The 55,421-nt window shown below is 58.6% G+C and carries 60 protein-coding genes, 2 tRNA genes and 1 pseudogene (2 of these 63 only partly in view); 47 read left to right on the top strand and 16 right to left on the bottom strand.

Going from position 1 to position 55,421, the window contains the following annotated elements; translation table 11 throughout:
• The 4 genes from ACN2TU_RS04675 to ACN2TU_RS04660 form a co-directional block, all read left to right on the top strand.
• On the top strand, nt 1–669 hold the 3' portion of the coding sequence (locus ACN2TU_RS04675) for a metal-dependent hydrolase (protein ID WP_435153369.1). The gene continues 69 nt to the left of window position 1, outside the view; only the last 669 of its 738 coding nucleotides appear in the window; its start codon lies beyond the left edge, outside the window; its stop codon occupies nt 667–669.
• Between the two features lie 363 nt (nt 670–1,032).
• The gene (locus ACN2TU_RS04670; protein WP_435153367.1) at nt 1,033–1,425 is read left to right on the top strand and encodes an OsmC family protein; all 393 of its coding nucleotides are present in this window, start codon (nt 1,033–1,035) and stop codon (nt 1,423–1,425) included.
• A gap of 69 nt (nt 1,426–1,494) precedes the next feature.
• Entirely contained in the window at nt 1,495–1,671 is a 177-nt protein-coding gene (locus ACN2TU_RS04665) for an HVO_2753 family zinc finger protein (RefSeq protein WP_007978781.1), read from the top strand.
• A 3-nt stretch (nt 1,672–1,674) separates the two neighbouring features.
• Entirely contained in the window at nt 1,675–1,941 is a 267-nt protein-coding gene (locus ACN2TU_RS04660) for an elongation factor 1-beta (RefSeq protein ID WP_266076663.1), read from the top strand.
• A 109-nt stretch (nt 1,942–2,050) separates the two neighbouring features.
• Here ACN2TU_RS04660 and ACN2TU_RS04655 read toward each other — a convergent pair whose 3' ends face one another.
• A complete protein-coding gene (locus tag ACN2TU_RS04655) occupies nt 2,051–3,217 on the bottom strand; it encodes a cystathionine gamma-synthase (protein WP_435153364.1) in 1,167 nt (388 codons plus the stop codon).
• A 174-nt stretch (nt 3,218–3,391) separates the two neighbouring features.
• On the bottom strand, nt 3,392–3,688 hold the full coding sequence (locus ACN2TU_RS04650) for a hypothetical protein (RefSeq protein ID WP_435153363.1): 297 nt from the start codon (nt 3,686–3,688) through the stop codon (nt 3,392–3,394).
• Nucleotides 3,689–3,895: 207 nt separating this feature from the next.
• On the opposite strand from ACN2TU_RS04650, the gene ACN2TU_RS04645 reads away from it, so the two are divergent.
• From ACN2TU_RS04645 to ACN2TU_RS04610, 8 genes are all read left to right on the top strand, one after another.
• Nucleotides 3,896–4,186 (top strand): 50S ribosomal protein L21e, encoded by a 291-nt coding sequence (locus ACN2TU_RS04645; protein WP_435153361.1) that lies wholly within the window; start codon nt 3,896–3,898, stop codon nt 4,184–4,186.
• 3 nt (nt 4,187–4,189) lie between these two features.
• Complete coding sequence (locus ACN2TU_RS04640) at nt 4,190–4,546, top strand: RNA polymerase Rpb4 family protein (protein WP_435153359.1); 357 nt, start codon at nt 4,190–4,192, stop codon at nt 4,544–4,546.
• A gap of 43 nt (nt 4,547–4,589) precedes the next feature.
• On the top strand, nt 4,590–5,162 hold the full coding sequence (locus ACN2TU_RS04635; RefSeq protein ID WP_435153357.1) for a DUF655 domain-containing protein: 573 nt from the start codon (nt 4,590–4,592) through the stop codon (nt 5,160–5,162).
• A 153-nt stretch (nt 5,163–5,315) separates the two neighbouring features.
• Nucleotides 5,316–6,200, top strand: a complete 885-nt coding sequence (locus ACN2TU_RS04630; protein WP_435153355.1) for a 16S ribosomal RNA methyltransferase A — start codon at nt 5,316–5,318, stop codon at nt 6,198–6,200.
• The gene (locus ACN2TU_RS04625; protein ID WP_435153353.1) at nt 6,200–7,393 is read left to right on the top strand and encodes a mechanosensitive ion channel family protein; all 1,194 of its coding nucleotides are present in this window, start codon (nt 6,200–6,202) and stop codon (nt 7,391–7,393) included. Before ACN2TU_RS04630 ends, ACN2TU_RS04625 begins: the two co-directional genes overlap by 1 nt.
• Nucleotides 7,390–7,965 carry a HemK2/MTQ2 family protein methyltransferase gene (locus tag ACN2TU_RS04620; RefSeq protein WP_435153351.1) on the top strand — a complete coding sequence of 192 codons (576 nt, stop codon included), beginning with the start codon at nt 7,390–7,392 and terminating at the stop codon, nt 7,963–7,965. The genes ACN2TU_RS04625 and ACN2TU_RS04620 overlap by 4 nt, the downstream gene beginning before the upstream one ends.
• 71 nt (nt 7,966–8,036) lie before the next feature.
• Nucleotides 8,037–9,032, top strand: a complete 996-nt coding sequence (locus ACN2TU_RS04615) for a 5-methyltetrahydropteroyltriglutamate--homocysteine methyltransferase (protein WP_435153349.1) — start codon at nt 8,037–8,039, stop codon at nt 9,030–9,032.
• Entirely contained in the window at nt 9,029–10,099 is a 1,071-nt protein-coding gene (locus ACN2TU_RS04610) for a methionine synthase (protein WP_435153347.1), read from the top strand. Before ACN2TU_RS04615 ends, ACN2TU_RS04610 begins: the two co-directional genes overlap by 4 nt.
• Nucleotides 10,100–10,668: 569 nt before the next feature.
• Here the strand turns inward: ACN2TU_RS04610 and ACN2TU_RS04605 are convergent.
• On the bottom strand, nt 10,669–10,815 hold the full coding sequence (locus tag ACN2TU_RS04605) for a hypothetical protein (protein WP_435153345.1): 147 nt from the start codon (nt 10,813–10,815) through the stop codon (nt 10,669–10,671).
• A gap of 36 nt (nt 10,816–10,851) precedes the next feature.
• On the opposite strand from ACN2TU_RS04605, the gene ACN2TU_RS04600 reads away from it, so the two are divergent.
• Together ACN2TU_RS04600 and idsA3 are read left to right on the top strand one after the other, a co-directional pair.
• Nucleotides 10,852–12,198 carry an RNase J family beta-CASP ribonuclease gene (locus ACN2TU_RS04600; RefSeq protein WP_435153343.1) on the top strand — a complete coding sequence of 449 codons (1,347 nt, stop codon included), beginning with the start codon at nt 10,852–10,854 and terminating at the stop codon, nt 12,196–12,198.
• 1 nt (nt 12,199) lies between these two features.
• Complete coding sequence (gene idsA3 / locus ACN2TU_RS04595) at nt 12,200–13,255, top strand: geranylfarnesyl diphosphate synthase (RefSeq protein WP_435153341.1); 1,056 nt, start codon at nt 12,200–12,202, stop codon at nt 13,253–13,255.
• Nucleotides 13,256–13,296: 41 nt separating this feature from the next.
• Here idsA3 and ACN2TU_RS04590 read toward each other — a convergent pair whose 3' ends face one another.
• Nucleotides 13,297–13,659, bottom strand: a complete 363-nt coding sequence (locus ACN2TU_RS04590) for a hypothetical protein (RefSeq protein WP_435153339.1) — start codon at nt 13,657–13,659, stop codon at nt 13,297–13,299.
• Nucleotides 13,660–14,082: 423 nt separating this feature from the next.
• Between ACN2TU_RS04590 and ACN2TU_RS04585 the strand changes: the two genes are divergently transcribed.
• Together ACN2TU_RS04585 and ACN2TU_RS04580 are read left to right on the top strand one after the other, a co-directional pair.
• A complete protein-coding gene (locus ACN2TU_RS04585; protein ID WP_435153337.1) occupies nt 14,083–14,442 on the top strand; it encodes a hypothetical protein in 360 nt (119 codons plus the stop codon).
• A 125-nt stretch (nt 14,443–14,567) separates the two neighbouring features.
• The gene (locus ACN2TU_RS04580; protein ID WP_435153335.1) at nt 14,568–16,286 is read left to right on the top strand and encodes a glutamate--tRNA ligase; all 1,719 of its coding nucleotides are present in this window, start codon (nt 14,568–14,570) and stop codon (nt 16,284–16,286) included.
• Between the two features lie 138 nt (nt 16,287–16,424).
• Here ACN2TU_RS04580 and ACN2TU_RS04575 read toward each other — a convergent pair whose 3' ends face one another.
• Entirely contained in the window at nt 16,425–16,580 is a 156-nt protein-coding gene (locus ACN2TU_RS04575; RefSeq protein ID WP_435153333.1) for a DUF8014 family protein, read from the bottom strand.
• Nucleotides 16,581–16,688: 108 nt separating this feature from the next.
• Between ACN2TU_RS04575 and ACN2TU_RS04570 the strand changes: the two genes are divergently transcribed.
• Entirely contained in the window at nt 16,689–16,976 is a 288-nt protein-coding gene (locus tag ACN2TU_RS04570) for a HalOD1 output domain-containing protein (protein WP_435153331.1), read from the top strand.
• 43 nt (nt 16,977–17,019) lie between these two features.
• Nucleotides 17,020–17,700 carry a helix-turn-helix domain-containing protein gene (locus ACN2TU_RS04565; protein WP_435153330.1) on the top strand — a complete coding sequence of 227 codons (681 nt, stop codon included), beginning with the start codon at nt 17,020–17,022 and terminating at the stop codon, nt 17,698–17,700.
• On the opposite strand, the gene tmcA is transcribed toward ACN2TU_RS04565, so the two are convergent.
• Nucleotides 17,697–19,982 carry a tRNA(Met) cytidine acetyltransferase TmcA gene (gene tmcA, locus ACN2TU_RS04560; RefSeq protein ID WP_435153329.1) on the bottom strand — a complete coding sequence of 762 codons (2,286 nt, stop codon included), beginning with the start codon at nt 19,980–19,982 and terminating at the stop codon, nt 17,697–17,699. The two genes, ACN2TU_RS04565 and tmcA, sit on opposite strands and share 4 nt — an antisense overlap.
• Before the next feature lie 186 nt (nt 19,983–20,168).
• Complete coding sequence (locus ACN2TU_RS04555; RefSeq protein ID WP_435153327.1) at nt 20,169–21,026, bottom strand: cytochrome c oxidase subunit 3; 858 nt, start codon at nt 21,024–21,026, stop codon at nt 20,169–20,171.
• Between the two features lie 129 nt (nt 21,027–21,155).
• Between ACN2TU_RS04555 and ACN2TU_RS04550 the strand changes: the two genes are divergently transcribed.
• The 10 genes from ACN2TU_RS04550 to ACN2TU_RS04505 all read left to right on the top strand — a co-directional run bounded on the left by ACN2TU_RS04550 (nt 21,156) and on the right by ACN2TU_RS04505 (nt 28,733).
• Nucleotides 21,156–21,503 (top strand): GNAT family N-acetyltransferase, encoded by a 348-nt coding sequence (locus ACN2TU_RS04550; RefSeq protein ID WP_435153325.1) that lies wholly within the window; start codon nt 21,156–21,158, stop codon nt 21,501–21,503.
• A gap of 184 nt (nt 21,504–21,687) precedes the next feature.
• On the top strand, nt 21,688–22,050 hold the full coding sequence (rpl7ae, locus tag ACN2TU_RS04545; protein ID WP_435153323.1) for a 50S ribosomal protein L7Ae: 363 nt from the start codon (nt 21,688–21,690) through the stop codon (nt 22,048–22,050).
• A gap of 11 nt (nt 22,051–22,061) precedes the next feature.
• Entirely contained in the window at nt 22,062–22,289 is a 228-nt protein-coding gene (locus tag ACN2TU_RS04540) for a 30S ribosomal protein S28e (RefSeq protein WP_049970866.1), read from the top strand.
• On the top strand, nt 22,289–22,480 hold the full coding sequence (locus ACN2TU_RS04535) for a 50S ribosomal protein L24e (protein WP_435153321.1): 192 nt from the start codon (nt 22,289–22,291) through the stop codon (nt 22,478–22,480). Before ACN2TU_RS04540 ends, ACN2TU_RS04535 begins: the two co-directional genes overlap by 1 nt.
• Entirely contained in the window at nt 22,477–22,935 is a 459-nt protein-coding gene (gene ndk, locus ACN2TU_RS04530; RefSeq protein WP_435153320.1) for a nucleoside-diphosphate kinase, read from the top strand. Before ACN2TU_RS04535 ends, ndk begins: the two co-directional genes overlap by 4 nt.
• Nucleotides 22,936–23,301: 366 nt before the next feature.
• Nucleotides 23,302–24,702, top strand: a complete 1,401-nt coding sequence (locus ACN2TU_RS04525; protein WP_435153318.1) for a selenium-binding protein SBP56-related protein — start codon at nt 23,302–23,304, stop codon at nt 24,700–24,702.
• Nucleotides 24,699–25,028, top strand: coding sequence for a 2Fe-2S iron-sulfur cluster-binding protein (locus ACN2TU_RS04520; RefSeq protein WP_435153316.1), 330 nt, complete (start codon nt 24,699–24,701; stop codon nt 25,026–25,028). Before ACN2TU_RS04525 ends, ACN2TU_RS04520 begins: the two co-directional genes overlap by 4 nt.
• Before the next feature lie 67 nt (nt 25,029–25,095).
• Nucleotides 25,096–27,471, top strand: a complete 2,376-nt coding sequence (locus ACN2TU_RS04515) for a penicillin acylase family protein (RefSeq protein ID WP_435153314.1) — start codon at nt 25,096–25,098, stop codon at nt 27,469–27,471.
• Nucleotides 27,468–27,797, top strand: a complete 330-nt coding sequence (locus ACN2TU_RS04510; protein ID WP_435153313.1) for a hypothetical protein — start codon at nt 27,468–27,470, stop codon at nt 27,795–27,797. The genes ACN2TU_RS04515 and ACN2TU_RS04510 overlap by 4 nt, the downstream gene beginning before the upstream one ends.
• Before the next feature lie 90 nt (nt 27,798–27,887).
• Nucleotides 27,888–28,733 (top strand): class I SAM-dependent methyltransferase, encoded by an 846-nt coding sequence (locus tag ACN2TU_RS04505; RefSeq protein ID WP_435153311.1) that lies wholly within the window; start codon nt 27,888–27,890, stop codon nt 28,731–28,733.
• 132 nt (nt 28,734–28,865) lie between these two features.
• Here the strand turns inward: ACN2TU_RS04505 and ACN2TU_RS04500 are convergent, their stop codons facing one another.
• The 5 genes and pseudogenes from ACN2TU_RS04500 to ACN2TU_RS04480 form a co-directional block, all read right to left on the bottom strand.
• Nucleotides 28,866–29,348, bottom strand: a complete 483-nt coding sequence (locus ACN2TU_RS04500) for a hypothetical protein (protein WP_435153310.1) — start codon at nt 29,346–29,348, stop codon at nt 28,866–28,868.
• An 87-nt stretch (nt 29,349–29,435) separates the two neighbouring features.
• Nucleotides 29,436–29,506 (bottom strand) — tRNA-Gly (locus ACN2TU_RS04495).
• 34 nt (nt 29,507–29,540) lie between these two features.
• Nucleotides 29,541–30,182 carry a class I SAM-dependent methyltransferase gene (locus tag ACN2TU_RS04490; RefSeq protein ID WP_435153308.1) on the bottom strand — a complete coding sequence of 214 codons (642 nt, stop codon included), beginning with the start codon at nt 30,180–30,182 and terminating at the stop codon, nt 29,541–29,543.
• 45 nt (nt 30,183–30,227) lie between these two features.
• Complete coding sequence (locus ACN2TU_RS04485; protein ID WP_435153307.1) at nt 30,228–32,171, bottom strand: type II secretion system F family protein; 1,944 nt, start codon at nt 32,169–32,171, stop codon at nt 30,228–30,230.
• Between the two features lie 157 nt (nt 32,172–32,328).
• Nucleotides 32,329–33,954: pseudogene (locus ACN2TU_RS04480) on the bottom strand (type II/IV secretion system ATPase subunit).
• A 260-nt stretch (nt 33,955–34,214) separates the two neighbouring features.
• Here ACN2TU_RS04480 and ACN2TU_RS04475 point away from each other — a divergent pair.
• Nucleotides 34,215–34,688: a DUF5793 family protein gene (locus tag ACN2TU_RS04475; protein WP_435153305.1), complete on the top strand. Its 474-nt coding sequence runs from the start codon at nt 34,215–34,217 to the stop codon at nt 34,686–34,688.
• A 45-nt stretch (nt 34,689–34,733) separates the two neighbouring features.
• Here ACN2TU_RS04475 and ACN2TU_RS04470 read toward each other — a convergent pair whose 3' ends face one another.
• Nucleotides 34,734–34,865 carry a hypothetical protein gene (locus tag ACN2TU_RS04470; RefSeq protein WP_435153303.1) on the bottom strand — a complete coding sequence of 44 codons (132 nt, stop codon included), beginning with the start codon at nt 34,863–34,865 and terminating at the stop codon, nt 34,734–34,736.
• A gap of 91 nt (nt 34,866–34,956) precedes the next feature.
• On the opposite strand from ACN2TU_RS04470, the gene ACN2TU_RS04465 reads away from it, so the two are divergent.
• The 7 genes from ACN2TU_RS04465 (at nt 34,957) to ACN2TU_RS04435 (ending at nt 43,243) form a co-directional block, all read left to right on the top strand.
• Nucleotides 34,957–36,318: a phosphohexomutase domain-containing protein gene (locus ACN2TU_RS04465; protein WP_435153302.1), complete on the top strand. Its 1,362-nt coding sequence runs from the start codon at nt 34,957–34,959 to the stop codon at nt 36,316–36,318.
• An 88-nt stretch (nt 36,319–36,406) separates the two neighbouring features.
• A complete protein-coding gene (locus ACN2TU_RS04460; protein WP_435153301.1) occupies nt 36,407–37,570 on the top strand; it encodes a BMP family lipoprotein in 1,164 nt (387 codons plus the stop codon).
• A 46-nt stretch (nt 37,571–37,616) separates the two neighbouring features.
• Nucleotides 37,617–39,164 carry an ABC transporter ATP-binding protein gene (locus ACN2TU_RS04455; protein ID WP_435153299.1) on the top strand — a complete coding sequence of 516 codons (1,548 nt, stop codon included), beginning with the start codon at nt 37,617–37,619 and terminating at the stop codon, nt 39,162–39,164.
• Entirely contained in the window at nt 39,161–40,480 is a 1,320-nt protein-coding gene (locus ACN2TU_RS04450) for an ABC transporter permease (protein ID WP_435153298.1), read from the top strand. The genes ACN2TU_RS04455 and ACN2TU_RS04450 overlap by 4 nt, the downstream gene beginning before the upstream one ends.
• Nucleotides 40,473–41,525, top strand: a complete 1,053-nt coding sequence (locus ACN2TU_RS04445) for an ABC transporter permease (RefSeq protein WP_435153297.1) — start codon at nt 40,473–40,475, stop codon at nt 41,523–41,525. The genes ACN2TU_RS04450 and ACN2TU_RS04445 overlap by 8 nt, the downstream gene beginning before the upstream one ends.
• 194 nt (nt 41,526–41,719) lie before the next feature.
• Nucleotides 41,720–42,352: a cytidine deaminase gene (gene cdd / locus ACN2TU_RS04440; RefSeq protein WP_435153659.1), complete on the top strand. Its 633-nt coding sequence runs from the start codon at nt 41,720–41,722 to the stop codon at nt 42,350–42,352.
• A gap of 72 nt (nt 42,353–42,424) precedes the next feature.
• Complete coding sequence (locus ACN2TU_RS04435; RefSeq protein ID WP_435153295.1) at nt 42,425–43,243, top strand: nucleoside phosphorylase; 819 nt, start codon at nt 42,425–42,427, stop codon at nt 43,241–43,243.
• On the opposite strand, the gene ACN2TU_RS04430 is transcribed toward ACN2TU_RS04435, so the two are convergent.
• Nucleotides 43,240–45,555 carry a DUF2298 domain-containing protein gene (locus tag ACN2TU_RS04430; protein ID WP_435153294.1) on the bottom strand — a complete coding sequence of 772 codons (2,316 nt, stop codon included), beginning with the start codon at nt 45,553–45,555 and terminating at the stop codon, nt 43,240–43,242. The genes ACN2TU_RS04435 and ACN2TU_RS04430 overlap by 4 nt on opposite strands.
• Before the next feature lie 150 nt (nt 45,556–45,705).
• On the opposite strand from ACN2TU_RS04430, the gene ACN2TU_RS04425 reads away from it, so the two are divergent.
• The 11 genes from ACN2TU_RS04425 (at nt 45,706) to ACN2TU_RS04375 (ending at nt 55,066) form a co-directional block, all read left to right on the top strand.
• Nucleotides 45,706–45,780, top strand: a tRNA-Met gene (locus ACN2TU_RS04425).
• Between the two features lie 116 nt (nt 45,781–45,896).
• On the top strand, nt 45,897–46,583 hold the full coding sequence (locus ACN2TU_RS04420) for a type 1 glutamine amidotransferase domain-containing protein (RefSeq protein WP_435153292.1): 687 nt from the start codon (nt 45,897–45,899) through the stop codon (nt 46,581–46,583).
• A gap of 73 nt (nt 46,584–46,656) precedes the next feature.
• Entirely contained in the window at nt 46,657–46,929 is a 273-nt protein-coding gene (locus ACN2TU_RS04415; RefSeq protein WP_435153290.1) for a hypothetical protein, read from the top strand.
• Nucleotides 46,930–47,069: 140 nt separating this feature from the next.
• The gene (locus ACN2TU_RS04410) at nt 47,070–49,112 is read left to right on the top strand and encodes an ABC transporter substrate-binding protein (RefSeq protein ID WP_435153289.1); all 2,043 of its coding nucleotides are present in this window, start codon (nt 47,070–47,072) and stop codon (nt 49,110–49,112) included.
• 185 nt (nt 49,113–49,297) lie between these two features.
• Nucleotides 49,298–50,287 carry an ABC transporter permease gene (locus tag ACN2TU_RS04405; RefSeq protein ID WP_435153287.1) on the top strand — a complete coding sequence of 330 codons (990 nt, stop codon included), beginning with the start codon at nt 49,298–49,300 and terminating at the stop codon, nt 50,285–50,287.
• Nucleotides 50,288–51,244, top strand: a complete 957-nt coding sequence (locus ACN2TU_RS04400; protein WP_435153285.1) for an ABC transporter permease — start codon at nt 50,288–50,290, stop codon at nt 51,242–51,244. It abuts the gene before it with no gap.
• A 3-nt stretch (nt 51,245–51,247) separates the two neighbouring features.
• Nucleotides 51,248–52,399: an ABC transporter ATP-binding protein gene (locus tag ACN2TU_RS04395; protein ID WP_435153284.1), complete on the top strand. Its 1,152-nt coding sequence runs from the start codon at nt 51,248–51,250 to the stop codon at nt 52,397–52,399.
• The gene (locus ACN2TU_RS04390; RefSeq protein WP_435153282.1) at nt 52,369–53,733 is read left to right on the top strand and encodes an ABC transporter ATP-binding protein; all 1,365 of its coding nucleotides are present in this window, start codon (nt 52,369–52,371) and stop codon (nt 53,731–53,733) included. The genes ACN2TU_RS04395 and ACN2TU_RS04390 overlap by 31 nt, the downstream gene beginning before the upstream one ends.
• Nucleotides 53,734–53,826: 93 nt before the next feature.
• A complete protein-coding gene (locus ACN2TU_RS04385) occupies nt 53,827–54,321 on the top strand; it encodes a hypothetical protein (RefSeq protein WP_435153281.1) in 495 nt (164 codons plus the stop codon).
• On the top strand, nt 54,318–54,776 hold the full coding sequence (locus tag ACN2TU_RS04380; protein ID WP_435153280.1) for a hypothetical protein: 459 nt from the start codon (nt 54,318–54,320) through the stop codon (nt 54,774–54,776). Before ACN2TU_RS04385 ends, ACN2TU_RS04380 begins: the two co-directional genes overlap by 4 nt.
• Nucleotides 54,777–54,808: 32 nt before the next feature.
• Complete coding sequence (locus ACN2TU_RS04375) at nt 54,809–55,066, top strand: hypothetical protein (protein WP_435153278.1); 258 nt, start codon at nt 54,809–54,811, stop codon at nt 55,064–55,066.
• Here the strand turns inward: ACN2TU_RS04375 and ACN2TU_RS04370 are convergent.
• On the bottom strand, nt 55,063–55,275 hold the full coding sequence (locus ACN2TU_RS04370; protein WP_435153277.1) for a hypothetical protein: 213 nt from the start codon (nt 55,273–55,275) through the stop codon (nt 55,063–55,065). The genes ACN2TU_RS04375 and ACN2TU_RS04370 overlap by 4 nt on opposite strands.
• A gap of 6 nt (nt 55,276–55,281) precedes the next feature.
• A protein-coding gene (locus ACN2TU_RS04365; protein WP_435153275.1) for a hypothetical protein crosses the window boundary here: on the bottom strand, nt 55,282–55,421 show its 3' end. Its footprint extends 238 nt past the window's final position; only the last 140 of its 378 coding nucleotides appear in the window; the start codon falls outside the window, past its right edge; its stop codon occupies nt 55,282–55,284.

Here is a 55,421-nt window from a genome sequence, read left to right as displayed (position 1 = left end):
CCCTTTTTCGACAACCCGAAAACCGACACCGACCCGGAAGAACTCGACCCGGATTACCTCCTTCTCACGCACGGGCACGCGGATCACATCGGTGATGTTGACCGCTACGAAGGAACGACGTTGGTTGCGACTCCCGAACTCGTCGGCTACTGCAACGACAACTTCGGCGACTACGACGCCGTCGGCGGCATGGGGATGAACATCGGCGGAACCGTCGAGTGCGGCGACGCCTACGTGACGATGGTTCGTGCCGACCACACCAACGGTATCGATACGAGCTACGGTACCAGCGCCGGAATGCCCGCCGGATTTGTCATCTCGGATACGAAGCCGACGCAGGTTTCAGACGAAGAAAGCGAAACGTTCTACCACGCGGGCGACACCTCATTGATGGTCGAGATGCGCGAAGTCACCGGGCCGTACCTCGAACCCGACGCCGTTGCGGTTCCTATCGGCGACCACTTCACGATGGGGCCGGCACAGGCCGCCATCGCCGTGGACTGGTTGGACGTTGACTTCGCGTTCCCGATGCACTACGATACGTTCCCACCGATTGAGCAGGATCCCGAGGACTTCGGACGAGAGGTTGATGCTGCGGGCTGTGACACCGACGTTCGTATCTTGGAAGGCGACGAGACGTTCGACCTCACGGAAGAAATCTCGTACTAAGAGCTGGCGTTCGGACGGGTTTTTTTCAATGCTGTTGTGGATACCTGTTTGAGGGACGTTTCTTGGGCCAGTGCCAGCGCGCGCCACGTAGCTTGACTGGCCAGCCGCACGGATGCGTCAGCGCGAATCGCTTGAGCGACGAACGAAGTGAGGCGCGAGCGCACTCCCGCGCTGGCGGGGAGGTGTGGGGAGACTACGGTGGCGGTTGCGGTCTTTTGGAGTCGGCAACTGCTATCGACTAACCAAACAAATCAACTCCGAAGACGGCAACAAAACAAGATACTCAAAATCAATACCTTCACTCCGACAAGTGAGGCCGGAAGAACAAACCTTAGGAGTGTTGCGACAGACGTGCAACTTGCAATGCCAGAAGTCACTACTACGTCGGAAGCAGGCTACAGTGCTGAGAACGATGTTCGCGACTTTTCGCTCACCATCGACGCGACGGGCGAGGACGCGCCCGACACGCTCGAAACACTGCTCGCGGCATACGGTTCTTGCTACGTTCCCGCCCTGCGTGTTGGCGGCGAACAGCGCGGCGCTGGCGACCTCGGCAAAATCGAAATCACGGTTGATGGCGGTCTGAACGACAACGACAAACTCGACTCCGTCTCGTTCGACATCAAATGGGAAGCCGAGACCGACGACGAAACGGCCCAGAACGTCATCGACCGCGCGTTCGAACTCTGTAAGGTTCACGACGCAGTCAAAGACAGCCTCCACGCCGACACCACCGTCGAGACGGGCGCGTTCTAACGCCTGTTCCGAAGACGACTTCGAATCAAGAAGGGAAGCGTTAAAAGCCGCGCGGCGGAACGTGGGGGTATGAGTCAGACGCAAAAGCAGGCGCGAAAATGCGTCTCGTGCGGGATTAACATCTCCGGCACGAACGCCGCGTCGTTCAAGTGCCCCGACTGTGGGCAGACCATCTACCGCTGTGCGAAGTGCCGAAAACAGAGCAACCTCTACGAGTGCCCCGACTGTGGGTTCCTCGGACCGTAAACAATGGGAAAAGTCGCAGCCAAAGTCAAGGTTATGCCGCAGAGCCCCGAGATCGACCTCGACGATCTCCAGGAAAAACTCGAAGACTCGCTCCCCGAAGGAGCGAAAATAAACGGCTTCGAGCGTGACGACGTCGCGTTCGGACTCGTCGCGCTCCTGCCGACCGTCATCGTCCCCGACGATGCCGGTGGCACGGAAGCTGTCGAGGAGTCGTTCTCGTCCGTCGAAGGCGTCGAGAGCGTTGACGTGCAGAACGTCGGCCGGATTTAATTCCGATTCTTTTTTGTTTTCGCAATTTCGCTCGATGAGTGGCTCGTTTATCGTTTGCTCGGCGAGATTTCTCCGCAAAAAATAGTTTGGGTGAACTTCGCCCGTTCGTTCAGTCCAGCACGGCGTCGAACGCCTGCTGAAGGTCTGCCTTCAAATCATCCACGTGCTCGATGCCGACGCTGGCGCGGATGAGGCCGTCCGACAGCCCTGCGGCCTGTCGTTCTTCTTTCGGAATCGCAGCGTGGGTCATCGTCGCGGGTTGCTCGATGAGCGATTCGACGCCGCCGAGGCTTTCGGCGAGGGTGAAGATTTCAGTCTCGGCCACGACTTCCGCGGCCTCTTCGAGCGAGGCATCGAGTTCGAAGCTGACCATCCCGCCGAAGTCGTCCATCTGCTCAGCCGCGAGTTCGTGGTTCGGGTGGGATTCGAGACCGGGGAAGTACACCGTCTCAACTGCCTCGTGGTCATCCAGCCAGCTGGAGATGTCGCGCGCGTTGTCACAGTGCCTGTCCATTCGAACGCCGAGCGTTTTGGTTCCGCGCAGGACGAGGAAACAGTCGTGTGGGCCGGGGGTCGCGCCGACGCTGTTCTGGTAAAATCCGAACTGCTCGTCCAGTTCCTCGTCGTCCGTGATGAGCGCGCCGCCGACTACGTCGGAGTGGCCACCGAGATACTTGGTCAGGGAGTGCGAGACGATGTCCGCGCCGAGTTCGAGCGGGCGCTGGAGGTACGGCGTCGCGAAGGTGTTGTCCACTGCACAGAGGGCGTCGGCATCTTCGGCAATATCAGACATCGCGGCGATGTCCACGACGTTAAGCAGTGGGTTCGTCGGGGTTTCGACCCACAGCAGTTTCGTGTTGTCCCGGACTGCGTCGGATACTTCGTCCGTACTGGTCATGTCCACGAAGGAGAATTCGAGGCCGTAATCCTCGTACACCTGCGTGAAGATACGGTGGGTACCGCCGTACACGTCCTCGCTGGCGATGACGTGGTCGCCGGAAGAAAGCAGATTCAGGACTGTGTTGATTGCTCCCATCCCGCTGGAGAAAGCGCGACCGAACTCGCCACCTTCGAGGCTGGCGAGGTTGTCTTCGAGGTCGGTGCGCGTCGGGTTGCCCGTGCGCGAGTATTCGTAGCCGCGGTGGTCGCCCGGCCCGTCCTGCACGTATGTCGAGTTAGCGTAGATGGGCGTCATCAGTGCGCCCGTCTCCTCGTCGGGTTCCTGTCCCGCGTGGATGGAACGCGTTTCGAACTGGAAATCGTCGCTGTCGGTCATGCGCGAGGGGACGCAGTGCGGACAGGTTATTCTTCCCCTTCTTCGCCGGAATTGCCGCTATGTTGGAGTTTTCTGTATCACTCGTTTCGATTGTTCTGCTTCCAAGCTGGTAGCAACTGCCGACTCCTATGAGATCGCACCGCCTCCGCCCACATTCCTCCCCAACCGACTCCCTCACTCGCTGGCGCTCGCTTCGGTCATCCCTCGCGTGATAATCAACAGGTCTGCGGGCGATTCGCCCGCAGACCTGCCGACGCACGCGCCAAATTGATTGCGACAATTCGGGCTCCCGTCCAACCACGGAGGTGCGCGCTGGCACGAAACTGAGGACTTTACGTCCGAAGACTCGTATCGAAGCCGCGCGAGGGATGACTGAGCGACGTAGGAGCGAAGGAATCGGTTGGGAAGGGCGTGGCCTATGGATGCGGTGGCGGTTTCATTGGAGTCGTGATTTCCCAACACCGCCTTCATAGGAACTCAGCTACCGGATACCAGCCTCACAAAAACACGAACTGCTCACTTCCAAGTGGTGCATACTGCTCCGAAAGCAATTACAAGCCCGACCAACAGTGTGAGACATCCACAAATAAACGTCCTGTATGAGGAAAATACACCCTCTCGCCATCGTCGTGGAACGGACGTTTTATAACGGTCACCGAACAAGAGCGTCATACGACTATGCCGAGTTCGCACGGACCTAACCACAGTACTCGCGAAAAGCTCTCGAACAACCCTCGTGAACGTGGCACCTCGCCACCACAGCGCGCCGTCCAGCAGTACGAGGAGGGACAGAAAGTCCACCTCAAAATCGACCCAAGCGTTCGTGAAGGACGCTTCCACCCACGATTCAACGGTCGGACGGGCGAAGTCGCTGGCAAGCAGGGCCAAGCGTACAAAGTCCTCATCGTCGATGGCAAAAAAGAGAAGACGCTCATCACCAAGCCAGCACACCTCCGCGCACAGGAGTAACGCATGACGATTTTCAAGGAAAAGCTCAGCGAGGATTACCTCACTACGGCGGAAGCCAAGGAACTGCTCGCCGAAGTCGAGCGAGACCGCGCGCTGGACGAAACCCGAGAGATGCCGTATAACCTCTCGCGAGCCATCGAGCACGTCAACCGCTTCGCGGCCCTCGACGCCGAGGAGTCCCGCGAACTGGTGAGCGAACTGCTCGAACTCGAGAAGGTGGACGAACCAACCGCGTTCAAAATCACCGACCTCCTGCCAAAAGACCGCGACGAACTGCGGGCAATCTACGCTCAGCAACGCTTCGCCCTTTCAGGCGACGAGTTGGACGAAATTCTGAACGTCGTCGCGAAGTACGAGTGACTTCACCGATTCTTTAAGTTACTCGTCGCCGTACTGTCGGGCAATGAGTGAATCCGAGAGTGGCCGCGAAGCAGTGGCTGTGGTGCTCGACTTTCTCCCTCACGGACGTGCGGAGGATGACCGTCCGCAGTACCAGAAGGAACCCGTCGCGTACGCGCTGACTGAATCGGACTTCCGCCTCCTCGAACTCACACTCGAAAAGGAGACGAGTGTCGGTATCGGCGACAGCATCCCCGTCGACCCGCCGGAAGCCCGCGAAAACATCCAAAAACTCCACGAAATCGGGTACAGCGACCTCACGTCCGCTTCCCAATCGGAACTCGAACATGCCGTCGTGGACATCGTCGAACGTGACGAGGAGCGGTTCGTGAACTTCTACAACGATGCTCAACCGATTACCCTTCGACTACATCAGTTGAACCTGCTGCCGGGAATTGGGAAGAAACTGCGAAACAACGTGCTTGAAGCGCGCAAGCGCCAACCCTTCGAAAGCTTCGATGACCTCGAAGACCGTGTATCGGGCCTTCACAAGCCACAAGACGTGTTGGTCGAACGGATTTTGGAAGAGATCCGTGAAGACGACCTGAAGTATCGGACGTTTGCCCGGCGGGACTGATTCTTTTCCACGGTCTTCGGCCGGTTTGTGTGAACAGTTATTTTCATGAGCGCTGCCTTTATTCCGCTTCTCGGTCGCGTTCAGGTGAGCGTTGACGCTTCTCACCATAACTCGGTGGGTTTACGCCACTCGCTCCGGTAAGCCACTATAACGATGGGACGTTCGCCACGCGAGGAACACGGTACGAGAGACCCTGACGCCCTGATTCGCAGAGCGGGCGTTCGGGCCGACCCGAACCGTGACCAACATTTCCTCATCGATGACCGAGTCGTTGACCGAGTACCGGAGTACGCCGAGGAGTTGGATCTCTCACGCGTCCTCGAAATCGGGGGCGGCCCGGGCGTGCTAACCGACCGCCTGCTGGCGGTTGCTGACCGCGTGACGGTGGTCGAACGTGACCCGAAGTTTGCCGATTTCTTGCGCCGGGAGTTTGCGGACGACTGTGAGGCAGGACGGCTGACCGTCGTAGAAGGGGACGCACTGAGTGTCGAACTCCCAGATTTCACCGCCTGTATCGCCAATCTGCCGTACGGAATATCCAGCGAAATCACGTTTCGACTGCTTCCGCTGGGAAAGCCCATGATACTGATGTTCCAACAGGAGTTCGCCGAGCGAATGGCTGGCGAGGCCGGAACGGACGACTACGGGCGACTGTCCGTGACGGCACAGCATTACGCCGACGTGGAGATCGTCGAGGTCGTCCCGCGCGAGGCGTTTTCGCCCGCGCCGGAGGTGTCGAGCGCAATCGTCCGCACGTCGCCGCGAGACCCGGACTACGAAGTGGACGACGAGGAGTTCTTCCTCGATTTCGTGAAGGCGGTGTTCACCCAGCGCCGGAAGACAATCCGGAACGCGATTCGCAACACGGCACATATTTCAGGGCTGGACGATGCCGACGCGGTCGTGGACGCGCTCGAAGAGCCCGACCCGGACGTGCTGGGTGAGGACATCCTCAGAAAGCGCGCCGGAAACGTCACCCCCGCGCAGTTCGCGGCGATGGCGCGGGTCGCGAATGAGTACGGCCGGGGTGGTGGTTGATGCAGAACCTGTATCGACAAATCGGTGATATCGGCATCCTCGACGTTCGGATATTTATCACCGTCTTCGTCGCGCTTTCGATAGTTGCAGTTCTCGTTCTTGCGTGGCGAGGACGCCCACGCTTGCAGGAGAGGATGCCGGATGCACTAGCGAACGTCATCGTAGTCGGCGGAGTGAGCGTGTATCTCATACTTGCGGGTGTGACGGTGCTGTTTCTTTGGGAAGTGGTCAACACGTCGATCATCTTCACTTTCAATTGGGGAAAATTGGTGGATGAGTTGATAAATGAATGGACGGGTTTCAAAGTCACGTTAACCGTCGTAACACTCGCCGTTGCCTATGTCGCCGCCGGCATCTTCAAACAAGCCATCGAGGGAATGACAAGCCAACGCGATGTCTTTTCCCAGCACCAGACTCAGGTGATGGTTCGCGTCGCGCAGGTGTCGGTGTACGTCGTCGCATTTGCGGCCGTCCTCGGCTTCTGGGACGTTGACCTCACCGGCCTGTTGGTCGGTGCCGGATTCCTCGGTATCGTGGTCGGGATGGCGGCCCGCCAAACGCTCGGGTCGCTGTTGGCAGGATTCATGTTGATGTTTTCCCGTCCGTTCGAAATCGGCGATTGGGTGGAAATCGAAGAAAAAGAAGGAATCGTGACCGATATCTCCATCGTCAACACGCGAATCCAGACGTTCGACGGCGAGTTCGTGATGATTCCAAACGAAGTGGTCGGCGGAAGCACGATTACCAATCGGAGTCAAAAAGGTCGTCTCCGACTGGAAGTCGATGTCGGCGTCGATTACGACGCGGACGTAGAGCAGGCGGCGGAACTCGCCAAATCGGCGATGAGCGAGGTAGACGATGCGTTGACGGTTCCCTCCCCGGAAGTCGTGACGAAGGAGTTCGGCGACTCGGCCATCGTCCTCGGCCTGCGATTTTGGATAGACAAGCCCAGTGCCCGGCGAAAATGGCGTGCTCGGACGGAAGTCATGGGTGCGGTCAAAGAGGCGTTCGAGCGTGACGGAATCAAGATTCCGTTCCCCCAGCGCGAACTCTCGGGGCGACAGGAAACGGGTGGCTTTCAGGTCGCACGAAAGCGACAGCGCGAACTAGGACCGACCGCGGATGGTGGGGAGGATACCGTCCAGCCACCCGCCGAGGAGCGTGGTGACAACGACGACGGTGGTGAACAATGACGAACCTCGCCGAACGACGCGGCATCGAGACGGAGGTGTACCAACCGGCGGAAGACTCTCGCCTGCTTGCCGAAGTGGTGGCGGACGACGTGACTGATAGCGACGTTGTGCTTGAAGTCGGTACGGGGTCGGGATACGTGGCCGAGTTCGTCGCCACCGAGACGGGTGCTCGCGTCCTCGGTTCGGACGTGAATCCACACGCGTGTAAGCGGGCGCGCGAACGCGGCGTCGAAGCAGTTCGAGGGAACCTCGTCGCACCGTTTCGGGATAGCGTCTTCGATGCCGTACTGTTCAATCCGCCGTACCTCCCGACCGACTCGGACGAGGAACGCGACGATTGGATGGAGTACGCGCTTTCGGGCGGTGAATCGGGGCGGGAAATCATCGACCCGTTTCTCGACTCGGCCGGGCGCGTACTCGCGCCCGACGGTCGGGTGTATCTCCTCGTAAGTAGCCTCTCGGGGGTCGATGAAGTCGTCTCCCGAGCGAGTGAAAACGGATTCAGTGCGGTCGCACTTCGCGACGAATCGTTTCCCTTCGAGACGCTGTCGATACTGAAACTCGTCCGCTGATTTTCTAATTACTCTTGAGCATTATTTAGAACGGAAAATATTAAACACCGGCATATCATAGGGTCGGGTACATGACTGAGCGCATCGCAACGACACCGGGTGTGTTTCCGCTCCCGGACTGGGCGAAAGACGACCTCTCCGATTTGAAAGGCCATCAGAAAGACGACCTCATTACCGGCGACGAGGGGCCGGAACTGACCGCCGTTTACGACGAGGCTCGCGAAGAAGTCGTCTCGGTGCAACGGAAGGCTGGACTCGACCGCATCGTCGAGGGCCAACTACGCTGGGACGACATGCTCGCCCACCCGCTCACGGTTCACGACTCCGTCGAAACGGGCGGTATCGTTCGCTACTACGACAACAACAACTTCTACCGCGACCCCGTGGTCGTGAACGAACTCTCGTTCGACGGCGACGTGGCCGCCGAACTGGAAGCCACCACGGAACTCGCAGACGATGTGCAAGCCATCCTTCCCGGTCCGAACTCGCTCGCGGATTTGGCGACCGACGAGTTTTACAATGACGACGAGGAGTTCCTCGCAGCAGTCGCCGATTTCCTCGCGGGCGAAGTCGATGCGTTCCCCGAAATCGAGACGTTGTTCCTCCTCGAACCGTCGCTCGTGGAGAACCCACCGGAAGACGGCGAGGACGCGCGAGCAAGCGACGCCATCGACGTGGTTGCGAATGCGACCGATGCCGAAGTCGTCGCCCAACCCTACTTCGGGTCGTTAGACGAGAAAGTTCACGCACACCTGCTCGACGCCGATGTGGACGCAGTGGGCTACGACCTCGTCAGCGACCATGATGGCTGTCTGTCCAACGTAAACGAGTACGGCACGAAAGACTCCGTCTCGCTCGGACTCGTGGACGGGCAGAACACGCTGGTCGAATCGCCCGAAACCATCGCCGAGCGCGTCGATTGGTTCGAGGAGAACACGCCCGTCAACGAGTTCGACACCGTGTATCTGACGACGAACACCGAGACGTTCTATCTGCCGTACAGCAAGTTCGAGGACAAACTTTCGGCGTTGGCTGAAGCCGCGCAGTTGGAGGAGGTGACACTATGACACAAGACGCACGAAACCAGTTCCGCCCCAACGACCACGACACCGACCACTTCATCCTGACGACGGTCGTCGGAAGCTACCCGAAACCGAAATGGGTGGACAGGGTGCGTGACCTGTACAACGACCCCGAGGCGGACTTCGATGAGAACGCGTGGAACGAGGCGAAAGACGACGCCTGCCGACTCATCACGGACGAACACGAGCGCGCAGGGTTGGACGTCGTGGTTGACGGCGAAATGCGGCGTAACGAGATGGTCGAGTTCTTCGCACACCGCATCGACGGCTACGAATTCAACGGCCCGGTGAAGGTGTGGGGACACAACTGTTTCGACAAACCGAGCGTCGTAAACGAAGTCGAGTACGACGAATCGTGGCTCGTGGACGAGTACGAGTTCACCAGCGACGTTGCAGAGCGCCCCGTCAAGGTACCGATTACTGGCCCGTACACGTTGGCGAGTTGGAGCTTCAACGAAGCCTACGAGGACGAAGCGTCACTGGCGTACGACCTCGCGGATCTCGTGAACGAGGAAATCGAGAAGTTGGTCGATGCGGGTGCGCGCTACATCCAGATCGACGAACCAGCGCTGGCGACGACGCCGGATGACCACGCCATCGTTGGCGAGTGTCTGGAGCGAATCGCGGACGGGATTCCGGAAGATGTCTATCTCGGTCTGCACGTCTGTTACGGCGACTATTCGCGCATCTATCCCGAGATTTTGGAGTTCCCGGTGGACGAGTTCGACCTCGAACTAGCCAACGGTGACTACGACCAACTGGACGTGTTCCGCGATCCGGAATTCTCCGCGAATCTCGCGCTCGGCGTGACCGACGCCCACACCGCGGAAGTGGAGAGCGTCGAGGAAATCAAGGCGAACATCAAAAAAGGGCTAGAAATCGTCCCGCCCGAACAGTTGACCGTGAGCCCGGATTGTGGCTTGAAACTACTTCCGCGTGAGGTGGCGTACGGGAAGATGGCAAACATGGTGCAGGCCGCGCGCGAGGTGGAAGCCGAATTGGATTCGGGCGAAATCGAAGTGCAGAACGCGCCGGTCAGCGCCGACGACTAGCGACGGCGTGCCTTCTCGTTCGGCACCGTGACAATTGGTTTTATCTTAGCAAAAACGTCGATAGTGTGACGAAATGGAGGTGACCAGAAGGCCGATACACCGAAGTTCGTTCAGGCAAAGTATGCACACCATAGAAGCGCTCCTTGTCGGTTCTTTTATCCTGCTGGCTGGATTGCCTGGTGTAATTTGGCCATACAAGTCTGCGAAACTCGGAGAGTGACTCGATTCGAAGCAAACGGTCGTGGTATAGGGTCGAACCTGCGGAGTGGAAAGTGACACTAACCCGCGTTGACAGCTCCGTTGTCTCTCTGATGGGCGTTCTGGTACTCCTTTTTGAATAGCTCAATTCGGAAGTTGGATGAGGACAACGGGGTGAACCGAGGAGCGATGGAGTCAGTCTGGTGGATGTGCGATTCTATCGAAGTCGGTTGCAATAGGCTACACACGACTTCACCAACAAACACACCAGTCGTCCTCGAAGCCCACATTTCACGACGCGAAACACTCGGAAATCAAATTCAATCTCGATTGATACTAGCGCTCGACGAACACAATCCCGGCAGTTTTTATTACCCGGGGGCGTAAGTGGAGTCAGACTGGGCAACTCGCGGGCGAGCGGCTACGCCGCGCGCGAGTGCCAGACCGACGTGCTGTAAGACGCCGGGGTCTGACGCTCGCGGCCCCGCGAGGATTTCAGTGAGCAACGCAACCGCCACGCTGCGTGGCGTTTCAATGCTTGAGGAAAAGCAACTATGGAAATCGAAATTGCAACCATTGGCGGATACGAAGAAGTTGGACGGCAGATGACTGCCGTGCGCGCGGGAGACGACGTCGTCATCTTCGACATGGGACTGAACCTGTCGAAGGTGCTCCTTCACGACAACGTTGAAACCGAAAAACTACACAGCCTCGACCTCATCGACATGGGCGCGATCCCGGACGACCGGGTCATGTCCGACCTCGAAGGCGACGTGAAGGCTATCGTCCCGACGCACGGTCACCTTGACCACATCGGTGCCATCAGCAAGTTGGCTCACCGATACAACGCACCCATCGTCGCCTCGCCGTTCACCATCGAACTGGTGAAACAGCAGATTCAGGGCGAGGAGAAATTCGGGGTCGAAAACGACCTCATGAAGATGGAAGCGGGCGAGACGATGCAATTGAGCGACGAAGTCGAACTCGAATTCGTCAACGTCACACACTCCATCATCGACGCAATCAACCCTGTGGTTCACACCCCAGAGGGTGCCATCGTCTACGGACTCGACAAACGGATGGATCACTCGCCGGTTCTCGGCGACCCCATCGACATGAAGCGCTTCCGTGAAATCGGACGCGAGGGCAACGGCGTCCTCGCATACATCGAGGACTGTACCAACGCGGGTCGAAAAGGTCGCACGCCGAGCGAAGCAGTCGCTCGCCGTCACCTGAAAGACGTGCTGTACAGCATCCAGGACTACGATGGCGGCATCGTGGCGACGACGTTCTCCAGCCACATCGCCCGCGTGAAGAGCCTCGTCGAGTTCGCCGACGACATCGGTCGGACGCCGGTTCTGCTCGGTCGTTCGATGGAGAAATACTCCGGTACCGCAGAGCGCCTGAACTTCGTGGACTTCCCCGAGGACATGGGCATGTTCGGCCACCGGAAATCGGTCGACCGAACGTTCAAACGCATCATGAAGGAGGGCAAGGAGAACTACCTCCCAATCGTCACCGGCCACCAGGGTGAGCCACGCGCGATGTTGACCCGAATGGGTCGCGGCGAGACGCCGTACCAACTGGAAGACGGCGACAAAGTCGTCTTCTCCGCGCGCGTCATTCCGGAGCCGACGAACGAGGGACAGCGCTATCAATCCGAGCGACTCCTGAAGATGCAGGGCGCGCGGATCTTCGACGACGTGCACGTTTCCGGCCACCTCCGTGAGGAAGGCCACTATGAGATGCTCGATGCACTCCAGCCACAACACGTCATTCCGGCCCACCAGAACATGAAGGGCTACGCGCCGTACGTGGATCTCTGTGAGAGTCAAGGCTACCGCCTCGGCCGAGACCTCCACGCTACGCGAAACGGCAACCTCATCCAGCTTGTCGATTGATATGACAGACGCGAGCACGGAATCACGCGAAGAACTCGTCATGCAGACGGTCGAACAGCGACGCGAGTTGGTCAACGAGGCCATCGAAGAAGACCTTCCAATCGTCGAGCCACAACGGCTCTACGAAGCGTCGCGGTACCTGCTCGACGCAGGTGGTAAGCGTCTTCGACCGACGGTGTCGATGTTGGTCGCGGACGCGCTGGCCGACGTCGAACCCATGTCGGAAGCCTACCGAAAGTTCCCGGCACTCGACGGCACTGAAGTAGACATCATGGCCGCCGCGGTGAGCATCGAAGTCATCCAGTCGTTCACGCTCATCCACGACGACATTATGGATGACGACGACTTGCGCCGGGGCGTCCCGGCTGTTCATCGAGCTTACGACACCGAAACGGCGATTCTGGCCGGTGACACGCTCTATTCGAAGGCGTTCGAAATCATGCTGGATACCGACGCCACGCCGGAACGCTGTGTCCGTGCACTCGACGTGCTCGCATCCACTTGTACGAAAATCTGCGAAGGACAGGCCCTCGACGTAGCGTTCGAAGAGCGACCTGACGTGCTTCCCGAGGAGTATCTGGAAATGATTGAGAACAAAACCGCGGTTCTCTACGGAGCGGCGGCGAAAGTTCCCGCCGTCCTGCTCGGGGCCGACGACGACGTGGTAGACGCGCTTTACCAGTACGGTATCGACGTTGGCCGAGCGTTCCAGATTCAGGACGACGTTCTTGACCTGACGGTGCCGAGCGAGAAACTCGGCAAACAGCGAGGAAGCGACCTCGTGGAAAACAAACAGACCATCATCACACTCCACGCCCGCAATCAGGGCGTCGATGTGGACGGATTGGTCGAAACCGACGATGTCGGCGAAGTGACCGAGGCGGAAATCGAGGAGGCGGTACAGCAACTCGAAGACGCCGGTAGTATCGACTACGCGCGGGAGAAAGCACAGGAACTCGTACAGGGCGGGAAAGACCGCCTCAGCGTCCTTCCGGACAACGAGTCACGGTACCTGCTCGAAGAGATCGCGGATTATCTCATCGAACGGGGACACTGAACTGCCGACGGAAAACAGCTACCGACTCTTTTTTGAAAAGACTACTCGTCCCCGCTCGATTCGTGCGCCGATAGGGACGTGAGAATCGATAGCTCTCGGTCTAGCGATTCGTCACCGACGACTGCCATTCCCGATTCGAAGTGATGCCGGAACCGTTCGATTCGCTCCGCGTAGGTCGGCGACACCTGCAAATCGGTTGAACGACGTTCCCACTCCCCGAGGTCTGCGGCCGATTCGGACAATGAAGATGACATCGAGGATGCGGGTTCGATACCGTCGCTGGGTGTCGCAACCTCTTCGCCCGCCAACCGAGTGCGTTCGTAGCGAATCCAGCTTTGCATCAGGTCGCCGTACTGAGCCAACAGCACGGCCTTGCGGATCGCTTTGTTGTCGGCGTGTGGCACCGCCGGTGCAACCGGCTAGGACGAGCATTACCGCTACCAGTACCGTGGGAATCGACCTGTACATGGTACCAATTATCTATTGATTTTTTATCTGTTGTCAAGAGTACAACAACTGTTTGAGTCATGGGTGGACTCACGGGAGTTTTCGGGATTAAACACGCGGCGATTCGAAACAGTTGAAGAAAGTGTACGGTTCCGTGACTGTACTCTGGTGACATAATATCATGGCTAAGAGGCGTCTATCGAAACCCCGTACCGGGTTTTGTCCCATTTCCAGCGGACAAATTATGTCGTTCGCTATTCTAACACCATATTGGACTGTTTGGAGAGGACAAAACTCGTTTGACTATGGAGTGGGTTGAAGTACAACTCGGTTGCGATCGTTTTTGGATGGTTTGGAAGTGAACCATCCGAGGAGAAAGCATGAAACGGACACTACAACTCATACTGATAGTGGCTACTGTTGCGGCGCTCGTCACGAGCGTCGGCGTTGCATCGGTCGCCGCAACGCCAAGTGACCACCCCGGTTGCAAAGATCATAACAAGGACAAGAACAAGCACTGCGATTCCGACGGAAAGGACGTTCCTAATAAGAAAAGTGGGGACAAAAATGTCGCTCGCGGCGGTGACGGCGGCGACGGCGGCACCGTAGAGGACAACGCCGGCAACGGGCCTGATGACCAAAACAAGATCATCTGCCCTCACGGCGATTGTAATAACAACAACCAAGACACGAACGACGCCAGCGGTGGGGACGGCGGCGACGCGACGGCTAGCAGCTAAGTGAATTCGTAGCGGGAAATGACCCGATTCGCAGCTATTTTTCCACGTTCGCACCGACGCTTCACGACAAGCGAACCGCTTCGGAAGAGCGGGGTTTTTCATTCCGACCGACAAAGCACTCGGCAATGGACGACGACTTGCGCGCCCGAATCGAAACCGAGGCGGAAAAACACGCGCTGTTCAACGCGCTGAAACACGACAGCGACGCGGATGTCGGTGCCATCATGGGGCCGCTCATGGGCGAAAATCCCGCGTTCCGCGAGCACGGAAGCGAGATTCCGGGCGTCGCCGGAAAGGTCATCGGACAGGTGAATCAGTTGGACACCGAAGGGAAGCGGGAGCGACTCGCCGAACTCGACCCCGAACTGGTCGAGGAACTCGACGCCGAGGACGAGGAGGACGACCAGGTGCTCCCCGACCTGCCGAACGCCGAAGAGTACGACCAAGTCCGGATGCGCTGTGCGCCGAATCCAAACGGCCCGTGGCACATGGGCCATGGCCGGATGCCTGCCGTCATTGGGACGTACAAAGACCTGTACGACGGGTGGTTCCTCGTTCGGTTCGACGACACCGACCCTGAGACGAAACGTCCCAACATGGACGCCTACGACGATATTCTGGAGGATGTCGAGTATCTCGGCTTCGAACCGGACGAGGTGATGAAGGCCTCCGACCGCCTCGAAATTTACTACGACCACGCTCGCGACCTCATCGAAAAGGGTGGCGCGTACACCTGTTCCTGTTCGGGCGAAGAGTTCTCGAACCTGAAAAACGACGCCAAACCGTGTCCACACCGCGACAAAGATATCGAGACGACGATGTCCGAATTCGAGGACATGATTGCCGGGGAGTACAGTTCCGGTGAGATGGTGCTTCGTGTGAAGACGGACATCGAGCACAAAAATCCCGCTCTGCGCGACTGGGTGGCCTTCCGAATCATCGACACGCCACATCCTCGAGAGGAAGCCGCGGAGTACCGATGCTGGCCGATGCTCGACTTCCAATCCGGCATCGACGACCATCTGAAAGGCATCACGCACATCATCCGCGGCATCGACTTGCAGGACTCCGCGAAGCGCCAGCGGTTCGTCTACGACTACTTCGACTGGGAGTATCCCGAGGTCATCCACTGGGGGCACGTACAGATTGACGACTATGACATCAAGATGTCTACCTCGACCATCGGCGAACTCATCGAAAAGGGCGAATTAGACGGCTGGGACGACCCGCGCGCCCCAACGCTCCAGAGCGTCCGCAGGCGGGGAATTCGCGGCGAGGCCATCACGGAGGCGATGGTAGGACTCGGCACCTCCACGAGCAACGTTGATTTGGCCATGAGCACCATCTACGCCAACAACCGCGAGTTGGTGGACGACGACGCGCCGCGCTTCTTTTTCGTCCGCGATGGGGTGGAATACCCCCTCATCGGCGAGCATCCCGAAACCGCGGAACCCCCGGTTCATCCCGACCACGAGGACAGGGGCACACGCACAATCCCAGCAGGCGAGGCGGTTCTCATCGAATCGGGGGACATCCCCGAGCACGGCGACCGAATTTGGCTGAAAGGGCTCGGATGTTTCCAGCACACCCGCGACGCCCTCCAGTACACGGGCGACGACATCAGCGCGGTTCGTGACGACGGTGTGGACGTGATTCATTGGGTGCCCGCCGAGGAAAATGTCCCTGTCCGAATGCGAACCATGGACGGCGACGTGGAAGGCTCCGCAGAACCCGACTTCGCGGACACCGATGTGGACGAGATCGTGCAGTTCGAGCGCGTTGGATTCGTGCGAGTGGATAGCGAAGATGGGGACGAGACGGTGACGTACTTCACGCACGAGTAGACGAGCAACCAGACAGCGTTTTCTCTCGAATTTCGAATAGCCAGTGGCCACGAGGATGGGACGAGCCATCCCGGCGAGTTTCACGCTCGTGGCCGCGTGGGAAATTGGGCAGCGAAGCGGGCCGGAAATTCGTGTTCGCTACAGCCAATCCATGTCGTCGAGTGGTTCGGCGACGACGCCGTCCTGCCGGGCCTGCACTCTCGCGTGTCCGGTGCAAACGTCTCGATTTTCGCCCCACGGGATGTGGAGGCGAACTGCCGCCTCGTTCTCGCAGTCGTCTTCGGCACAGTCCATTGGTTGGTTGTACCGTTTCCAGCTTATTCGACATCACGGTTCGACGTGGTTTAAACTAGTTTCGAGAATAACCCCCCTCTTCAGGACAGTTGGGCAACTTCGTTGCTCATGGACACGAGTGAGATTCTGGAACGCGCCGAATACGTCTACGAAATAGAGAGCGACGAAAACGTCACCGATGGGGTCATTATTGCGGTCGAAAACGCAACAGGGATACCGATTTCTGAGATGCCGCCGCTCCACGATACTGTGAGCGTCGATGCATTGGACGCACTGTTCTCCGACAGCTACAACGGCGCGTCACGGAATCGAGGGCGGATTAACTTTACATACTGCGGGTGTGAAATAGTGGTCTTCAGTAGTGGTCGAGTTCTCGTAGAACCCGACAGAAACTGAATGTCCCCAGCGGTGCCGACCCGGGTTAGAGGTTTGTGATACAATGACGATAATCGCCGAGCTAACGATTCCGACGGACGAATTCGGGCTTTCGGAAACTTTCGAATCGATTCCCGGATTAGTCGTCGAACTGGAGCAGGTGGTAGTGAACCCAGAAAAACGAATTATGCCCTACATCTGGGTCGTCGGCGGTGAAAGCACCACTGTTCAACAAGCGCTGCAGGACGACCCGACCACGACGGAGGTGACAAAAATCAGTGACCTGGATGGTGGGTCGCTCTACAGCGTTCGGTGGTCCGAGGAGACGAAAGAAACCGTGGAACAGGTATTGAAAGCCGACCCGATAATACTCACCGGAACCGCTGTTCGACAGGGCTGGGACTTTCAAATCCGATTCAATTCCCCGGAAAACCTCTCTACCCTACAAACCAACTTGAACAGTCGTAACGTCTCGGTCGAACTCAAGCGGTTGTACGCACCCGAGGCTCCGACGGTCGATGGGGAGTTCATGCTCACGCCGAAACAACGAATCGCGGTGATGGTTGCACTCGAAGCGGGCTACTTCGACGTTCCGAGAAAAGCGAATCTGAGCGAACTGGCCAAACAACTCGATATCACGCCCCAAGCCCTCTCGAAACGGCTCCGGCGGGCACATAAAACGATGAGCCGATACGTGATTACGAGGAGTTCGAAAGTGACGACCCGCGACAAACGGCTCGACTAGTCGATGTATCGACGTTTCTCTTCCTGCGCAGATTCGGTTCCGTACAGGTTCACGAGCGGCTGAAACGTTGTTCCCAGCGTACGCATGGCTTCGCCCGTCGAGTGAAACCCGAGTTCGTTCGCGACATCGACCCATTCGTGAGCTTGTAGGACTTTCCGTACCAACAGGCGCTCCTGTCGCGGGGTCAACACCGCCGAATTGGTGTCCGCCGGGTCGATGAGGTGTTTGAGGACGACACGCCGAAACGGCGCGGGGCCGTGGTCGAACTGTCCCGGGCCGAAGGCGCTGGCGGCAACCAATCGCCACTCCCAATCCGAAAGCGAGAGGGGAATATCGACAGCGGTCGCTCGCAGTGCCGCTCGCACCACGTCCGGTTCCATCTCCGAAAGCGCATCCGAAAGCACCGACCCGATTCGTTCCGAAAAATGTCGAGCGTGGCGGTCGTATAGGTCATGTCCGGCGTCGCTGAGTGGGTCGAGCATGAGCGCCGAATACTCCCCGCTGGCGTCGTTTCGAGTGGTCGAAAGCTGCACCGTCCGGTAGCCGTTTTCGCGCCAGAATCGAAGAAGTTCGGGTGTCGCACCGAATCCCGTTCCCAGCCAATCGAGATACGAAAATTCCGATCGAATCTCTCGAAGGAGGCGTGACCCGAAACCGGACGAGCGAACTGCGTGGTGGGTGGCGATTCGCAAGACGCGCAGGCCCGCTGGAATCCCGGCCTCGAAATCCCGAAGTTGTGTCGTGAGCACGTCGGGAAGCATGTTGCCCTTCACACGCCCGCCATCGTACATGTGTTCGCGCACATCCACGGGGAGGTTTCCTTCCCGGGCCAGCAGGGCGACACTGACGACGTGACCGTCCCAGCAGAGCGCCCGGACAGCCACGTTCGGCGCGTCGAGCAGTCGAGCGAGGTCTGCCGGTTCGGTACGGTAATGTGCGAGGACGAGCAAGCCGAACGTCTCCCGAAGCAGGTTCTCGTCCGCGAGCAGATCATCTGCATCGAGTTGCCGATAGGTGGCCTCATCGGGCGTCGCGTTCACTACGAGTGGGTCAACCGCAGGACGAGCGTCGAGCGCGAGCGCGCGAAACGCCCATACTTCGACAGGGTCGCCCGGCGCGTACCGAATCGGTTCGACCATAGTCACGTCGATGACTTCGTAGTCGCTTTCGGCGAGTCGGTCACGAAACCGTACGGAAAACCCGCGTCCAGCACCTTCGTAGCCGTGAACGGTGGTCGTGAACGCGACGCGCTGAAACCCGAGAAACCGCTCCAGCAGACCGACCGAGAGCGACGCGGCCTCATCAACTATCACCACGTCAGCATCTTCCTCGACCGCTTTCGTGGGTTTCTCGAATCGAACGACGCCCCCCGCCGTCGATTCGATTCGCGTCGGTGGGTCGTGGTCGGTGTCGGCAAGTTCACCCAGTTCGTCGAGCGTAGTTTTCGCACGGACGAACACCTCGCGGGCGCTCCGGTAGTTTCGGGCGGTTACGAGCACGTCGTCGCCGTCTCCGGCGAGACATCCGGCGGCGATTCCGCCACCACTCGATTTGCCCCGCCCCCGGTCGGCTTCCACGACGACTGCTCGGTTTCGCTCGTGGAGTGATTCGAGCGCGTTCACCGCCGAAATCTGGTCGTCGGTGAGGCAGGCTTCGTAGGCGCTGGTGGGGAACTTTCGCTCTTGCTGAGCGGGAGTCGAGGGACGGCCGTCCGAAAACTCGCTGTCGGGAACCGAGCGCGCTCGATTCCCGAGTCTCGGCGCTGGGTTGGTTATTCCGTCTTTTTCGACGATGCCCACATCAACATTCACGATGGCGATTCCGCGATGCGCGCGGAGCGTTGCGACGAAGCGTCCCCGGAAATTCCCGGTGACATCCTCGATGGAGAAAGGCTCGACGGTCAGCGTTCCGTCGAACTCGTCCCGTCGATTCGACCACGAATCGAGCGGTGGTGTGAGGAGGATGAACAGACCGCCACCATCTATCGCGCCGACGACTCTACCCAGGGCGTTCGGGTGGAGTTCGTCGTGAGCGTCGAAAACGATTGCCTCGTGAGTCGTCCCGAGCAGGTTTCCGGCACGATGCTGGGAAACCTGCTCGCAGTCGAGTACGCGCCGTGGGCCGACTTGAACCGTCTCTCGTAACGAAACTCCCGCCGTATCGAGCGCGGTTTCGGCGAGGTCGTATCCGTCGTCGCGGTCGCCAGCGAGGACGAGCACTCGTCTCTCGTTCGTTCGTCGAGCCTCGTCACGAAGGACACTCGCTACTGACGATACGTCCATACTCGCGATTGGTTCGACCATCGCAAGGATGTTTCTCTTCGCTAGTACGGTGAACGGTCAGGAGCAAAGGCGAGGTGGGGTTAGGTGATGGCGCCAACCCGCTCGCGCTGTGTTGCGGGGATCTCGATTGTTGCACTGTGAAAAGTATTGAATAAATGCTTTGTGGTGGTGATAATATATCGACGTTCATCCTGTAAGCGATGCACCCGCGTAAATGGAGACGACGAGGAAAATCCAGACGGCGTCCACGAAGTGCCAATACATCGAAACCGTGCTGATGGATGTATCCCGTTCGGCGTTATACTGCCCGATGAGGGCGCGACCGAGCAATATCGTCATGAGGACGATTCCGAGTGACACGTGAAGGCCGTGAAGCCCGGTCAGGCCGAAGAAGGCGCTTCCGAAAACGCCGGAGGTGAGCGTGAACCCTTCGTGGGTGATGAACTCGTAGTATTCGTACACCTGACCGCCGATGAAAACGAAGGACAGAACGACCGTCAGGGCAAGCAAGCCGACGAACTGTCGCCGCTTGCCCCGGTGAAGCGCGACGTGTGAAAAGTGAAGCGTGACACTGCTCGTAACGAGGATGAGTGTGTTGATGAGGACGAGCGAATTTATCAGCGGTGGGATGGTTTGGCCGGTCGGTGGCCACGTTCCTGTGCGGATAAAAAAGTAGTAGACGAATCCCGCGCCGAAGGTTGCCACTTCCGTAATGAGAAACAGCACCATCGCCCACCGGAGTTTCGTCCCGCCAGCCCCCTCGTAACTCCAGTAGCGGTCAACGAAGCCGTGATACAGCCACCCATACAGACCGACAAGGAAGACAACCGTCCCAGCGACGAACACGGCCGCACTCGACAGTGGCGAGACGTAGTCGTTCCCGCCGTGGCTTAGGACGTACAGCCCTGCACCCACGTACAGTCCTGCGACGCCGAATGCCGAGACGAACGGCCACCACGACGCTTCGCCGAATCCCCGCGGCCAGTCCTCCGGTGCCGGATGGTGATGATGCTCATGCTCCTCACCCACGTTTCCCCCACTCATGATCCGTCTTTAGTACGCGCCGAATCCTCAAAACGCTCATTCGGATTCGTCGGAGAGGTTGCCGTTCGTAATTTGTACTTGGATTTGTGAACTGAAACGTTTTTGTCAATGCTTGGTATCGTTCTCGATATGCCCGGCCCTGTCTTCCTCCACGGCGATCGAGTCGAACTGCGAACGACCGAACAAGAGGACGTAGAGTTCCTTCAGCAGGCTCGAATCGACACGGAACTTCGGACGTCGCTCATGTTCGTTCTGCCACAAACTCGGGAACAAGTCGAGGAGTTCTACGAGAATTCCATCGCCGCGAACAACGGCGACGCGAACTTCATCGTCTGTCGCGACGGCAAACCAATCGGCGAAGCAAGCTTGTTTGACATCGAACGCGACCACATCTTCTCACAGGGGGAGTATCGAGATACGCTTTTTTACGGACTGCTTCGTGACGAGTGGTCGAACGATTTCGTCGCCGATCAATAATCCTCCGAAATCGCCGCCACGACCGCATGTGCAAGCGTGTCACTCCGTCATTCATTTGAAAGCGTTTTTATGGGGGCATCATCAACTCAAGGGTACAACCTACGCGGGGTTGATGATGCTCCTAGCCGCACAGGACTCATCCGGCAGGGGAGCCTGAGCCAACGCGTAGGAAAGGTGAACAACCATGCCAGTATACGTAAACTACGACGTCCCAGCCGACCTCCAAGACCGAGCGCTCGACGCGCTCGAGGTCGCACGGGACACCGGAACCGTAAAGAAAGGAACGAACGAGACGACCAAGGCTGTCGAGCGCGGCAACGCCGACCTCATCTACGTCGCCGAAGACGTTCAGCCGGAAGAAATCGTCATGCACCTGCCAGAACTCGCCGACGAGAAGGGAATTCCCTTCATCTTCGTCGAGACGCAGGACGATGTCGGTCACGCGGCTGGCCTCGAAGTCGGCAGTGCCGCCGCCGCCGTCGTGGACGCTGGCGAAGCCAGCGACGATGTGGACGACATCGCCTCGAAGGTCGAGGAACTTCGGTGAGGTGGTAGACGATGAGTGCTGAAGAGACCGGACAGGAGGACTCCACCTCCGCCGAGGTCATCGAAATCGTCGGTAAGACGGGGATGCACGGCGAGGCCATGCAGGTCAAATGCCGCATCCGCGAGGGAGAGAATCAAGGGCGTATCATTACGCGTAACTGTCTCGGCCCCGTCCGCGAGGGCGACGTGCTTCAGTTGCGTGAGACCGCACGCGAGGCAGACTCCATCGGAGGACAATAATGCCACAAACGCGAGAGTGTGACTACTGCGGCGACGACATCGAACCCGGTACGGGAACGATGTTCGTCCGCACGGACGGAACGACCATCCACTACTGCTCCAGCAAATGCGAGAAGAACGCCGACCTCGGTCGCGAACCGCGCGACCTCGAATGGACGGCGGACGGCCAAGCAGAGAGTGGTAGCGAATGAGCGAGCGAACCTTCGTGATGGTCAAGCCGGACGGCGTTCAGCGCGGCCTCATCGGCGAAATCGTTTCCCGATTCGAAGACCGCGGTCTGAAGATGGTCGGCGGCAAGTTCATGCAGATCAGCGAGGAACTCGCCCACGACCACTACGGTGAACACGAGGGCAAGCCGTTCTTCGACGGCCTCGTTGAGTTCATCACCTCCGGCCCAGTCTTCGCGATGGTCTGGGAAGGACAGGACGCGACACAGCAGGTTCGCCGCATGATGGGCGAAACTGACCCCGCCGAATCCGCCCCGGGTACCATCCGCGGCGACTTCGGCCTCGACCTCGGCCGGAACGTCATCCACGGCTCCGACCACGAGGACGAGGGCGCCAACGAGCGCGAAATCGACCTGTTCTTCGACGAGGACGAACTGGTCGATTACGAGAAAATCGACGCCGAGTGGCTGTACGAGTAAGCCACGTCTGACTTCGATTCTGTTTCATTTCTACATACACTGACAATATCGTTCGTAGCGGTGGCTCTCGTATTCGCGATAAACGCAGAGCATAGGTAGAGTATAACACAAATATCATTTATTAAACAGGAGGATTCTATCCTATGTCTCTCCCAGGTGGTTTTCCAGGACTTCTCATGGCGATATTTGTCAGTCTAATCGTACTGTACTTACTCATCAAATACCTCTCCTAGGTTAACGAAAAGCCACAAAAATCGTGCGTGTCGCTTCGTCCGAACGACCGCCATCACTTCTAGGCAATTATTGCCGCAACCCGTCACACCACACCCTTCGCTATCGTAGCACATCCCCGAGGGGGAAGGGAGCATGAGTGATACCGAATCATCCGAAAGCGAAGCGCACGAACATCACGAACACCACGATGTAGAGGGGCCGGGATACGCCACACCACAGGCTGCCATCGAGGAGGCCGAGCGCGAGAAAATCGCGTATGTTCCGTCGCTGTACGTCGGCACGGACGTTGACGCACCGGACTTTTTGTCCGTTGTAGACGTTGACCCGGACTCGGACACCTACTGCGAGGTCATCGACAGGGTGGAGATGCCGAACAAGGGCGACGAACTGCACCACTTCGGCTGGAACGCCTGTTCGTCGTCCTGCCACGTCGAGGGGTTGGAGCGACGCCATCTCGTCGTTCCGGGCCAGCGGTCGTCCCGATTGCACATCGTGGATACGAAAAATCGGGAGAGCCCGGAGATCGTGAACGTCATCGAACCGGAGGAAGTGTACGAGTACGACCTCTCGGCACCGCACACCGTCCACTGCATTCCTGATGGCGAGATATTGGTCTCCATGCTCGGAAACAAGGACGGCGACCTGCCGGGGGGATTCCTCGAACTGAACGACGACTTCGAAATCGAGGGTCGCTGGGACCCGCCGGGCGAAATCGATATGAACTACGATTTCTGGTATCAGCCCCGACACAACGTGATGGTTTCTTCGGAGTGGGCCGCGCCGAAGACGTACTATCCCGGCTTCGACTTGGAAGACGTTGAGGCAGGCAAGTACGGCCATAAACTCCACCTCTGGGACTGGACGAACCGAACCGTCGAACAGACGCTCGATTTGGGCGAGGACGGCATGATTCCGTTGGAGGTTCGATTCCTGCACAGTCCTGAAGCGGTGCACGGTTACGTCGGCGCGGCGCTTTCCTCGAACATGTTCCACTTCTACGAACGCGAAAAGGAGTGGTTCGCGGAGAAGGTCATCGACGTGGAACCCCGCGAGCACGAGGATTGGGACATGCCCGTGCCGGGTCTCATCACCGACCTCCTCGTTTCGATGGACGACCGCTATCTGTTCTTCTCGAACTGGCTCCACGGTGACGTACGAATGTACGACGTGAGCGACCCGGCGAACCCCCGACTCGCCGACCAACTCTGGGCGGGCGGCCTGTTCGGCCCGCGACACCCGACAGGTGAAGACGACAGGCCAGTCATCGCCGGGCCGCAGATGCTTCAGCTATCCATCGACGGCGAGCGACTCTACTGGACTACGTCGCTGTTCTCGACGTGGGACAACCAGTTCTATCCCGAGGAGGCGGAACGCGGTTCCGTGATGCTGAAAGCCGACGTAAATCCGAGAAAAGGAACGATGACCCTGGATGAGGATTTCCTCGTCGATTTCGGCGGGATGCCGAACGGCCCGGCCCGAGCACACGAAATCAGATGGCCGGACGGCGACTGCACGAGCGACGTGTGGCTGTGAGCGGCCGTCACCGAATCGAATTCCAGTGGCGAGGACGAGATGGGCGAACGGAAACCGTCTGCGCGAAGGACGAGGAGTTGATTCTCGACGCGGCGGAGCGGGCCGGAATCGGCCTTCCCTTTGGCTGTCGAACCGGCGCGTGTGCGACCTGTACCGGCCGATTGCTGGAAGGGAAAGTCGAACACATTCGACTGCCGCGCGGACTGAAAAGCGAGTTCGAGCAGGACGGATACGTCCTGCTCTGTATCGCGCGGGCAAGGGCGGATTGCCGAATCGAAGTCGGCAGCGACGTACAAACCGATCTCGTGACGAATCCGTGGAAATGAGAAGTCGAGTCCGCATCGTATCGACCGGGATACGGTTATTTATATCGGCTCGCTCACAGTTCGATACATGGATACGGATATCACGCGGCGGGCACTCGTCGGGGCGATTCTCGGCGGAACCGTCGCCGGGGGCGCGCTATCGCCGGTTCGGAGTTATCTCCGACGGTTCGCTCCCTTGAGTGGGACGGCATGGAACGGGGCGACAGACCGCCCCGATTCCCAGGTCGAGAGTCCCTATGGCTCCGCAACACTTCGGTACGACGCGGACGGCGTTCCGAACATCACCGCGGATAGCGAGGAGGCACTCTATTTTGCGGTCGGCTACGCGCAAGCGAGAGACAGACTGTTTCAACTCGACCTCCAGCGACGGCTGATGCGCGGCGAAGTCGCCGCATTCGTTGGCGAGGCGGCAGTATCGACCGACGAGTTTCACATCCGGATGGATTTCGCGGGCGCGGCGGAAGCGACATGGAATCACGTCTCAGACACCGAAACCGGCGTACTCGTCCGCGCCTTTTCCGACGGCGTCAACAGGCACATCGAGAACGAATCCCTTCCGCTCGAATTCTCCCTACTTGAGTACGAACCCGACCTGTGGACGCCCGCGGACACGATGTTGATGGAAAAACAGATCTCGTGGAACCTGACCGGGAGCTTTCTGACCCTTCGGCGGGCGAAGGTTGCCAAAATGCTCGGACGAGAAGCAGCCGAAGATCTCTATCCCGCGCGGCTCGACCACGATTCGCCCATCATTCGAGACGATGAAAGTGACACCCAAAATTCCACGAATCAGTTCGATTCGTCCGGCGAACCATCCGCCGAGGTTCCGGCGGGAAATTCGGTCGGAACGCCCCTGCTCGACTGGCTGGGCGAGTTCGAACGCGACCACGGAATCGGGTCGAACAGCTGGGTCGTCTCCGGAAAACACACTAAAAACGGCAAACCAATCGTTGCGAATGACCCGCACCTCAACCTGATGGCCCCGCCAGTTTGGTACGAGATGAACCTCGAAGTCGGCGAAACACGGGTTCGCGGCGTCACCTTTCCGGGAGTTCCGTTCGTCGTCATCGGCCAAAACCAGGCCGGGGCGTGGGGATTTACGAACACGGGGGCGGACGTTATCGACTTCTATCGGTACGAGACGGACGGCGACCGCTATCGCTACCGAGGCGAGTGGCGAGAGTTCGACACCGAACAGCGAGAAATCGAAGTCGCAGATGGCGAGAATCAGAGGATGACCGTCAGAAAGACGGTTCACGGGCCGATGCTGGAACGCGACGGTCATCGCGTCGGTGTCGCGTGGACTGGCCACACCGCCACCGAGACGACGCTAGCGATTTACCGGTACAGCAAGAGCAAGGGCATGGACGATATCCTCGCCGCGACTCGACAGTTCGACCTGCCGACGCAGAACCTCGTATATGCGGACGTATCGGGCAACACACTCTACTACGTCACGGGACGGATTCCGCGTCGGATGGTGAACGGCGAGAAGGTTCGCGGAAATCGAATTTTCGATGGTTCCGCAGGAGACGGCGAGTGGAAAGGATTCACCCCATTCGGCGTCTCGTCGTGGGAGGGGTTCGTCCCGTTCGAGGAGAAACCGCACGTCATCAATCCCGATATGCTGGCGACCGCGAACCAACGGGTGACGGACGACCCGTATCTCTCCGAGGGCTACTCCAGTCCCTATCGTGGGAAACGAATCTACGAACTGCTGGACGAGGAGGTCGAATCCGGCACTATCGACGGGAGGACGATGAAACGGATTCAGGACGACACGCTCGATATCCGCGCCCGAAACCTCGTGCCGGAACTGCTTGATGCTGCACGTGGAACGAACGGTCTCCAGTCGGCGGTCGAAATGCTGTCGAACTGGAACCGACGGATGGAGCGCGACTCTCGGGGTGCTCTGTTGTTCGTCCACTGGTTCGATGCGTTTCGAGAGGAAACGTTCGCCGAGGAGTTCAAACGAGCAGGGTTGGACGAAAGCTACTATCCTCGCGACTGGGTGCTGGCAAACCTGGAAGGAGGACGATGGTTCGACGGCGAAGGACGGAAGTCTGTGATGGTTCGTGCCCTCCGAAAAGCCATCGAGACGATTGACCAGGAAGGGTACGAGACGTTCGGCGATTACAATACGACCCGAGCCATCACGCATCCGTTCGACCAATCGTTTTTGAACTACCCCAAACTGCCGACGGACGGGTCGAGTCACACCGTGAACAACTATCGCGTGGATTCTGCGGTCGGCAGTAGTTGGCGCATGATCTGCCCGATGGGCGGCGAGTCGGAGGCCATCCTACCGGGTGGTAACTCGGGCGACTACTTCTCCGACCACTATCGCGACCAACTGGAAGCGTGGGCGGACACCGAGTACAAACCGATGCCGCTCGAAATTCGCGGCGACGTAGCGGTGGCGTTCGACGGGGGCGAACAATGAATCGACTGGTGGAATTTCGAGCGGATTCGAACCGGCGTTGGTTAGCAGTCGGTGCAGGTGTCGTCATCGGCCTCGCTCTCGCGTGGATACACTGGATTGGCCTGCTCATCGGCGGTGCGCTGGTCAGCCTTCCGACGAAGAACTGGAAACGCGGGGTTCTCGCCGGACTGGGTTTCGGCGTTCTCTCGCTCCTCGTGTTCGTCGCTCTGCTGGCGTTTTACGGGTCGCTCGTTCCGGCGCTCGAAATGGGTCAGATTACCGCCCTGGTGGTCGCGATTCCGCTCCTCGCGGGGACGATCGGCGGACTCGCGCGCGTGCTGGTGTAGAAATGTCTACGCGAATCGTGACTTCTGCTCGAACAATAACGCCTTCCCCCGCACCCGAATGACTTTGCGCTCTCACACGAACGTCCCCACATGTCCGACGACGGCACATCCTCAACGGACGATTTTCTGCAAACGAATCGAAAACGCTGGGACGAACTCGCCGAATATCATCCGGATACCGAATTTTACGACGTAGAACGATTCCTCGACGGCGAAACGACCCTTGAACCGCTGGAACTGGACGAACTTGGCGACGTGACCGGAAAAACGCTACTCCACCTCCAGTGCCATTTCGGACTCGATACCCTTTCGTGGGCGCGGAAAGGTGCGACCGTAACCGGCGTTGACTTCTCCGAGACGGCCGTCGAATTGGCGCGCGAACTCGCCGACGAGGCCGAGATGGACGCCGAGTTCGTCGAAGCCAACGTCTACGACCTTCCCGACGAACTCGATGGCGAGTTCGACGTAGTGTTCACCTCCTACGGCGTCCTCGCGTGGTTACCGAACCTCGACGAGTGGGCCGAAGTCATCGCCGAGTTTCTCGCACCGGGTGGCACCTTCTACATGGCGGAGATACATCCGTTCGGGACGACGCTCGCCGACCTCCGATCGGACGGGACTGCCGACTTCGAGCACCCGTACTTCGAAGCAGGCGCAACGCGCTACGAAGTCGAAGGCACCTACGCGGATTGGGAAGCGGATATCGAGAACACTACCGCTATCGAGTGGCAACACGGTCTCGGCGAGGTCGTTTCCGCGCTCGCCGCGGCAGGATTGAAAATCGAGTTCGTCCACGAGTTCCCGTTCTCGTGCTTCCAGCAGTTTTCGGCGATGGAACAGGGAGACGATGGGTGGTGGCGTGTCCCCGACGCGGAAGGCCAGGTGCCGTTTACCTTCTCGGTGAAGGCGACTGGCGAGACGCGAGTTGTCACGTAATCAGGAGCATGCGAGCAACTGCACCCACTCGTCGGCAACCGACTGATACGTTTCGATGGTTTCGGGGTTCGTCATCTCTCGACCGACATTAACGAATCATTTCCCTTAGTTGTCATTGTCATCGGACTCCGCTCACGGTGAACCGCGCGATACAATCCGTCTCGTCCCCGATTCCGTGACCAGCAGATACAGCAACAGCACGAGAAGCGCGAATTCGGAGACGAGCGCGAGGAACACCACCGGCCCGGCAAGGAGGTGGTCGAGTAAAAACGGCAGGAGTGGGCCGCGGTGCTGTGTTCCCGCCCCGAGTAAGAGCAGTGGTCGGTGACCACTCAGATGCCAGCCGAAGTAGCCGAGAATGTAACCCGCCATGAGGACGATTCCACCGGCGTATAGGAGTCTGCGGTAGCGTCCCGCTGCCGCGACGAACAGTCCGATGATCATCGCTGCTCCCGAGACAACGAACAGGGGCCAGCGTAAGTCACGCGGAACGAGAAAACCGGCCATCAGCCATCGAGTCCAATTGAGCACCCCCAACGAGAGGTGAATGACCGCGATGATGACCGTGAGTTGCGCGGCGACGAAGTGAATCCGCGAAATGGAGTCGGAACCCATCAGTATAGCTAGGCGATAACGTCGTAAAGTAGTTCGTGTCCTCGTAACACACGCTGGAGAAACCACTCGGAAAGCAGTAGTTTAGAATGCACCGGACGGGACTTGAACCCGTGCCATGAGCTTGGAAGGCTCAGGTCCTACCACTAGACCACCGGTGCGCATTTCCGAATTGTGCATGCCGGTTTAAGGGTGTTACTGTTTCCGTCCACTAACCACGGCGTAACAGTTCCCACTCGAAATCGACACGTCGTCGGGAACGAGCGCGCTTTCCGCGACATCCGCACGGAATTCCTCGGGTGAGTAGATGTGGTAAAATCGCGGAACGGTTTCGCCGCCGGGGAGCGTCCAATCGACCGTCGTGTCGAAGGCCTCCTCCTGGTCGAACTTGTCGTGGGCCGTGCTCCACGCACTGACCAGTGCGACGCCGTCCGGGGCAAGAACGCGGGCCAGTTCGTTTAGGCTGCTAACGCGTGCTTTGCGGGTTGGCAGATGGTGAAGCGTTGCCACGTACACCGCAAGGTCGATGCGATTCGCCGAAAGCGGAATTCGTGCCGCATCGCACTGGACGAGGTCAACGTCGAAACCGCGTTCCTGCGCACGGGCGATGGCTTCTACCAACAACCCCGAACTCACGTCCGCGCCGATGACGCGCTTTGCGTGTGAAGAAAGCAGTTCCGCGTGCCGTCCGTTGCCACACCCGAGGTCGAGGGCGGTGTCGGCCTTTCGTCCATCGAGAAACGACTCGACTTCGGGCCACGCGTACTCCCGCGTTTGGGCGAAATGCGCCGCGATTCGGTCGTAGGTGGCCTGAACGTCACCCCTGTTCGGCTCCATATCCCAACTCTCGGGCCGGGAGTGAAATGTCCTGCGGGTGAAAGGCTACGGATGAAGGAAAAACTGGAGCGCGAGGAAGACGACGTAGGCGATTGCGAGCATCGCAGTCGCGTGTTTTGCACCATCCCGAATTTTTCCCTCGCCCATCTTGCCCGCCACGAAGCCCGAAAAGAGGGCTTGCATCAGCGCAGTGTGGAAGAAGACGAGTCGGTAAGCGTCGAAATCCACGCCAGCGATGTTCCCGAGACCACCGAGGCTTCCACCCGCGGGGACGTTATCGCCCGCGTTCGCTTCGGGGAGATTTTCGAGCGCGGGCATGAGAATCGCTGACAGCGCCACGACGATGACGAGGAAGACGAAAAACGAGATGTAGATGATGATGAGGTAGGTCATCATTTCCTGTGTCCGCTGTCGTTTGAGTCGCCGGGATGCCTGCGCTTCGTCCGCCGCGATTCGGAGCACGCGACCGACATCACCGCTTGCGTGCATCGCGTTCGTCACGAGGGTCACGACTCGCGTGATGATCGGCGTATCGACCCGGTGCTCGAACCGGCGGAGTGCGGTTGCGGCGTCGGTTCCCCATTCGATGTCGCGCCACACGCGCTGCAGCTCCGCGTTCAACACGCCGAGGTCGCTGTTGGCGACCCGGCGAAAACTCTCGACGACCGTCATCCCTGCCTCGTTGACGCTCGCGAGTCGGTCGAGCAGGTCGGGCACCGCAGCCTCGATTGCCTTGATTCGCTGTCGTTTCATCTCTCGGACGACGGAAAAGGTCGCCAAGACGAACAGCGTCGCTAGCACCACAGTGTCATCTGCGGACGCGAGCGTTGCCGTTCCCGCCGTGAATTCGGTGCCCAGACGGATCAGAACCGAGAGGAGCGCGAGCGGAATCGTCACGTAGAGAATGGCAGTCGGCTGTTCGCGGACGACTCGAAACGGGTCGGAGAGCGCACCTCGAACGTCTTTGAATCGGTCGTAAGCCGCCAGTCGCTCGACGTTGACGGTCGAAACGCCACCGTCGCTCACCGCACGTCCGGCGTCAGGGTCGCTTGATCGGCGTACGTCGAGCGGGTTCGATGTCAGGAGCTCTCGCGTTTCTTTTCTGACGCTCAAGGACTCAGTGATACTGTCGAGATAGACGACGAACCCGGCGTTGCCGAGCGGGATGAACAGATACGCCATCAAGTAGAGAATCGTGAGCGTGTCCGTGACGCCCATCAATCCGATGACGACGAGGATGGTGATGAGGATGAGGAGGGGACCGACGACGAACAGGGAAACGCAGCCTTCCGCCAACGTCGCCAGCAGTTCCAGAAAGGCCTCCTGTTGTACTTTCGCATCCTTCTGATAGCGTTCGTACTGGTCGTGCAGATAGGAAGGAAGGCTTTGCCCGCTTTTAAGGACGCTGGCGAGATTGTCGCCGAACTCCTCGAACTTCTCGCTCGTCGACTGTCTCGCCATCTGGCGGATGGCGGTCAACATGTCGAGGCCGAACAGATCCATCGCCTTCACGCCGACGGCGATTTCCTCCGCGGTTTCGCCGTACACTTCCCGGTTTCGCGCCAGGGTTCGCATTATTTCGGGAAACGCCATCCCGCTCCGCGAGAGGGCGTAGATGAACGCCACGGTTCGCGCGAGACTGGCGTCGATTTGTCGAGCACGGGCATCACCTCGGTGAGACGGCGTCTCCCATCGAAGCCAGTAGGTCATGACGCCGCCGAAGAGACCGACCGTCGCACTGCTGAACAACAGCAGGACGAACAGTTCGCCGAGCGAAAGGTTGGGAACCGAAAGCAGGTTCGTAAGAAACGCGAACTGCGACGGGAGCGATTCGCGAACCGTTTCGGGCGACACCGAAAGCAGTGCCAGCACCAATCCGGCGAGATAAACGCCGATGATGCTCCCCGATACCGCCGCCAATGCCGCATACACCCACGCTTTCGACGCGTACAGCCGATAGGTTTCACCGACGTGGGCCGACCGCAGCACCGCAGACCGTTTCGACCGCTATCCCGAACGTACGTGCCGAACGTTTGCAGCGAGAACCGGGTGATGGTTCGGTACGCCATCTTGCTGACAGGGGACAGCGCAACGGGCGCGAGTAGAAAGAGCGCGAAAGCGAGTGGAACGAAGTTGAGCAGTCCCATTAGTCAAACTCCGAAACATCGCCTTCGACGTTTCGCTCGACTTTCGCTACCACTCGCTCGGGGTCGGCGTAATACTCGTTGACCATAGCGGTGAACCGGCGGTAGTCGGTCACGCCGTTTTCGCGGAGATACTGGAGGACGAGTTTCCTGTCGCGCAGTTCCGACAACAGTCGAGAACGCGACCAGCCGTGATTTTCCCGAATCTCATCGAGTACGTCGCTGTCGCGGTTGCGAACGGTGTCGGTTGCGGCGTCCCACGAGAACGCCGTCGAGTAGTCCAGATCGCTGGTTCGCTGGTCGATACCGTTGATTTCGGCAAGCGTTCGGTTCCGGCGGACGCGCTCCTCGCCGACGTAGGTGAGCGTTTGGATGGAGAGGATGTCGAGCGACTGAATCATCGCCCTCGGCACGTTGATGGGTTCGTTTTCGAGGCGGTTGATGACGGTTTGGATGCTGTTGGCGTGCATCGTGGAGTAGGTCGTGTGGCCGGTGTTCATCGCCTGAAACAGCGTCATTGCCTCCTGTCCGCGAACCTCTCCCACCGCGATATATTCGGGTCGGTGGCGGAGGGCGGAGCGAAGCAGGTCGTACATCGTGATATCTGCACCCTCGTCGAGTCGGTCGCGGGTCACGGACGAAAGCCAGTTGTCGTGATAGAGGGTCAACTCCCGCGTGTCCTCGATGGTGAGAACCTTCGAGCGTGGCGGGATGAACATCGAAGTCGCGTTCATCGAGGTGGTTTTGCCGGAGGCGGTTCCCCCCGCGAAAATGAGCGATTTGTTGTTCTCGATGGCCAACCAAAGGTAGGCCATCTAGTCGAGCGAGAACGTTCCGTAGTTCACCAAATCGACCGGCGTAAACGGTTCGTCCGCGTACTTTCGGATGGTGAACGCCGACCCGCGCGGCTTGACTTCCCTGCCGAGCGCGAGTTCCGCACGACTGCCATCGTGCAGGGTGGCTTCCAAGACGGGTTCGCCGACGCTGACGTGTTGACCGGACTGCTGGGCGAGGCGAACGACGAGGCTGTCGAGTTCCTGCTCGCCGTAGGCGACGTTCGACTCGATATCGTTGTACTCGTCGTGATAGACGAACAACGGCAGGTCGTAGCCGTCACACGAGATGTCCTCGATGTGCGGGTCGTGCATGAGCGGGTCGAGTTTGCCGAAGCCACGAAACGCGCGGAAGAGATAGTAAAAGAGATGGTAGAACGTTGCGGCGTCCACTTCGACCCCGTACACCTCCAGCAGTTTCCGGCGTTCATCGCGGAGGACGCCTTCCGCCGTCTTGTTGCCCATCTATCGTCGATAGATAAGCGACTCGCGCAGATCCGAGAAGAGTCGGTAGAGCAGTTGCGCCTCGAACTCGTCCAGTTCGGGTTCGACCACGTAGTACAGATGCTCGTTCGCGTCCGAATCGTAGTTGATGGAAACGAACGCAAACGGCGCAGTCACCCAATAACGTTCGATTTCGCGATACCCTGGAACGCCGGTAAACATAATGAGTGAGCCGTGTTCCCCCGGACTGTACTCCCCGACCGAAATGGTCGAATCTTGAAGCATCTCGACGGTACGGCGAATCGTTCGCCGAAACTCCCGGACGCGGACGGTCAGTCCAGTTATATTCAATCTGACATAAAATTTTACTGTCCATCACGCGACGGTCTCGGCTTTGTCGGCTGATTTCACCCCATCGAACGCGTGACATATACTGTTTCGTGACTCTCATTAGCGTGTGGGTACTTAAATCATGGCTGGATAGCTTCAGTCTCCACCAACCAAACAGTTCACCGAAAGGATGGCGAACCGTGGTTCGGGAAGTCATAACGTGACGTGTCGTCTCATGGCGTTACGTTCATGAGACGCGAGAACGTAGGCGAGCGTACGGAATGAGGCGCGACTACTTCACACTGGACGTCGAAAATATCGACTGGGTTGATGCGGACGGAACTCCCCGTAAGCCGACGGTAATCATTGATTTCGAAGGGCCGTCTTCGACGCTCCGCGAGCGCCTCACAGGTCTCGACGGTGAACTGCTCGAAGCCGACGAGACGGACGTGACGTTTCGCTTGCAGGCAAGTCTGGACGACCCCGAGACAACGGGCGTGGTGAGCGTAACGAACCGGACGACGGGGGATTTCATCCTCGAACTCAACGAGGACGCCGAGGACGTTCTCAAATTCATCCGCGCTGCTCGCGCGTTCGGCGACGAAACCGACGAATCGAATGGGCGCTACCACGTCGATATCGCCATCAATGGCGACCACGTGGTCGAGTACGACAAGAGCACGTTTCTCGTCTACAACCGCGAAGGGAACCTTCTCCGTCAGCACAGTCTCATCCCGAGCGGCGTCGAACTGTGAGCAACGCTCCGTCGCCCGTTCACTGACGTCCCGAATCCTGCGCTTTCAGAACCACGGAGTGATGACGCCGGCAAGTACAGCGACGACGTACAATCCAGCGAGTGCTGCGAGAACGATGATAAGTCCGATGATGTAATCGAACACGCCTCGTGGCGTCGTCAATTTTGGCAGATTCATGTCAGCCTATACGACGGACTGACGCATATCGTTACTGGGACAGGAGACGAAAATCGAGGGAACCTAAGTAGTCACGAGCAAATCCACTCGTATGAATCTATTCGGAACCGCGGGAATCCGCGGCAATGTCGTCTCGCGCGTGACGCCCGAACTCGCGCTCGCAGTCGGACGGTCGGCGGGTAGCCCGGGTGAAACGTTCGTCGTCGCCCGTGATGGGCGCGAAACCGGTGCCGCCCTCGCCGCGGCGATGGAGGCCGGATTGGAGAGCGCCGGTGCCGACGTCCAGCGTGCGGGCCAACTTCCAACACCTGCGCTGGCGTTTGCCTCGCAGGGACGAAACGGTGTCATGCTCACGGCAAGCCACAATCCGCCGACAGACAACGGTATCAAACTGTTCGACGACGGCCAGGAGTACGACCGCGACGCCGAACGCGCTGTCGACGCCGGTGTCGAGGACGACGCACCGCCGCTTTCGTGGGACGAGTGGGGCGACAGTACGCACGTGGACGTTCTCGATAGCTACCGAGATGCTGTCATCGAGTACGCCCGAGAGCATGGCGCACCCCTCGATGGCCTCCGAATCGCCGTGGACTGCGGAAACGGGATGGGAGGCGTGGCAACCCCACAAGTCCTTCGCGCCCTCGGCGCGCGAGTCGTCACGCTCAACGCGAACGTGGACGGACATTTTCCCGGCCGACCGAGCAAGCCGACACCGGACACCCTCACCGACCTGGCCGAATTCACCGCCGACGGCGATTTCGCCTTCGGACTCGCGCACGACGGTGACGCGGATCGGCTCGTTCTCGTCAACGGTGACGGCGATGTCGTTCACGAAGACACGATCGTCGCGGTTCTCGCGGAGCATTACACGAGCGAAAGCGACGCTGCCGACCCGGTCGTCGTAACGACACCGAACGCATCGGCGAGAATCGACGAGCGCGTTCGGGCTGCGGGCGGACGCGTCGAGCGCGTCCGTCTCGGCGCGCTTCACGAGGGAATCGCAGCAGCACTCGCGGACGGCGACGACGACACCGAAGTCGTCTTCGCGGCCGAACCGTGGAAGCATATCCACACCCTGTTCGGCGGGTGGATAGATGGCGTCGTCAGTGCGGCAGTGCTCGCACGACTCGTCGGTGATGCTGGCGGTATCGAGGCACTTCGGGCAGACGTCACCGAACGACCGTACCGAAAAGTGAGCATCGACTGTCCAGACGACGCGAAAGCGGAAACCATGGAACGGTTGGAGACGGCCGTTCCGGAGCGATTTCCGGAAGCGAACGTGCAAACCGAATACGGTGTTCGAGCCGAACTGCCGGACGGGTCGTGGGTGCTGGTTCGACCGAGCGGAACGGAGCCGTACATTAGAGTGTACGCCGAGAGCGAGGACGTTGACGGGTTAGTCGCCGAGGCCAGGGATATCGTTACGACGGTAGTGGCTGCAACGAAAAAGTAGCAGACCACGGGGTGTTCTCCTTAATTTTCGCATTTTTGAGCGTGAAGCGACGAGTTTATCACAAATAACTTGTCTGAATTACGCATAGATGACGAACATTGACAAACAGCGTCGTAAATTGATGGTAGCTGGCGGTGCGGTCGGTGTCGCCGGTCTCGCCGGGTGTATCAGCAGCCCGAGTGACAACGGCGGAAGCGGCGGAGACGGTGGCGATGATGGGACATCGACGGGCGAGGGAACCACGAGCGGTTCCAACGCCGAAAGCGATGTCAGCGTCGGTATGGTGTACGCGACTGGTGGCCTGGGCGACAACTCGTTCAACGACATGGCCCACACGGGTATCAAGAAGGCGAAACAGGAACTCGGCGTTCAGTTCCAGAACGCGGAGCCGAGTTCGCCGAGCGACGTGGAAAACCTGCAGCGACAGTTCGCAAAGTCCCAGAACCCCGCCTACGACCTCATCTGCTGTATCGGGTTCGTGCAGACGAACGCACTGCTGAAGAACGCACAGCAGTTCCCCGACCAAAACTTCATGCTCGTGGACAGCGTCGCCGAGAAGGAAAGCGGCGACCTGGTGAAAAACGTCTCGAACTACGTGTTCAAGGAGAACCAAGGTTCGTTCCAAGTCGGTTACCTCGCTGGACTGCTCACCCAGCAGGACTTCAGCGCGGGCAAAGGCGCGACGAAATCCGGCGAGAAAGTCGTCGGCTTCGTCGGCGGAAAGGAAGTTCCACTCATCAAGAAGTTTGAGGCCGGATATAAAGCAGGTGTCGCACACGCGGGCGAGGACATCGAAGTCCGCACCGCCTACGTCGGCGCGTGGAACGACCCCGTTGCGGGGAAAGAAGCCGCGGTTTCGATGTACGACAACGGCGCGGACATCGTCTACCACGCTGCCGGTGGTTCCGGAACTGGTGTGTTCAAGGCGGCCCAGCAGAAGGGTCGATTCGCAATCGGTGTCGACAGCGACCAGTCGAAGGCACAGGGAACGGCGAAGTTCAGCAACGTCATCCTCGCTAGCATGGTCAAACACGTCAACGAAGCCGTGTTCCAATCGACGAAGAACGTCGACGATGACAGCTTCAAGGGTGGGTCGGTCAACTCCCTCGGTCTGAAAGAGGGTGGTATCGAGGCGGTTTACGGCGCAGACCTCGGTTCGAAGATTCCGGACGGCGTGAAATCGAAAGTCGAGGAGTCCCGAACGGCTATCGTCGATGGCGACATCAAAGTGCCAACGAAGGTAGACGAGTAAGCACAAAACCACGTGTTTAAACCGGTAGAATGGAAATCCAGATTCAATGAGCCGGGCGGTATATCTCGACGGCATTACGAAACGATTCCCGGGAGTCATCGCAAACGATGACGTTGACCTGTCCGTGGAATCGGGTTCCATCCACGCACTTTTAGGGGAGAACGGCGCCGGAAAGACGACGCTGATGAACGTCCTGTACGGGTTGTATCAGCCAACCGAAGGACAAGTCGTCGTCGATGGCGACCCACGTGAGTTCGATTCCCCGCGGAACGCAATCGAGGCGGGTATCGGAATGATTCACCAGCACTTCATGCTGGTCGATACCCTCACGATAGCTGAAAACATCGTCCTCGGAAACGAACCCCGAAAGTGGGGTGGACTGGCGATGGACGAAGACCGTGCCGTCCGCGAGGTGCGCGAACTGAGTGAAAAATACGGATTCGACGTCGACCCGAACGCGCTCGTCGAAGATGTGAGCGTTGGCGTCCAACAGCGTGTCGAAATCCTGAAAGCACTGTATCGTGGCGCGGACGTGCTCATTCTCGACGAACCGACCGCCGTGCTCACGCCGCAGGAAATCGACGATCTGCTTTCCGTTCTCGACGAACTCACGGCACAAGGAAAGAGCATCATCTTCATCACGCACAAACTCGGCGAAGCGATGGACGCCGCCGACCGGATTACCGTCCTCAGGGATGGGAAAAACGTCGGGTCGGTTTCGACCGACGGAACCACCCGCGAAGAGCTCGCGGAACTCATGGTCGGGCGTGAGGTGCTGCTCGAAACCGACAAATCGGCGAGCGATCCCGGAGAGACCGTACTCTCGGTGTCCGACCTCCGAATGACCGACGAACGCGATGTGGTGCAGGTAGACGATGTCGCGTTCGAGATTCGAGAAGGCGAGGTGTTCGGCATCGCAGGTGTGGACGGCAACGGGCAATCCGAAGTCATCGAGAGCATCACCGGACTTAACGCGCCGGACGAGGGGAGAATCGACTTCCTCGGAAGCAATGTAACCGAGACGAGTCGTCGGAGTCGAATCGATTCCGGAATGGCGTATATCCCGGAAGACCGCCACGAACAGGGGCTGGTGATGGAGTTCGACCTCGTGGAAAACGGACTCCTCGGCAGTCAGCGCACACGGCCCTTTTCGAACGACGGGCGCATCGATTGGGATCGAACACGAACGCACGCGGAAGACATCATCGAAGAGTACGACGTGCGCCCGCCGAACGCCGACGCAACCGCGGAGTCGCTGTCCGGCGGCAACCAGCAGAAGTTCATCGTCGGTCGGGAGTTCGCCCGCGACCCCTCCCTCGTGGTCGCCGCACATCCCACACGCGGTGTGGACGTCGGCAGCATCGAGTTCATTCACGACCGACTGCTCGATTTACGCGCTGAAGGCAAGGCAATCCTCCTCGTCTCCTCGAAATTGGACGAGGTTCAGCAACTTTCCGACCGACTGGCAGTTATGTACGAAGGCGAAATCATGGATGTTGTCGACCCTGACCGTGTAACCGAAGAAGAACTCGGCCTGCTGATGGCGGGCGAACAACCGGAAACCGCGCCCAGTATCCGAGGTGAGATACAATGAGTTCGTGGCGAGAGAAAACCGAACAAGTGCTTGGGAGACTCGTCGAGGCGTCCGCAGCGGAACGTATTTTCATCAGTCTCGCGGCGCTCGCGATGTCGATTCTCGTCGGTGGGTTCGTCATCCTCTTTTCGGGGTTCGTTGCCACGTGCTCCGACCCCTTCCTCGCGCAAACGATGCTCATCACCATCCCCGGCAGTGGCGGTTGGGGCATCGCAATCCCCCTTCCGGGGTCGTTCTGTTACAACCCGGTACAGGTGTACAAATACCTCTTTATCGGTGCGTTCGCCGACCCGCAGCAGTTCTCATTGATTCCGTTCAACCCGGCAATCGACCAGTTCAGTCTCGCGAGTACGCTCAGAGAGACGACGATGCTTCTGTTCACCGGACTGGCCGTCGCAGTCGCGTTCCGTGCTGGAATGTTCAACATCGGAACGCAGGGCCAGTTGGTCTTGGGTGCACTCGGTTCGGCGCTTTCCGTACTCTGGACTGCTCCATACGTCCCGAGCGGAATCGTCGGCGGTATTATCCTGATTCCGGTCGGTCTCGTCTCCGGCGCGGTAATCGGCGGGACGTATGGCGCGATACCCGGCGCGATGAAGGCCTACGCGGATGCGAACGAGGTCATCACGACCATCATGTTGAACTTCATCGCGACCGGTATCGCGTTCGTCCTCGTTTCCGAGTACTTCAAAAAACCCGGGAGCGGAAACGTCGAGACGCGCGCGATTCCCGAGTATGCAGCACTCTCTCCGACACTCTTCCCCCGCGGGTCGTCGTTTTCACTCCTCGTTCTCTTCGGTGCCCTTGCCCTCGCGGTCGGTATCTCCCTGCTCCTGCATCGAACTGCCTTCGGTTACGACCTTCGAACGAGCGGGATTCAACCGAAAGCCGCGGAGTATGGCGGTGTTAGCGCGAAGAAAACGATTGTCTCAAGTATGACACTGTCGGGTGCCATCGGCGGCATTGGCGGTGCAGTGTACGTCCTGATGATTCTCAACCGATGGCAGACGGGCGTGCCCTCGTACGGATTCGACGGCATCACCGTGACGATTCTAGCCGGGAACAATCCGCTGGGTGTTCCGCTCGCGGCACTGCTCTTTGGCATGCTCAAAAGCGGCAGTCTCACTATCGACTTCGCACTCGGCGTTCCGAAACAGCTCGTGGGCGTCCTCCGCGGCCTCATCATCCTGTTCGTCGCCATGCCGGAGTTCTTCCGCATGCTCGGCAAACGATGGGTGACCCCCGGAAAGCACAGCGAAAGTGCCGTCGCCACGGATGGCGGTGCCCCGACTGAAGGAGGTGAGGACGATGACTAGCCGCGTTCGAATCGCCGGACTCTCCGTTGGCTCGGTCATCGTGCTCGGCATCCTCGGACTCCTCTTCCCAGGAAGCGCACTGGGCCGACTCGTCGGTACTATCGATGTCAGTTACGCGAGCGCTGCACTCCGTTTCACGGTTCCGATCGCTTTCGCCGCCCTCGGCGGCATCTTCGCCGAGAAGAGCGGAGTGATCAACATCGGGCTGGAAGGGCTGCTCATAATCTCCGCATTCACTGGGGTCGCAGTCGCCGACGCGTTAGCCGGTTCGGCCGGAACGACACAGACGACGCTTTGGCTCGGCTTCGTCGCCGCGGTGATGGCGAGCACGCTCTTCGCGCTCCTGTTCGCCGTCATCTGTATCGAGTTCAAGGCCGACCAAATTATCGCCGGACTCGCAGTGTGGCTAATCGCGCTCGGACTCGCGCCGTTCGCCAGCAAGGTCATCTGGGGCCGGGTCAACAGTCCAAGCGTCGGCACCCTCAACAACTGGCAGATTCCACTCCTCGCGGACATTCCGGTCATCGGGCCGATATTCTTCAACGCTAACCCGACGGTGTACATGCTTCTCGCCGCGGTACCGCTCTCTTGGTTCGTGTTGAACGAGACGGCGTTCGGACGCTGGATTCGATCCAGCGGTGAGAACCCGATGGCACTCGACACGGTCGGGGTCGACGTGCGGCGCGTTCGCTACGCGAGCGTCCTCATCTCTGGCCTCCTCGCAGGTATTGGTGGCGCGGGGCTGTCGCTCGGACAGGCAGGTCTGTTCAACGGAAGCGGCACGACGATGGTCGATGGCCGTGGCTGGATCGGCATCACGGCGTACCTGTTCGGGAACTACAACCCGCTCGGTGCGTTCGGTGCGTCGTTCCTCTTCGCCGGTCTCGACGCGCTCCAGATTCGACTTCAGCAGGCTGGCTTCCAACTCCCGAACGAACTCATCGGAATCATTCCGTACGTGACGGTTATCATCGTCTTGGCGTTCGTCGGCCGCACCCGCACTCCGAACGCGGCAGGCGAACATTACGAATCCGGCGAGGAGTAGGGCGGCAGACGGTCTGTCGGCAAGATTGGTTTTCGATTCGGTTCCGTTCTTCCGCGAGACACGACGATTTTGGATTCGTTTTGGTTTAAAAAGATTCGTAGAAGAGGGAAGTTTGCAGATGAAATTTCTCTGTTCGAATGGATACATACGGAGAAGTTACCGTGACGAGAGGAGTACCGATTGGCATTTAGCAAATCACGACTTCAAACACCGCAACCGCACCTCGACCTTCCCAGCCTCCTCGTTCGCTCCGGAAGAACGAACCTCGTCCGAGTTCCCGCTCGCTCCCGGGAACGACGCTCACTGCGTCCCTCGCACGGTCGCGGTGCGAACGCCACGACTTCGCGCGCCGAAGAATCCGGTTGCTCGTCCGGAAACACGGCGTATCATTCGATTCACCTTCGGATGCTATTTTAACAGCCGTCACGAACCAATTCTGTATGGACGAACTCGTCGAGCAAGCGCGCGAAGTACAGGAGCAAGCACATGTCCCCTATTCGGAATATCCGGTCGGTGCGGCACTTCGAACCGCCGACGACACCGTTTTTGTCGGCTGTAACATCGAGAACGCGAACTACAGCAACTCGCTCCACGCCGAAGAAGTCGCCATCGCCGAGGCGATAAAACAGGGCTACCGGGAGTTCGACCGTCTGGCCGTGAGTTCCGCACGGCGGGATGGTGTGACGCCCTGTGGCATGTGTCGCCAGACGCTCGCGGAGTTTTGCGACGATTCGCTCGAAGTGGTCTGTGACGAGGGCGAGAGTGTGACGGCGTACACACTCGGCGAACTGCTTCCGAACACGATTACCGAGGAAATGCTGGAGTAGGGTTGACAACGCCACGACAAACGACGCGGCCACGACGAAGCATCTATTTTTCCGGCGACGAACTCACATGACATGGATGACAGCGAAGACCCGAACGCGGACGTACAGTACCACATCGAAGTCGGCGAGGGTGACGTTGCGGATGCGGTACTGCTTCCCGGAAATCCCGAACGTGTGGATAAGATAACGCAGTTCTGGGATTCGGCGACAGAAGTCGCCTACCACCGCGAGTACCGAACCGCGACCGGCACGTACGACGACGCATCTATCAGCGTGACTTCGACCGGAATCGGCGGTCCGTCCGCCGCAATCGCGGTCGAGGAACTCGCGCGAATCGGTGCGGACACGTTCATCCGCGTCGGGTCGTGTGGCGCGATTCAGGAGGAGATGAACGTCGGCGACCTCGTCATCACGACTGGCGGGGTTCGACAGGAAGGCACGAGCGACGAGTACGTCCGCGAAGACTACCCAGCAGTTGCGGATTACGAGGTCGTCGCCGCCCTCGTCGCCGCCGCCGAACGACTCGGCTACGACTATCATACGGGAATCACGATGAGTGCTGACAGCTTTTACGCGGGGCAGGGCCGCCCCGGATTCGAAGGCTTCAGCGCGGAGGGTGGCGACGAGCTGGTCGAGCATCTGAAAAATGCGAACGTCAAAAACATCGAGATGGAAGCGAGCGCGATTATGACGATTGCGAACATCTACGGCCTGCGCTCAGGGGCGGTCTGTTCGGTGTACGCCAACCGCGAAACGGGCGAGTTCCGAACCGAGGGAGAATCACACGCCGCGGAAACGGCCAGTCTCGCGGTGAAACTGCTCGCGCAGATGGACGACCAAAAGGCGGCGGCCGGTGTCGAACGCTGGCATCCGGGGCTGTCGCTGGATTAGCTCGAACCGCCGGCTTGCGCCTCGATAACCGTCTGATTCACGCGGTAGATGGAAACCGACCCGGAACGGTGGGCTTGCTCGATTCCCGGGTAGGTTTCGAACGGCGTTCGACCGTACCACTGGCGTTCTCGCGGGCCGTAGTAGATGTACTGAACGTCGTATTTGTCCAGTTTGTTGGCGCGCGTGCTCCACCCGGTGTTCGGACTGAGCATCAGTTCGACATCCCGTTGTCGCTCGTAGTACGCGGATTCGCCACGATAAATTCGTTCTTGATACCAGCCGAGGACGGTTGGAATCCCTGTAAGCGATGAGGCTGGACTGCCCCACTGGTAGGGTTTCCCCGGTGCAGAGACGATGTGTGGTCGTCCCTCCTTCGCATCCAGCCACTCGATCGCACCGGCCTCACCTTCGTGTACCGTCCAGATGAACGCCATTCCGTCGAGCGTCGGGTCGTCAGTGCGATGAATCGCTTTGTCCGTCGTGACGTGTTCGCTGAGGGCGAATGCGCCGTAAACGGACGACGAAAGCAAGAGGAAAACAGCGAGGACGACCATCCCGACACGACGTGAAATCGGAACTCCCGACGAATTTTCGGATGTTCCGGACGCAGCGGCCGTTTCGGACGACGCGTTCGAGCTGTAGCCGGGGATGGAGTCCGTCAGTAGTCGCATCAGCACGACGCCGACAGCGACGGCCCAGAACGTCCACACCTGCATGTACACTTTGAATACGGTGTTGAATCGCCCGGAAATGGCGTTGTCCTGGACGTAGACGAATTCGACGAGCAAGACGAGGCCCGCCCCTGCGACCAACAGTACCGTCTCGAAACCGAGGTCGGCGTCGAGTCGAAGGAGAAGCCACCCCGCGGCGAGGAGCGGTCCGATCAACACCACCGCCGCGAACCCGCCTTGCCACCCCAGCACGAGAAGGAGACCACCGAGGACGCCGACGTGCGTGACGTCCCGCCTGTGCCACTGGACGTGGGTTCCGAGGTACAGCGCGAAGGGAAGGAGAAACGCGCCGTGGACGATGAGCAGTTCCACGAAGCTGGTTCGGTCCGGGAAGAAGCCGATGCTTCGAGTGCCTGCCGAACCGAACAGGACGTTCACTACGAACGGTCCTGCCCAGACGAGGGCGAGTACACCGATGACGACGGTAATGGCCATGGCGGAGGCCGTTCGGACGAGTTCGTCACCGAACGCGGACCGCTTCCCCGTCAGCCGCGTTCCACCCGGCACGAGCGTTGCAGGGTGGTCATCGGCAAAGGTGAGCGCAAGCCAGACGATGCCGAGCGCCGTCGGGAAACTCCAGAAACTGATTGTCCCCAGAAATGCGACGGCAGGTGGGAGTGCACCAAAAACGAGCAGTCTCCGCCATCGAAGTTCGGCGCGAGAACGATATACTGCGTAGCCAAGCGCGGTAACGAGCAGCAAAAACGGCTGTCCCATCATGTGGGCGTGAAGGTCACCGTTGATGTACGCGAAAAGCGGAAATTCGCTTATCGTTCCGACCATCACGCGGCTGGCGTCCCAGTACCAGAAATCGATCGGGTTGAGCGGGACGTTCTCTGGTTTCATCTCCAGCGGAGTTGCAATGACGCCGACCAGCGAGCGAGGAAAGACGTTTGCAAGCAGTCGCACGACTGTGAACATGTTTCCAGCAAATCCGACGAAAAACGCGGCGAACAGGCCTGCGAGTCGGGACGGCATTCCACGTCGGTCGGCAATCGCCCGGGCCAACCCGTAGGCTGTACTGACGAGTAGGCCGTAGAACCCCGCCAGTGCGAGGTTGTAGCTGAACTTCGGTGCGGTTCCCGTGAGTTTCGTCAGAATCGCGGAGATGAGGTGACCGCCGTAGTAGTAGCGAACCGGTTCACCGGCGAACCACATGTCCTCGGGTGGGAGCACAGGTGCCCGCATGAGCGACTTCAATAGGCCGAAATCGAGAAATTTCTCCCCGCCGGTCGCAACGATTGCGGGGTCGATGGCGCGGACGAAGACGAGAAACGCGAACGCGACGGTAAATACGACCATCGCTTCGGCGTAGCCACGAAAGTCGAGGTTGATGCTGCTCCACGTAAGAAGCACCGAGAGAACTGCAAGAACGGCGACCGCCACCGCGACGGTGACGGTAGTGAACGCAACTTGGCCGAGCCAGTACGTCACGATGGTTACGACCGTCAGCGAAATCGGGAGTGCAAACGTCGCCCCGCGATCGGGAAATCGCGAAAAGAGCGCGGAAGCGGCTGGAAGGCCCCCGAGTCCAAGCGCATAGTAGACGGTCAACCAGAGGGCGATGAGCGCGAACTCCATCTCTGCCTCTGTGCGTGCGCCGAACAGATATACGTCTTGGGGTCGTGAAATTGATTCGATATTTTCAACCGACCCGTGAAATCACGGTACAAAACCGCATGCGGCAAGCGAATCACAACCCTTAACTATCGGACGGCGGTACGTGAATACAGCGGGATGGGATAGCCAGGAGATTCCGGCGGGCTCATAACCCGCAGACCGGTAGTTCAAATCTACCTCCCGCTACTTTTGAGCGAACTAATATCTCGAAGAGGGTTCTCTTCGGCAATTCACCGGGAGCGAAACAGGCGCGTTCTTCCGCGGCCCCCTTGTTTATTGATTGGGACGCGCTACATCAGTACATGGCATCCGCTCTGTTCGTCGTTAGTGAAGAAGGATACTGGGCCGAAGAGTGCATCGACCCGCTCCAGACGCTCTCCGATGCGGGAGTGGAAATAACCGTCGCAACGCCGAGCGGTTCGAAACCGGTCGTCGATGAACGCTCGACCGACCCCGAAAACGTCGGCGAGGAAACCGCGGAACGGGTTCGCGATGCACACGAAAACGAACCACGACTCCAAAATCCCAAACCGCTCGCAACGACCGATGCGGACGAATACGACGCCGTCGTGTTCCCCGGTGGTCACGGAACGGAATGGGACGTTAATCAGGACGAGGACGCACGTCGATTGCTCCGCAATGCGGTAGAGAGCGGGGAGAAGAAAGCACTCGTCGTCTGTCACGCGGTTGGCCTGTTGGCATTTACGCGCGATAGCGACGGGGACTTCCTCGTTACGGGGCGCGACGTGACCGGATTCCCGAACGAGTGGGAGGAGGGAATCGTGGACGAACACGACTGCATGCCGGATGGACGAAAGCTTCCGTACTGGGTCGAAGACGAAGTGAAAGCGGCAGGCGGAGACTGGGACGCGCAGCTGGATGCCGATACGAGCGTCCGGACGGACGGCGACCTGCTTACAGCGCGCGGTCCAGAATCGTCACATGCAGCGGCGAAGACGCTCCTCGAAGCACTCGATATCGAACGATAGTACGTGAGCAGGATGAGTGAACTGTCAGCATAAAGCGCTCAATTTATACCGCTCACGTTCACAGTAGAATGAGATGGTAGGAACGCGCGGCGTGCTGGCAATACTGGCGGGGATTACGATGATCGTCGCCCTCGTCGCTCTGCGCTCCGGACGAAAACCATTGGGTCTCTGGTTGTTGACGGCCGGATTCTCTATTGCCACGCTCTGGTCGGGGCTGAGTATCGTCTGGACACGGGAAAACGCCGGCGCAGTCTCATCGGAGACTCACCTATTGCTTGGTTCGACGGCGATTGCGGCGGCGGTTTATTATGGAATGCTCGCCCGCGAAACTGATAGTAAACAATAATTATGAATCAATGTCGAACACTTTTCCCATTATAAAATTCTTAGACTAGTTTAGACACGCTCTCACCTTCTATGAAGCTTGGAAAACTAAAAGCTTCTGCTAACCAGTAGTTTTAAATACATCTTCTACAAGTCTTTGGTATGCCACGGCGACGCAACCGAAGTGGTACAGATGACACCCGAAGGAACTTCTTGAAGGCGAGTGGGGCTGGCGCTGTTGCTCTCTCCCTAGCTGGCTGTTCCGGTGAAAACAACGATGACGACTCCAACAATACCGGTACGAGTGGCGGCGACGGTACAACGCAACCGCCGAACACGGTCGATGTTAGCCCGGAAAACATCAAGCCAGGCGGGACGCTCCGCTACGGTCTTCCGGAGGCTCCGGACAGCCCGAACATCATGCTGTCCGGCAGTGTGTATTCGGCTGCTGCGCTCCTGCCGGTGTACGACTACGGTACTGCGCAAGACCCCGTCACGTTCGAGGTCAAACCTAGCGTTTTCACTGACTGGGAACTGAAAAACGCGGACAAGGAGAAACCATCCGTTTATTTCAACGCCCGTAAAAAGGGACTCGAGTGGAACGACGGTGAGAAGTTCAAGATGGAGGACATCCTGTTCTCCTACCAGTTCATGCTGGACAACGAGCCGGGCGAGTTCTCGGTTTGGAACGATTTCGAGAAAATCGAGGAAGCGAGCAACGACTGGGACTTCCACATCAAACTGTCCCGACAGGTCGGGACGTGGGACTCGACGGTTCTCGCCGGCGCACCGATCATTCCGAAACACAAGTGGGAAAGCGTCGATTACAAGAACTACGACCCGACGAAGGCGAACGAGGAAGGCCCCGTCGGTACCGGGCCGGGCAAATTGGTCAAATACAACCCGGACACCTCGATGCAGATCAAGTTCCGACGCGACTACATCGACAACACCTACGCGCTCAATCAGCTTCAGTGGAAGAAAGATCACAAGTCGCTCATCCACGGCGGTCCGTTCCTCGACGGCGTGAACTTCAAAGTCTACGGTGGACAGGGCCCGATGACCCAGGCATTCATGCAGGGTGAAGTGGACACCCACTACGGAAGCCTCGACGTTTCCAAGATTCCGAAGGCGAAAAAGCAGAACGGCCTCGGCCTCATCAAAGGCTTCGACAGCGGATTCTCCTACTACGGCTTCAACTGTCGCCGACAACCCCTCGACGACGTGACGTTCCGTCAGGCGATGGCGTTCATGTACGACGACCAGTACTGGGTCAAGAGTCTCAAAGGTGACTTCGTCATCAAGGGCGACTACGCACAGTCCCCCGGTTACAAAGGTGTCCGCCCCGAGACCGTCCACGGCGGAGAACTGCTGACCGCTCCGGAAACGGAAGCGTTCAACTTCCGTGGTGTGGACGGTAAGAAGAAACCTGACGTGAAGGCAGTTCGGAAGTTCCTGACCGACGGACAGGTCGTCAGCGGCAAAGGCACCTATGCTGGCCAGGAGTTCCCCGGTACGTTCTCCAAAGTCAAAGCCAGCCAGTCGGAAGCGAAGTACGACTACACGTTCGAAAACGTCAAAACGCAGTCGCTCAAGGAAGCGGGTACCGACAAGGAGATTCGTATCGACGGCCAGACCGTCCCCGATATGATGGACGGCAACGAGATCACCATCTTCATCGACCCACCGAGCGAGCAGCCCGACGAGGCGAAAGCCATCGAGCAGTGGGCGAAGAACCTCCGACAGGTCGGTATCCCGGTTCGTACCGAACCGATCGCGTTCAACACCATGACCGGTAAAGTGTACGAGACCGAAGAGTTCGACATCTACCCGATGGGCTGGGGCGGAACCAGCGCGTACGGGACGTCGCTCCACTCGTTCTTCCACTCCGAGAACGCGGGCGAGGATACCGAGAAGTTCGCCTACAACTCCACCGGCTACGGTGTCTCGGGTGGCAGCTCCGACAAACTGCTCACGGACGCGTACAGCGAAACGGATCCGAAAAAGCGCGCGAAGAAGTTCTCGAAGGCCATGGAGAAGATCTACCTCGACATGCCGTACATGCTTCGTGACTACTCGAAGTTCCGCTGGCCGATGAACACGGCCAAGTTCGACGGGATGGTCGAAAACATCGTCGACCCAGCTTACGCGAATTGGGACGCCGAGTACGGGAACATCTACCTCAAAGAGAACCTACAGAAGTAACGTCAGGGTCTGAGACCCTCGATGCTGGTTTTTTCAGCGATCAGGAGGGGGAACTGGCGGTTATATTTAGTGCTCAATTGAAACGAGAATCACCACATTGATAATGAATGTATGCCATGCATGGCATGGATACACAAGAGTAAGCGATATGGTAAACAGTATACCAAAATCAAGGATAAACAACAATGAGTAGGATTAGCACCCGCTATCTCGCGAAGCGACTCATCGTCTCCTATCTGACTCTGCTCGTGATAATGACGATCCTGTTCGTCCTCATTCGGAGCATGCCGGGGTCGTTCATATCGAGCATGATCACACCGGAGATGAAGCCGGCACAGATAGCGCGGCTTCAGGAGACGTGGGGACTCAACGAACCACTGTGGGAACAGTATCTGAATTTCATGATAAACTACCAGACGGGCGACTTCGGTCGCTCGCCGACCCATAAGGTGCCGGTCTGGGATCTGATTATCCGACGGTTCCCGCGTACCATCATCTTGTTCGGGGCAGGGTTCCTGGTTGCGTACACCGTCGGCCCGCTCGTCGGGATGTACATGGGTTGGTGGCGCGGTACCCGAAGGGACAAACTAACGTACATTAGCGGCCTGACGATGTACTCCATGCCCTCGTTCTGGATCGCATGGCTGTTCATCTGGGTGTTCGACTTCGAGCTGGGGCTGTTGAAAAGTGCGTTCATGGTCGACCAGTTCGGGATTGGAGACTGGACCCCGTGGTTGGCGATGACCAATATCCTCCATCACATCGCGTTACCGCTGTTTAGCATCGCGTTCGTCGGATGGGTCGGTGCCATGCTCGTCATGCGCCCGTCCATGAACAACGTCACCGGGGAGGATTACGTCTTCCTCGCTCGGGCCAAGGGCCTCAGTGAGCGTACCGTAATGATGAAACACGCGGCCCGTAACGCGCTGATTCCAGTCGCGACGCAGGCTATCGTTGGGCTGGCGTTCCTCGTGGACGGGAGCATCCTCATCGAAAGCGTGTTCAGTTGGCCGGGAATCGGGAAGCTGTTGGTGGGTGCAGTGCTTGGCCGCGATTATCCCGTTACGCAAGCGGCGTTCTTCATGCTTGCAGTCCTCATCATCTCGATGCGACTGTTCACGGACATCGCGTACACGTATCTCGACCCACGGATCAAGTTCGGGGGGAAATCATAAATGTCAACACAATCTGAAAACGCTTCCGCGACGAGTTCGCTCAAGGAACGATGGGAACCACGCATCGAACGCTTCCGCCGAGGATGGACCCGATACACGCAGCACAAGATGGGTGTTCTCGGTCTTCTTATCCTACTCATGTACATCCTCTGGGCGCTCTTTCCGTCGGTGTTCGCCCCGCACAACCTGGAGTGGCGTGCATTCGTCGGCAATGACCAGTACGCGTACATGACGTTACAACAGAAACAACAGCTACCGCACCCACCCGCGTTCGGTGACCCGTTCTTCGCGCCGCTGGGAACCAATCACCTCGGGTACGGTATCTTTACGCAACTCGTCTACTCGGCGAAGGACGCGCTATACATCGGCTTTGCGGCTGGTATTCTCTCCAGCCTCGTCGGCGTCCCGCTCGGACTCATCAGCGGGTTCTACGGCGACACCTGGATCGACGAGACCATCCAGCGCATCGTCGACATCATGTACGGGATGCCGTTCCTCCCGTTCCTCATCGTGCTCGTCGCGATTCGCGGTATCAACCAAACGAACATCATCCTCGGCATCGCGATAACGTCGTGGCTCAACAACTGCATCCTCATCCGCGGGGAGACGCTTTCGCTCAAGGAACGAGCGTACGTCGAGTCGGCACGAGTCGCCGGAGCGAGCGATACTCGAATCGTGTTCCGTCACATCTTGCCGAACGTGTTGCCGCTCGCGTTCGTGTTCCTTGCCCAGGACGCCGCGTCCGCGATTCTCGTTCAAGCATCGCTCGCATACCTGGGTCTCGCGGAGTTCACGAACATTTCGTGGGGAATCATGATCGAGACCATCAAAGCGAAAAACTACGTCTTCGACGCGTGGTGGTGGCTCCTTCCGCCAGGACTGGCGATTACGTCCATTGCCGCGGCGTTCTACTTCATCGGATTCTCGGTGGAGGACGTTGCTAACCCACAGGAGTAATACATGTCATTGTTAGAAGTAAACGATCTTTGTGTTCGGTATGACGCCGGGGACAAGCAGGTACACGCTGTCGATGGCGTCACGTTCGATGTTGACCACGGCGAAACGTACGGTCTCGTCGGTGAATCGGGGTGTGGAAAAACCACGTTGGCCAAATCGCTCATTCACCTGCTCGATTCGAACGGGTACGTCGAGAGTGGCGAAATCTGGTTCGACGGAACCCTTCCCGAGTGGGAGGACGAGAATGGAAATGCACGCCGGGAGATAATCGACGACGACCGATACCCGGTTCGTGCGGACGGAAAGACCGACCTCGCCAAACTGGACAACCAACAGATTCGAGATATTCGCTGGCGGGATATCGCGCTCGTTCCGCAGAGTGCGATGAACGCGCTCAATCCGGTGTACAAAGTCGGCGACCAAATCACCGAAGCGATCCTCCGTCACGAGCCGGAGACGACCAAAGCTGAAGCGGACGAACGTGCTCGCGACCTCATCGAGCGCGTCGGTATCGAACCGAATCGCGCGGACGACTACGCACACCAGTTCAGTGGTGGGATGAAACAGCGTGCCGTCATCGCCATGGCGATGGCGTGTAATCCGGACTTACTCATCGCGGACGAGCCGACGACGGCGCTCGACGTTATCATCCAAGACCGCATCTTAGAAGAGCTCGAAGCGCTCCAGGAGGAGTTCAACGTGGCAATTCTCGTCGTGAGTCACGACGTTAGTGTCATGGCTGAAATCTGTGATCAACTCGCAGTCATGTATGGCGGAAAAATGATGGAGAGCGGTCCGATGGGCGAGGTACTCGACCAGGCCGCAAACCCGTACACGCTTGGATTGAAAAACTCGTTCCCGACAGTCGAGGACGAACAGCAAGACCTCATCTCGATACCCGGGTCACCACCGACTCTGCTCGACCCGAGCGACGGTTGCCGGTTCGCCCCTCGGTGTCCGTTCGTCGTGGACGAGTGTCATTCGGCACATCCACCGGGATACGATGTCGAACAGGCAGCGGCAGGAAAACGAGTGGAAGCAGCTTCGCCCGATGTTCATCGGTCGGCTTGCTATCGTATTGACGAACTCGAAACAATGCGCACTGAAGCGCGCACGGAGGAAAAATGGCATCAGAACACAACGCAGACCCACTAGTAGAAATCGAGAACGTCTCGAAGTTGTTCGACATGTCGCAAGGTGTCGTCGACCGACTGCTCGGGAAGGAAGCACAACCAGTTCGTGCAGTTCAGAACGTCAACCTCACCATCAACCGGGGCGACATCATGGGCATCGCCGGTGAATCCGGCTGTGGAAAGACCACGCTCGGAAAACTGCTGGTAAAGCTGTATGACCCGACTGAGGGAACGATATCGTTCGACGGCAGAGACGTAACCGAACTCTCGCGCGAGGACGAGCGGGTGTTCCGCCAGCGTGTCCAGATGATCTTCCAAGATCCGTTCGAGAGTTTGAACCCGCGGATGACCGTGTTCCAGTCCGTCGAGGAGCCGCTGAAAATAAACGATATCGGCGAGGGATACCAAGACCGGAGGGAGCGAGTTATCCAGGTACTCAATGACGTTGGACTCTCACCCGCGGAAGCATACCTGAACGAGTTCCCGAAGGAACTCTCCGGTGGGGAACGACAGCGTGTCGCTATCGCGCGTGCGCTGGTTGTCAACCCGGATTTCGTCGTCTGTGACGAACCCGTCTCGATGCTCGACGTGTCGATTCGAGCAGGCGTGCTGAACCTGATGAAGGAACTCCAGGACGAGTATGGACTGACGTACCTGTTCATCAGCCACGACCTGTCCCTCATTCGCTACATGTGCGACCGAACGGCGATTATGTACCTCGGGGATATCATCGAACAAGGTCCGACGACCGACGTGGTGACGAACTCGAAACATCCCTACACGGAGGCATTGTTCGACGCGGTGCCGGAAATCGATCCCGGCGCGGAACGACACCGAGCGAACGTCACCGGTGAGGTTCCGGATCCACGGAATCCGCCGACGGGATGTCGCTTCCACCCGCGGTGTGCGAAAATCATTCCCCCGGACGACTGGACGGGAAGCCAGGAAGCGTTCAGACGAGCCTTCCAGTTCAAGCGCCGCGTACTGATCGGCGATATCGATGTCGAAGACGCCAACGAGACAGAGCAGCGAGTGATGGTCGACCGACTGCTCGAATCTGGCCTCGCGTTGGAATTACCGGAGGAGCACCGGCTCGACGCTGAGACGAAAGGACAGGTCGATGTGAGCGCACTCGATATGCCTCGACAGGCCGAAAACGCGCTTCGGTCTGCCGCACGCGACCTCATCGAGGGGAACATCGACGAGGTAAAAGAACAGCTCGACCGTGAGTTCCACACGGTTTGTGAGCAGAGTCATCCCGAACTTCGACAGACCGGGGAGCAGCAGGCCGCCTGCCACCTTTTCGAATCGTCTGCCTCGAACAGGGAAACGGTCGCACCCGACGCGTCCGACTGATTCTCCCCGACCGTCGATTGTCGACGGTTTGATTTCATCGATACTGAGGGAAACTCTTACGGTACTGATACACATACCCACAGTTATATATTAATGTCAAATACGAGTACACGCTCTGCGCTGTTGCCCGAACGTCCCCTCCTTGTCGGTGCAGTCCTCCTTACGGCCCTCGTTACCGCGTGGGTGTTCATTCCAACCATGCAGGGGCATGTCGCAATAATGAACTCCGGAAGCGTTGACGTAACGGCCACGGAGTACACTGTGGCTGACGATGGCGAGCATCTAGCCATCGCGCTACAAATTCACAATCCGACGGGACGAAAAATCGCCTTCTCGAGCGGTCAAATCCACGCGTACGATGGCGAGGTTCAGTTATCGGATGGAACCACGACTTCGCTCGACGGCGCTACCGTTCCAGCCGGCGAGACAGTCGAAGTCAACATCGAGATGGACTTGGACTCCAAGCGGGTGTCACAGACGAAACAAGCAGTCCAATCGGGGTCAATCACGGTCTCCGGGCGGCTCAAGGGTGAAATCGGTGACCAAGAAGTTAGAATTCCGGTCGAGATAGAAGGGAGCCAACAATGACGGAAACGAACACGAACGAATGGACGACCGATACTGTTCAAGGAAACCTGCGACGACGATACTGGCTTGCAATGCTCGCGAAGAGTCTCGTCACGGGCGTAATCGGGGGACTCGGAGCATTCGTATATACCAAATCCGAGCTGATGACCATGTCGGTAGACCCACAACTGGTGTTGGGTCTCACCGCACTTGCGGGAATCTATGCACACCTGCTCGCAAACGATTTGCACGAGAGCATTCGCGTCGGTATCCTCGGATTCTTCACCGGTGGAATCACGTTGGTCGGCGTCTGGGTCGCCCCGCTGTGGATTCTTCCCTACACGGCTGGCGCGCGTGACCTCCTGCTTCCGAAAGTGACCGGAACGGCGGTCACTGCTGCAATTATCGTCTACGCGGGGACGTTCCTCGGTGCGTACCTCACTGCGCTGACGGTTGACGCATACGTGTCAACGTAAGGGTTTTGTTTCGAGCGTCAGTAGACTGCACCGTGTCGAAAGACGTTCCCACGCGCGAACGCTCCATCCGAGAACGTGGCACCTTCGCAAACCACGGTGATGACCCCACGCTGGCGAGTTACCTCTCATCACTCTTTTTCCTGCTCTCGGTACCGTCGTTCATCCTGATCACGTACGCAGGATACTGGTACGACATGTACAGCTATGGGATGATAATTCCCGTCTTTGCAGGTCTCCTCGTCGGGTCGATTACGGTCGCGTTCACCCTCATGCACGTATTGACACGTTAGAACGTTCTATTTCGGAGCGTCATGTAGAACAGGACGCCCATCGCTGTGATGAGGAGTCCGAACTCCACCCGAGTAGCCGAGCGTTGACTGGAGAGGAAATACAACACGAGGCTCGAACCACTGAGCAGTACGGTGAGGCCGAACAGCAGTATCGTCACGTTCGTCTCATCAGTTAACCAGTAGAAGACCCGGTTTCCAAGGTCGTCCATGATATCTTAGAAGAGCATATCTTCAAATACGCACTCGACCGGTTCGAGAACGATCTGGAGGGCAAGGGTGTACGTCGTGAGCGCGAGTTTCGAATCGGCGGTGAACCCCATCGCTTCGTCGCGCCACTCCGCGACACTGGCAGCAA

Source organism: Haladaptatus marinus (genome assembly GCF_051194195.1).
Note: the sequence above shows the minus strand (reverse complement) of the source record. Positions and strands in the feature narration are given on the sequence as shown.

Excerpts from the sequence above, each read along its gene's own strand:
- ACN2TU_RS04535 (WP_435153321.1), top strand. The coding sequence starts at position 22,289 with ATGCCACAAACGCGAGAGTGTGACTACTGCGGCGACGACATCGAACCC.
- ACN2TU_RS04650 (WP_435153363.1), bottom strand. The coding sequence starts at position 3,688 with ATGAAGGCGGTGTTGGGAAATCACGACTCCAATGAAACCGCCACCGCA.
- ACN2TU_RS04465 (WP_435153302.1), top strand. The coding sequence starts at position 34,957 with ATGAATCTATTCGGAACCGCGGGAATCCGCGGCAATGTCGTCTCGCGC.
- ACN2TU_RS04575 (WP_435153333.1), bottom strand. The coding sequence starts at position 16,580 with ATGGACTGTGCCGAAGACGACTGCGAGAACGAGGCGGCAGTTCGCCTC.
- ndk (WP_435153320.1), top strand. The coding sequence starts at position 22,477 with ATGAGCGAGCGAACCTTCGTGATGGTCAAGCCGGACGGCGTTCAGCGC.
- ACN2TU_RS04525 (WP_435153318.1), top strand. The coding sequence starts at position 23,302 with ATGAGTGATACCGAATCATCCGAAAGCGAAGCGCACGAACATCACGAA.
- ACN2TU_RS04630 (WP_435153355.1), top strand. The coding sequence starts at position 5,316 with ATGGGACGTTCGCCACGCGAGGAACACGGTACGAGAGACCCTGACGCC.
- ACN2TU_RS04505 (WP_435153311.1), top strand. The coding sequence starts at position 27,888 with ATGTCCGACGACGGCACATCCTCAACGGACGATTTTCTGCAAACGAAT.
- ACN2TU_RS04370 (WP_435153277.1), bottom strand. The coding sequence starts at position 55,275 with ATGGACGACCTTGGAAACCGGGTCTTCTACTGGTTAACTGATGAGACG.
- ACN2TU_RS04400 (WP_435153285.1), top strand. The coding sequence starts at position 50,288 with ATGTCAACACAATCTGAAAACGCTTCCGCGACGAGTTCGCTCAAGGAA.
- ACN2TU_RS04390 (WP_435153282.1), top strand. The coding sequence starts at position 52,369 with ATGGCATCAGAACACAACGCAGACCCACTAGTAGAAATCGAGAACGTC.
- ACN2TU_RS04635 (WP_435153357.1), top strand. The coding sequence starts at position 4,590 with ATGAGTGAATCCGAGAGTGGCCGCGAAGCAGTGGCTGTGGTGCTCGAC.
- tmcA (WP_435153329.1), bottom strand. The coding sequence starts at position 19,982 with ATGGACGTATCGTCAGTAGCGAGTGTCCTTCGTGACGAGGCTCGACGA.
- ACN2TU_RS04510 (WP_435153313.1), top strand. The coding sequence starts at position 27,468 with ATGAATCGACTGGTGGAATTTCGAGCGGATTCGAACCGGCGTTGGTTA.
- ACN2TU_RS04490 (WP_435153308.1), bottom strand. The coding sequence starts at position 30,182 with ATGGAGCCGAACAGGGGTGACGTTCAGGCCACCTACGACCGAATCGCG.
- ACN2TU_RS04600 (WP_435153343.1), top strand. The coding sequence starts at position 10,852 with ATGGAAATCGAAATTGCAACCATTGGCGGATACGAAGAAGTTGGACGG.
- ACN2TU_RS04610 (WP_435153347.1), top strand. The coding sequence starts at position 9,029 with ATGACACAAGACGCACGAAACCAGTTCCGCCCCAACGACCACGACACC.
- ACN2TU_RS04660 (WP_266076663.1), top strand. The coding sequence starts at position 1,675 with ATGGGAAAAGTCGCAGCCAAAGTCAAGGTTATGCCGCAGAGCCCCGAG.
- ACN2TU_RS04430 (WP_435153294.1), bottom strand. The coding sequence starts at position 45,555 with ATGGAGTTCGCGCTCATCGCCCTCTGGTTGACCGTCTACTATGCGCTT.
- ACN2TU_RS04475 (WP_435153305.1), top strand. The coding sequence starts at position 34,215 with ATGAGGCGCGACTACTTCACACTGGACGTCGAAAATATCGACTGGGTT.
- ACN2TU_RS04515 (WP_435153314.1), top strand. The coding sequence starts at position 25,096 with ATGGATACGGATATCACGCGGCGGGCACTCGTCGGGGCGATTCTCGGC.
- ACN2TU_RS04395 (WP_435153284.1), top strand. The coding sequence starts at position 51,248 with ATGTCATTGTTAGAAGTAAACGATCTTTGTGTTCGGTATGACGCCGGG.
- ACN2TU_RS04565 (WP_435153330.1), top strand. The coding sequence starts at position 17,020 with ATGACGATAATCGCCGAGCTAACGATTCCGACGGACGAATTCGGGCTT.
- ACN2TU_RS04455 (WP_435153299.1), top strand. The coding sequence starts at position 37,617 with ATGAGCCGGGCGGTATATCTCGACGGCATTACGAAACGATTCCCGGGA.
- ACN2TU_RS04555 (WP_435153327.1), bottom strand. The coding sequence starts at position 21,026 with ATGAGTGGGGGAAACGTGGGTGAGGAGCATGAGCATCATCACCATCCG.
- ACN2TU_RS04540 (WP_049970866.1), top strand. The coding sequence starts at position 22,062 with ATGAGTGCTGAAGAGACCGGACAGGAGGACTCCACCTCCGCCGAGGTC.
- ACN2TU_RS04550 (WP_435153325.1), top strand. The coding sequence starts at position 21,156 with ATGCCCGGCCCTGTCTTCCTCCACGGCGATCGAGTCGAACTGCGAACG.
- ACN2TU_RS04405 (WP_435153287.1), top strand. The coding sequence starts at position 49,298 with ATGAGTAGGATTAGCACCCGCTATCTCGCGAAGCGACTCATCGTCTCC.
- ACN2TU_RS04420 (WP_435153292.1), top strand. The coding sequence starts at position 45,897 with ATGGCATCCGCTCTGTTCGTCGTTAGTGAAGAAGGATACTGGGCCGAA.
- ACN2TU_RS04570 (WP_435153331.1), top strand. The coding sequence starts at position 16,689 with ATGGACACGAGTGAGATTCTGGAACGCGCCGAATACGTCTACGAAATA.
- ACN2TU_RS04645 (WP_435153361.1), top strand. The coding sequence starts at position 3,896 with ATGCCGAGTTCGCACGGACCTAACCACAGTACTCGCGAAAAGCTCTCG.
- ACN2TU_RS04615 (WP_435153349.1), top strand. The coding sequence starts at position 8,037 with ATGACTGAGCGCATCGCAACGACACCGGGTGTGTTTCCGCTCCCGGAC.
- ACN2TU_RS04410 (WP_435153289.1), top strand. The coding sequence starts at position 47,070 with ATGCCACGGCGACGCAACCGAAGTGGTACAGATGACACCCGAAGGAAC.
- ACN2TU_RS04435 (WP_435153295.1), top strand. The coding sequence starts at position 42,425 with ATGGATGACAGCGAAGACCCGAACGCGGACGTACAGTACCACATCGAA.
- ACN2TU_RS04620 (WP_435153351.1), top strand. The coding sequence starts at position 7,390 with ATGACGAACCTCGCCGAACGACGCGGCATCGAGACGGAGGTGTACCAA.
- ACN2TU_RS04450 (WP_435153298.1), top strand. The coding sequence starts at position 39,161 with ATGAGTTCGTGGCGAGAGAAAACCGAACAAGTGCTTGGGAGACTCGTC.
- ACN2TU_RS04380 (WP_435153280.1), top strand. The coding sequence starts at position 54,318 with ATGACGGAAACGAACACGAACGAATGGACGACCGATACTGTTCAAGGA.
- ACN2TU_RS04470 (WP_435153303.1), bottom strand. The coding sequence starts at position 34,865 with ATGAATCTGCCAAAATTGACGACGCCACGAGGCGTGTTCGATTACATC.
- ACN2TU_RS04670 (WP_435153367.1), top strand. The coding sequence starts at position 1,033 with ATGCCAGAAGTCACTACTACGTCGGAAGCAGGCTACAGTGCTGAGAAC.
- ACN2TU_RS04640 (WP_435153359.1), top strand. The coding sequence starts at position 4,190 with ATGACGATTTTCAAGGAAAAGCTCAGCGAGGATTACCTCACTACGGCG.
- ACN2TU_RS04415 (WP_435153290.1), top strand. The coding sequence starts at position 46,657 with ATGGTAGGAACGCGCGGCGTGCTGGCAATACTGGCGGGGATTACGATG.
- ACN2TU_RS04385 (WP_435153281.1), top strand. The coding sequence starts at position 53,827 with ATGTCAAATACGAGTACACGCTCTGCGCTGTTGCCCGAACGTCCCCTC.
- ACN2TU_RS04625 (WP_435153353.1), top strand. The coding sequence starts at position 6,200 with ATGCAGAACCTGTATCGACAAATCGGTGATATCGGCATCCTCGACGTT.
- ACN2TU_RS04445 (WP_435153297.1), top strand. The coding sequence starts at position 40,473 with ATGACTAGCCGCGTTCGAATCGCCGGACTCTCCGTTGGCTCGGTCATC.
- rpl7ae (WP_435153323.1), top strand. The coding sequence starts at position 21,688 with ATGCCAGTATACGTAAACTACGACGTCCCAGCCGACCTCCAAGACCGA.
- ACN2TU_RS04585 (WP_435153337.1), top strand. The coding sequence starts at position 14,083 with ATGAAACGGACACTACAACTCATACTGATAGTGGCTACTGTTGCGGCG.
- ACN2TU_RS04580 (WP_435153335.1), top strand. The coding sequence starts at position 14,568 with ATGGACGACGACTTGCGCGCCCGAATCGAAACCGAGGCGGAAAAACAC.
- ACN2TU_RS04655 (WP_435153364.1), bottom strand. The coding sequence starts at position 3,217 with ATGACCGACAGCGACGATTTCCAGTTCGAAACGCGTTCCATCCACGCG.
- ACN2TU_RS04460 (WP_435153301.1), top strand. The coding sequence starts at position 36,407 with ATGACGAACATTGACAAACAGCGTCGTAAATTGATGGTAGCTGGCGGT.
- ACN2TU_RS04665 (WP_007978781.1), top strand. The coding sequence starts at position 1,495 with ATGAGTCAGACGCAAAAGCAGGCGCGAAAATGCGTCTCGTGCGGGATT.
- idsA3 (WP_435153341.1), top strand. The coding sequence starts at position 12,200 with ATGACAGACGCGAGCACGGAATCACGCGAAGAACTCGTCATGCAGACG.
- ACN2TU_RS04500 (WP_435153310.1), bottom strand. The coding sequence starts at position 29,348 with ATGGGTTCCGACTCCATTTCGCGGATTCACTTCGTCGCCGCGCAACTC.